General features: G+C 39.2%; 48 protein-coding genes, 2 pseudogenes and 1 riboswitch (1 of these 51 running past the window's edge). Of the genes and pseudogenes, 8 read left to right on the plus strand and 42 right to left on the minus strand.

Annotated features, from left to right (window positions below):
* Positions 1-133 precede the first annotated feature (133 nt).
* The 6 genes from LJE11_RS08040 to LJE11_RS08065 all read right to left on the minus strand — a co-directional run bounded on the left by LJE11_RS08040 (position 134) and on the right by LJE11_RS08065 (position 8,473).
* Positions 134-391 carry an HPr family phosphocarrier protein gene (locus tag LJE11_RS08040; protein ID WP_019162036.1) on the minus strand — a complete coding sequence of 86 codons (258 nt, stop codon included), beginning with the start codon at positions 389-391 and terminating at the stop codon, positions 134-136.
* A gap of 59 nt (positions 392-450) precedes the next feature.
* Positions 451-2,364 (minus strand): PTS fructose transporter subunit IIABC, encoded by a 1,914-nt coding sequence (locus LJE11_RS08045; protein WP_120062277.1) that lies wholly within the window; start codon positions 2,362-2,364, stop codon positions 451-453.
* A 17-nt stretch (positions 2,365-2,381) separates the two neighbouring features.
* Positions 2,382-3,293, minus strand: a complete 912-nt coding sequence (gene pfkB, locus LJE11_RS08050) for a 1-phosphofructokinase (protein ID WP_120062278.1) — start codon at positions 3,291-3,293, stop codon at positions 2,382-2,384.
* Between the two features lie 317 nt (positions 3,294-3,610).
* Positions 3,611-5,026: an alanine/glycine:cation symporter family protein gene (locus LJE11_RS08055; RefSeq protein ID WP_118586410.1), complete on the minus strand. Its 1,416-nt coding sequence runs from the start codon at positions 5,024-5,026 to the stop codon at positions 3,611-3,613.
* Positions 5,027-5,162: 136 nt separating this feature from the next.
* Positions 5,163-5,294, minus strand: a riboswitch (glycine riboswitch).
* A gap of 235 nt (positions 5,295-5,529) precedes the next feature.
* Complete coding sequence (locus LJE11_RS08060; RefSeq protein ID WP_008703563.1) at positions 5,530-7,209, minus strand: acyl-CoA dehydratase activase; 1,680 nt, start codon at positions 7,207-7,209, stop codon at positions 5,530-5,532.
* Positions 7,202-8,473: a 2-hydroxyacyl-CoA dehydratase subunit D gene (locus LJE11_RS08065; RefSeq protein ID WP_008703564.1), complete on the minus strand. Its 1,272-nt coding sequence runs from the start codon at positions 8,471-8,473 to the stop codon at positions 7,202-7,204. Before LJE11_RS08065 ends, LJE11_RS08060 begins: the two co-directional genes overlap by 8 nt.
* Positions 8,474-8,868: 395 nt before the next feature.
* On the opposite strand from LJE11_RS08065, the gene LJE11_RS08070 reads away from it, so the two are divergent.
* On the plus strand, positions 8,869-10,683 hold the full coding sequence (locus tag LJE11_RS08070) for an ABC transporter ATP-binding protein (protein ID WP_118340068.1): 1,815 nt from the start codon (positions 8,869-8,871) through the stop codon (positions 10,681-10,683).
* A complete protein-coding gene (locus LJE11_RS08075; protein ID WP_227295800.1) occupies positions 10,680-12,446 on the plus strand; it encodes an ABC transporter ATP-binding protein in 1,767 nt (588 codons plus the stop codon). Before LJE11_RS08070 ends, LJE11_RS08075 begins: the two co-directional genes overlap by 4 nt.
* Before the next feature lie 87 nt (positions 12,447-12,533).
* Here LJE11_RS08075 and LJE11_RS08080 read toward each other — a convergent pair whose 3' ends face one another.
* The 5 genes from LJE11_RS08080 to LJE11_RS08100 form a co-directional block, all read right to left on the minus strand.
* Positions 12,534-14,321 (minus strand): aminopeptidase P family protein, encoded by a 1,788-nt coding sequence (locus LJE11_RS08080; RefSeq protein WP_055200459.1) that lies wholly within the window; start codon positions 14,319-14,321, stop codon positions 12,534-12,536.
* Complete coding sequence (larE, locus tag LJE11_RS08085; protein WP_055200460.1) at positions 14,318-15,166, minus strand: ATP-dependent sacrificial sulfur transferase LarE; 849 nt, start codon at positions 15,164-15,166, stop codon at positions 14,318-14,320. Before larE ends, LJE11_RS08080 begins: the two co-directional genes overlap by 4 nt.
* 469 nt (positions 15,167-15,635) lie before the next feature.
* A complete protein-coding gene (locus tag LJE11_RS08090; RefSeq protein ID WP_055060005.1) occupies positions 15,636-16,436 on the minus strand; it encodes a helix-turn-helix transcriptional regulator in 801 nt (266 codons plus the stop codon).
* Between the two features lie 351 nt (positions 16,437-16,787).
* Positions 16,788-18,185, minus strand: a complete 1,398-nt coding sequence (locus LJE11_RS08095) for an MFS transporter (RefSeq protein ID WP_008703574.1) — start codon at positions 18,183-18,185, stop codon at positions 16,788-16,790.
* A gap of 167 nt (positions 18,186-18,352) precedes the next feature.
* Complete coding sequence (locus tag LJE11_RS08100; RefSeq protein ID WP_173703755.1) at positions 18,353-21,391, minus strand: glycoside hydrolase family 2 TIM barrel-domain containing protein; 3,039 nt, start codon at positions 21,389-21,391, stop codon at positions 18,353-18,355.
* Between the two features lie 201 nt (positions 21,392-21,592).
* Here LJE11_RS08100 and LJE11_RS08105 point away from each other — a divergent pair, with 201 nt between their 5' ends.
* Positions 21,593-22,456: an AraC family transcriptional regulator gene (locus tag LJE11_RS08105; protein WP_055053609.1), complete on the plus strand. Its 864-nt coding sequence runs from the start codon at positions 21,593-21,595 to the stop codon at positions 22,454-22,456.
* A 517-nt stretch (positions 22,457-22,973) separates the two neighbouring features.
* On the opposite strand, the pseudogene LJE11_RS20315 reads toward LJE11_RS08105, so the two are convergent.
* The 19 genes and pseudogenes from LJE11_RS20315 to LJE11_RS08200 form a co-directional block, all read right to left on the minus strand.
* Positions 22,974-23,201 (minus strand): annotated as a pseudogene (locus LJE11_RS20315) (hypothetical protein); the annotation flags it as partial.
* A 46-nt stretch (positions 23,202-23,247) separates the two neighbouring features.
* Positions 23,248-23,805, minus strand: coding sequence for a Uma2 family endonuclease (locus LJE11_RS08115; protein WP_020993981.1), 558 nt, complete (start codon positions 23,803-23,805; stop codon positions 23,248-23,250).
* 33 nt (positions 23,806-23,838) lie between these two features.
* Positions 23,839-24,354 (minus strand): Uma2 family endonuclease, encoded by a 516-nt coding sequence (locus LJE11_RS08120; protein ID WP_008703578.1) that lies wholly within the window; start codon positions 24,352-24,354, stop codon positions 23,839-23,841.
* 33 nt (positions 24,355-24,387) lie between these two features.
* Positions 24,388-24,561, minus strand: a complete 174-nt coding sequence (locus tag LJE11_RS08125) for a hypothetical protein (RefSeq protein WP_008703579.1) — start codon at positions 24,559-24,561, stop codon at positions 24,388-24,390.
* Positions 24,558-24,731, minus strand: coding sequence for a hypothetical protein (locus LJE11_RS08130; protein ID WP_008703580.1), 174 nt, complete (start codon positions 24,729-24,731; stop codon positions 24,558-24,560). The genes LJE11_RS08125 and LJE11_RS08130 overlap by 4 nt, the downstream gene beginning before the upstream one ends.
* Positions 24,728-25,273 carry a Uma2 family endonuclease gene (locus tag LJE11_RS08135; RefSeq protein ID WP_008703581.1) on the minus strand — a complete coding sequence of 182 codons (546 nt, stop codon included), beginning with the start codon at positions 25,271-25,273 and terminating at the stop codon, positions 24,728-24,730. The genes LJE11_RS08130 and LJE11_RS08135 overlap by 4 nt, the downstream gene beginning before the upstream one ends.
* 53 nt (positions 25,274-25,326) lie before the next feature.
* Positions 25,327-25,974: an energy-coupling factor ABC transporter ATP-binding protein gene (locus LJE11_RS08140; protein WP_008703583.1), complete on the minus strand. Its 648-nt coding sequence runs from the start codon at positions 25,972-25,974 to the stop codon at positions 25,327-25,329.
* A gap of 279 nt (positions 25,975-26,253) precedes the next feature.
* A complete protein-coding gene (galT, locus tag LJE11_RS08145) occupies positions 26,254-27,744 on the minus strand; it encodes a UDP-glucose--hexose-1-phosphate uridylyltransferase (RefSeq protein ID WP_008703588.1) in 1,491 nt (496 codons plus the stop codon).
* Positions 27,738-27,971: a DUF2500 family protein gene (locus LJE11_RS08150; protein WP_226839646.1), complete on the minus strand. Its 234-nt coding sequence runs from the start codon at positions 27,969-27,971 to the stop codon at positions 27,738-27,740. Before LJE11_RS08150 ends, galT begins: the two co-directional genes overlap by 7 nt.
* Positions 27,972-28,134: 163 nt before the next feature.
* Positions 28,135-29,463 (minus strand): IS200/IS605 family element transposase accessory protein TnpB, encoded by a 1,329-nt coding sequence (locus LJE11_RS08155; protein WP_008703592.1) that lies wholly within the window; start codon positions 29,461-29,463, stop codon positions 28,135-28,137.
* A 45-nt stretch (positions 29,464-29,508) separates the two neighbouring features.
* Positions 29,509-29,940, minus strand: a complete 432-nt coding sequence (gene tnpA, locus LJE11_RS08160; protein ID WP_008703594.1) for an IS200/IS605 family transposase — start codon at positions 29,938-29,940, stop codon at positions 29,509-29,511.
* 70 nt (positions 29,941-30,010) lie between these two features.
* Positions 30,011-30,391 carry a hypothetical protein gene (locus tag LJE11_RS08165; protein WP_008703595.1) on the minus strand — a complete coding sequence of 127 codons (381 nt, stop codon included), beginning with the start codon at positions 30,389-30,391 and terminating at the stop codon, positions 30,011-30,013.
* 93 nt (positions 30,392-30,484) lie between these two features.
* Complete coding sequence (locus LJE11_RS08170; protein WP_008703597.1) at positions 30,485-31,930, minus strand: hypothetical protein; 1,446 nt, start codon at positions 31,928-31,930, stop codon at positions 30,485-30,487.
* Entirely contained in the window at positions 31,927-32,415 is a 489-nt protein-coding gene (locus tag LJE11_RS08175; RefSeq protein ID WP_008703599.1) for a sigma-70 family RNA polymerase sigma factor, read from the minus strand. The genes LJE11_RS08170 and LJE11_RS08175 overlap by 4 nt, the downstream gene beginning before the upstream one ends.
* A 480-nt stretch (positions 32,416-32,895) precedes the next feature.
* Positions 32,896-34,644, minus strand: coding sequence for a M56 family metallopeptidase (locus LJE11_RS08180; protein WP_008703601.1), 1,749 nt, complete (start codon positions 34,642-34,644; stop codon positions 32,896-32,898).
* Between the two features lie 6 nt (positions 34,645-34,650).
* Positions 34,651-35,040: a BlaI/MecI/CopY family transcriptional regulator gene (locus LJE11_RS08185; RefSeq protein WP_008703603.1), complete on the minus strand. Its 390-nt coding sequence runs from the start codon at positions 35,038-35,040 to the stop codon at positions 34,651-34,653.
* A 132-nt stretch (positions 35,041-35,172) separates the two neighbouring features.
* Positions 35,173-36,015, minus strand: coding sequence for a hypothetical protein (locus LJE11_RS08190; RefSeq protein ID WP_008703605.1), 843 nt, complete (start codon positions 36,013-36,015; stop codon positions 35,173-35,175).
* Positions 36,016-36,642: 627 nt separating this feature from the next.
* Positions 36,643-36,954 carry a hypothetical protein gene (locus LJE11_RS08195; protein ID WP_049896285.1) on the minus strand — a complete coding sequence of 104 codons (312 nt, stop codon included), beginning with the start codon at positions 36,952-36,954 and terminating at the stop codon, positions 36,643-36,645.
* Between the two features lie 171 nt (positions 36,955-37,125).
* On the minus strand, positions 37,126-38,406 hold the full coding sequence (locus LJE11_RS08200) for an ATP-binding protein (RefSeq protein WP_227295802.1): 1,281 nt from the start codon (positions 38,404-38,406) through the stop codon (positions 37,126-37,128).
* A 300-nt stretch (positions 38,407-38,706) separates the two neighbouring features.
* Between LJE11_RS08200 and LJE11_RS08205 the strand changes: the two genes are divergently transcribed.
* Positions 38,707-40,152 carry an SIR2 family protein gene (locus tag LJE11_RS08205; protein WP_008703609.1) on the plus strand — a complete coding sequence of 482 codons (1,446 nt, stop codon included), beginning with the start codon at positions 38,707-38,709 and terminating at the stop codon, positions 40,150-40,152.
* Here LJE11_RS08205 and LJE11_RS08210 read toward each other — a convergent pair.
* From LJE11_RS08210 to LJE11_RS08235, 6 genes are all read right to left on the minus strand, one after another.
* Positions 40,114-40,857 (minus strand): toll/interleukin-1 receptor domain-containing protein, encoded by a 744-nt coding sequence (locus tag LJE11_RS08210; RefSeq protein ID WP_008703610.1) that lies wholly within the window; start codon positions 40,855-40,857, stop codon positions 40,114-40,116. The two genes, LJE11_RS08205 and LJE11_RS08210, sit on opposite strands and share 39 nt — an antisense overlap.
* Positions 40,858-41,103: 246 nt before the next feature.
* Entirely contained in the window at positions 41,104-42,021 is a 918-nt protein-coding gene (locus LJE11_RS08215; protein ID WP_020993986.1) for a tyrosine-type recombinase/integrase, read from the minus strand.
* A gap of 168 nt (positions 42,022-42,189) precedes the next feature.
* On the minus strand, positions 42,190-44,754 hold the full coding sequence (locus tag LJE11_RS20075; protein WP_330380968.1) for a DEAD/DEAH box helicase family protein: 2,565 nt from the start codon (positions 44,752-44,754) through the stop codon (positions 42,190-42,192).
* On the minus strand, positions 44,744-45,724 hold the full coding sequence (locus LJE11_RS08225) for a DUF5677 domain-containing protein (protein ID WP_020993987.1): 981 nt from the start codon (positions 45,722-45,724) through the stop codon (positions 44,744-44,746). The genes LJE11_RS20075 and LJE11_RS08225 overlap by 11 nt, the downstream gene beginning before the upstream one ends.
* A 164-nt stretch (positions 45,725-45,888) precedes the next feature.
* Positions 45,889-46,107, minus strand: coding sequence for a hypothetical protein (locus LJE11_RS08230; protein WP_020993988.1), 219 nt, complete (start codon positions 46,105-46,107; stop codon positions 45,889-45,891).
* Between the two features lie 11 nt (positions 46,108-46,118).
* Positions 46,119-46,844: a type IV secretory system conjugative DNA transfer family protein gene (locus LJE11_RS08235; protein WP_008703619.1), complete on the minus strand. Its 726-nt coding sequence runs from the start codon at positions 46,842-46,844 to the stop codon at positions 46,119-46,121.
* On the opposite strand from LJE11_RS08235, the gene LJE11_RS08240 reads away from it, so the two are divergent.
* Together LJE11_RS08240 and LJE11_RS08245 are read left to right on the plus strand one after the other, a co-directional pair.
* Positions 46,839-47,816 (plus strand): tyrosine-type recombinase/integrase, encoded by a 978-nt coding sequence (locus LJE11_RS08240; RefSeq protein WP_008703617.1) that lies wholly within the window; start codon positions 46,839-46,841, stop codon positions 47,814-47,816. The two genes, LJE11_RS08235 and LJE11_RS08240, sit on opposite strands and share 6 nt — an antisense overlap.
* On the plus strand, positions 47,813-48,556 hold the full coding sequence (locus LJE11_RS08245; RefSeq protein WP_227295804.1) for a tyrosine-type recombinase/integrase: 744 nt from the start codon (positions 47,813-47,815) through the stop codon (positions 48,554-48,556). The genes LJE11_RS08240 and LJE11_RS08245 overlap by 4 nt, the downstream gene beginning before the upstream one ends.
* Positions 48,557-48,976: 420 nt before the next feature.
* Here LJE11_RS08245 and LJE11_RS08250 read toward each other — a convergent pair whose 3' ends face one another.
* The 3 genes from LJE11_RS08250 to LJE11_RS08260 all read right to left on the minus strand — a co-directional run bounded on the left by LJE11_RS08250 (position 48,977) and on the right by LJE11_RS08260 (position 52,868).
* A complete protein-coding gene (locus tag LJE11_RS08250) occupies positions 48,977-50,272 on the minus strand; it encodes a DUF2971 domain-containing protein (protein WP_227295806.1) in 1,296 nt (431 codons plus the stop codon).
* Positions 50,273-50,586: 314 nt separating this feature from the next.
* On the minus strand, positions 50,587-52,446 hold the full coding sequence (gene asnB, locus LJE11_RS08255) for an asparagine synthase (glutamine-hydrolyzing) (protein WP_055200756.1): 1,860 nt from the start codon (positions 52,444-52,446) through the stop codon (positions 50,587-50,589).
* Positions 52,447-52,679: 233 nt separating this feature from the next.
* Complete coding sequence (locus LJE11_RS08260; RefSeq protein ID WP_008703624.1) at positions 52,680-52,868, minus strand: hypothetical protein; 189 nt, start codon at positions 52,866-52,868, stop codon at positions 52,680-52,682.
* 407 nt (positions 52,869-53,275) lie between these two features.
* Between LJE11_RS08260 and LJE11_RS08265 the strand changes: the two genes are divergently transcribed.
* Both LJE11_RS08265 and LJE11_RS20785 read left to right on the plus strand, forming a co-directional pair.
* Complete coding sequence (locus tag LJE11_RS08265; RefSeq protein ID WP_008703625.1) at positions 53,276-53,440, plus strand: hypothetical protein; 165 nt, start codon at positions 53,276-53,278, stop codon at positions 53,438-53,440.
* A gap of 24 nt (positions 53,441-53,464) precedes the next feature.
* Positions 53,465-55,137, plus strand: a pseudogene (locus tag LJE11_RS20785) (IS66 family transposase).
* A gap of 140 nt (positions 55,138-55,277) precedes the next feature.
* Here the strand turns inward: LJE11_RS20785 and LJE11_RS08280 are convergent.
* The 3 genes from LJE11_RS08280 to LJE11_RS08290 all read right to left on the minus strand — a co-directional run.
* Positions 55,278-55,472, minus strand: coding sequence for a hypothetical protein (locus LJE11_RS08280; RefSeq protein WP_173699885.1), 195 nt, complete (start codon positions 55,470-55,472; stop codon positions 55,278-55,280).
* Positions 55,473-56,217: 745 nt separating this feature from the next.
* Entirely contained in the window at positions 56,218-56,856 is a 639-nt protein-coding gene (locus LJE11_RS08285) for an ABC transporter ATP-binding protein (RefSeq protein ID WP_020993992.1), read from the minus strand.
* Between the two features lie 14 nt (positions 56,857-56,870).
* On the minus strand, positions 56,871-57,671 hold the 3' portion of the coding sequence (locus LJE11_RS08290) for a hypothetical protein (protein ID WP_008703631.1). Its footprint extends 210 nt past the window's final position; only the last 801 of its 1,011 coding nucleotides appear in the window; its start codon lies beyond the right edge, outside the window; it ends in the stop codon at positions 56,871-56,873.

Below are 57,671 nucleotides of genomic sequence, written 5' to 3' on the forward strand. Positions count from 1 at the left end.
TTTGGCATATTCATGCCAAAACACCTCGCGGGATAGTGGTGTGTGAACAGTAACCTGATATCTCATTATAACAGAAACAGGAGATGAATGCATCATCTCCTGTCTGTCAGTTTCTTATATTTAATTCTGTGAATTACAGGTTCTCCTGCATGAATTTGCTTACTGCTTCGTATGCTGCTTCTTCATCAGCGCCTTCAATTGTGAATGTTACTTCATGACCTTTCTTAACGCCAAGTCCCATCAGTGCAAGAAGTTTTCTGCAGTCTACTTTTTTACCCTCTTTTTCAATAGAGATAGTTGACTCAAAGCCTTTTACCAGTTTTACAAGCTCTCCTGCCGGACGTGCGTGGATTCCTTCGTTGTCTGTAACTACATACTTAAATTCTTTCATTTTGATATCCTCCATGTTTTTATTGTAATTTTTTCATTATTGCTTTTTTATTTCACTGCTTATGCTGCTTTTTTCTTTAACAGGCCAAGCAGAACTGCAGAGATTACTGTTCCCACAACCAATGCAACCAGATACATAACTGCATTTCCAACTACAGGGAATACAAAAATTCCACCGTGTGGTGCCATCAATGTACAGTCAAATGCCATGGAAATCGCTCCTGCCACTGCGGATCCTACGATACAGGAAGGAAGTACATGAAGGGGATCAGACGCTGCAAACGGAATCGCACCTTCTGTGATAAATGCAAGACCCATGATAAAGTTAGTAGGACCTGCATCTCTTTCTTCTTTTGTGAACTTATCCTTAAACAGCAGTGTTGCCAGTGCAATTGCACAGGGAGGTGTCATACCGCCGATCATAACTGCTGCCATAATATCATAGTTACCAGCTGCAATTGCAGCTGTTCCGAATACATAGGCTGCTTTGTTGAATGGGCCGCCCATATCAATAGCCATCATTCCACCAAGCACTATGCCTAAAACTACTTTACTAGAACTTCCCATTCCTGTCAAGGCATTATTCAACCCTGTATTAATGCCACCCATAATTGGTTCTACAACAAATGTCATCAACAATCCCATAACAAGAATTCCCACTACAGGATAAATCAGAACAGGCGCAATCTTTTCCAGTGCTTCGGGAAGTTTATCACATAATTTACGAAGTCCAAGAATAATATATCCGGCTGCGAAACCTGCAAGCAAAGCTCCAAGGAAACCAGATTTACCGTTGGCTGCCATCATACCGCCTACCAGACCAAGTGCAAGTGCCGGTCTGTCACCGATTGCCATTGCAATAAATCCGGCAAGGATCGGAAGCATGAATCCGAATGCTGTATTACCGATTCCTTTAAACAGAGCTGCTACCGGAGTAATGGTACCGAAGTTTGCTCTCTGATCTGCCGGAAGTGCACTTAAATCTACACTTAATCCATCGATCAGGAATGCAATGGCGATCAGGATACCGCCGCCTACAACTAATGGAAGCATATGAGATACGCCATTCATCAGCTGCATATAGATCTTATGTCCTACACTGCCGCCGGATTTATTACCGGCAGAAGATGTCTGGGAACCTGCTGCTGCGTGGTAAACCGGTGCATCCCCGTTGATTGCCCTGTCAATGAGCTGGTCTGCCTTACTGATTCCGTCGGATACCTGACATTCGATCACTTTTTTACCATCGAAACGTTCCATTGGAACCTTGGCATCTGCTGCGACAATAATACAGTCTGCATCAGCAATCTCCTGATCTGTCAGCACATTCTTTGCACCACCGGATCCGCGGGTTTCAATCTTCACAAAGCAGTTCTTTGCTTTTGCAGCTTTTTCAATTCCTTCTGCTGCCATGTACGTATGTGCGATACCGGTAGGACAGGAAGTAACAGCAAGGATCTTCGCCTGTGTTCCTTCTGCTGATCCGGTATCTGCCAGTCTCTCATCAATATCTTTCTTTTCACTGTCTGCCCTGTCAATAATATCCATAAACTCATCTACTGAAGATGCATTGCGAAGAGATTCTGTAAACTCCTCATCCATCAGCATCACAGAAAGCTTGCTGAGTACATCCAGATGAATGTTATCCTCTGTATTCGGCGCTGCGATCAGAAACAATAAAGTTACAGGTTCGTCATCCAGAGCTTCAAACTCTACACCATTTTTGATGACCATTGCCGCAAGTCCCGGCTTCTTAACTGCATCACATTTACCATGAGGAATGGCAATTCCCTCGCCAATACCTGTTGTGCTCTCTTCTTCTCTTAAATATACCTGTTTACGATAAGCCTCACGGTCGCTGATCTTCTCACTCTTTACCATCAGATCAACTGCCATATCCAGAGTTTCTGACTTTGTTTTCGGAGCAGCTGTTAACGATACGCTTCGTCTGTCAAGCAGGTCTGTTATTCTCATCTCTTCTTCCCCCTTTATTATTTTTCGGTTATCTGACGATAAACCGCTTCTATTTCTTCCTTTGTTGCAAGATTTTCAGAAAATGCGCTTGCACTTCCTGCTGCAATTCCCATGTGGAATGCATATTCGTAATCCTTCTTCTCCATCCAGCCTGCAACGAATCCTGCTACCATGGAATCTCCTGCACCCACACCATTTACCAGCCTGCCTTTTGGTGCAGGTTCTTCAAATACCTGTCCATCCTCTGCTACCAGAACTGCACCTTCGCCGGCCATGGAGATCAGCACATTTCTTGCACCTTTTTCCTGAAGTTTCTTTCCATAAGGAATTACATCTTTTCTTGTTTTTAATTCTACACCGAAGATTTCGCCCAGTTCATGATTATTTGGTTTTACAAGGAACGGATGATATTTCAGAACATTGACCAGAAGATCCTTTGTGGCATCAACTACGATCATCACACCTTTTCCATCCAGCCTTGCCATGATCTGTTCATACATGTCATCCGGCATAGAAGATGGAATGCTGCCTGCCAAGAAAAGTACATCGCCTTCTCCAAGCTCTTCCAGTTTCTTCATCAGTTCCTCTACTTTATCCTTGCTGATCACCGGTCCTGCACCATTGATCTCGGTTCCGTCAATAGATTTCAGTTTCAGATTGATCCTTGAAACCCCTTCACTGATCTGAATGAACTCAGATTTTACTCCCATCTCATGTAATCTACGGATAATTTCTTTCCCTACAAACCCTGCGGTAAATCCAAGTGCAGTGTTCTCAATCCCAAGATTCATAAGAACTGTGGAAACATTAATTCCCTTTCCCCCCGGAAGCATCAGCTCTGAACTTGTTCTGTTTGTCATCCCCAGTTTAAAATCATCTACCGAAACGATGTAGTCCAGAGATGGATTAAAAGTCACTGTGTAAATCATCTCTTCTTTCCCTCCCGTTTTATATTGGTATCCTTTCGGAGTCTTTATTTCACTTGCACCAAAAGATTCCAAAAGTACATATTGTCATGTCTTTTCTGCATGTTCATGACTGTTTTTTGTTTATAATCTTAGTATACTGTCATATTCATCCAAAGTCAATCAAACTAATTCATAAAAATAATGACTGATTTTGGTTTACTTTGCACAAAAAGTCATAATCAGTCAAATGCAAGCAAAAAAATCCTCTGATCAGGATTGCTATAAATTCCATAATCAGAGGATTTACTGTTTTCTGTTATTTTATTACTTTTGATTCCTTACATTTTATGCTTTTCTGCTGCAAAGAACGCTTTTGTTTCTTTTACGATCACTCCACTTAATGCGAACAATGCGATCATATTCGGAATCGCCATCAGTCCGTTGAAGATATCTGCGATCGTCCATACAGCACTTACTGTCATGTACGGTCCGATAAATACTGCCAGAATGTAAAGCCAGCGGTATGTAAGGATTGTTTTCTTATGTCCGTTTGTCAGATATTCCAGACATCTTTCACTGTAATAATCCCATCCAAGAATTGTAGTAAATGCAAAGAATACCAGACAGATCATTAATACAAATGCAGAAATCTGTCCAGGGATCGGAAGTCCATGCTGGAATGCATAGGTTGTTACCTGAACACCTTCCAGACCTTCTACCTGCCATGCACCTGTCAGTACGATGGAAAGACCTGTCATTGTACAGATCACGATCGTATCAATAAATGTACCAGTCATGCTTACAAGACCCTGACGTACAGGCTCTTTTGTCTGAGCTGCTGCCGCTGCGATAGGTGCGCTACCAAGACCTGCTTCATTTGAAAAAATACCACGAGCCACACCTTTCTGCATGGATACGATCATTGTTCCTACCACACCGCCTGTCACTGCTGACGGATTAAAGGCTCCCTTCACAACTGTTACGATAGCTGCCGGGATCTCTGTAACGTTTAAAAGAATCAGCGCTACACTGAAGATCAGATAGATCACCGCCATAAACGGTACAATAATCTGGCTGACTGTTGCAATTCGTTTCAGACCACCGATGAGGATTGCTGCAACACAGGCTGCAAGAATCAGGGAAGAAATTACAACTGCCCAGGAATACTCTCCAAGGAACGGAATATTTACGCAGTTTGATTTGTTCGGATCAAAGAAGTTCTGAACTGCACTGGAAATACCATTTACCTGACTGAATGTACCGATTCCGAAAAGACCTACACATACACCAAAGAATGCAAAGATCTTTGCAAGCCATTTCCATTTTGTTCCCATACCTTTCTCAATATAATAGAAAGGACCGCCAAGGCTGTGACCGTCTTCTGCTACCACACGGTATTTCACTGCAAGAAGACCTTCGGAAAATTTTGTTGCCATTCCGAAGAATGCTGCAAGAATCATCCAGAATAAAGCTCCGGGACCTCCGGCACAGACAGCAGTTGCAACACCGACGATATTACCGGTTCCGATTGTGGCGCTCAGTGCTGTACATAAAGCTGCAAAGCTGGAAATCTCACCATCGCCTTCTTCTTCGTTCTTAAACATCCATTTCAATGCAAGAGGGAGTCTTCGCATCTGAAGAAGTCCAAGTCTGGCAGTTAACAGGATGCCACCTGCCATGATCAGGACCATAAGGGGCACGCCCCAGACCAGATTGTCTACTGTTGTCAAAAAAGAATTGATCGCTTCCCACATAATAATAAATCTCCTTTTTCTTTTAAAAAGTGTAATATATTGTACAGCTGGGAAACAAAGTAATAACAGACCGTTTCAAAAATCAGAAGTTCAGAAAATACTGTTCATATAGTTCATATGAATCAGCGGGGATGATAAAGCATCCTCTGTCCTTTTGCCTGAGAGATTCAAGACACGGGTCAGATAACCAATTGTGGGAAGTTATCAGCATTCCGTGTTATTTGCACCTTCGGCCCCCGATCTAACGGGTGTCTCCAGAGAAACGATCCATTTGCAGTTCTTCCCTGCATCCAGGGAACCTGAGAGTTTTACTCCTTCGGCGGGTATAGCCTTTTGTGTGGCTTCCTCTTTCCTGCAAACTTCACCTCGTTAATTTGCTGTTACTGTGGTATACTATAGCTCTTAAATTTGAACTCGTCAATAGAAAATTAAACTTTTATAAAAAAAGTATAAAAATTCCAGAGATTTCCACCTTGTAAAATCCCTGGATATTTAAATAATTTTTATACATCAGCCATATCAGCCGCAAACAGTGCTGCGCCAAGTGCACCGCAAAGCTGAGCCTTGTCACTGATCACCAGCTTTGTTCCAAGCTTCTCTTCCAGTGTCTTTACCAGGCCCTTATTCTTAGAAACACCACCGGTCATCATATATTTCTCCTCACCGCCCACACGTCTGGTAAGGGCGGCAGTCTTTACGGCAACCGCCTTATTCAGGCCATGGACAATATCATCTGTTGCCTTATTCTGGGCGATCAGGGATACAACTTCTGATTCTGCAAATACTGTACACATACTGGAAATTGTAATATCTTCTTTGAATTCCAGCCCACATTCGCTCATCTGATCCAGATTCATTTCCATGGTACGTGCCATCATTTCCAGAAATCGTCCGGTTCCTGCCGCACATTTGTCATTCATAACAAAATTTGCAACTGCACCGTTCTCATCCAGTCGGATCACCTTGCTGTCCTGTCCGCCAATATCAATAACAGTACGGACTTCCGGATTCAGGAAATGCGCACCTCTTGCATGACAGGTGATCTCTGTGATACTCTTATCACCATTTTTAATAGCTGTACGTCCGTATCCAGTAGTAACCAGCGCATCAATATCTTCTCTCTGCAATCCGGCCTCCTTCAATGCCTCTGCAAGGGCACGGTCTGCTCCGATAGCAGCTCCTGCTCCTGTAGGCAAGATAATGCTGGTCACAATCTCATGATCTTTATTTAAAATCACCACATCTGTACTGGTAGAACCACTGTCAATCCCTGCGAAATAACCTTTTCCCATTTTTCTCTCTCCTTTTGTGTCTCCATCTATGGTCTGCTCCAGTGTTTCAGGCTGAATGCTCTCTGCAAAAGCTTCCAGTCTGGTAAGAAGCTGACCGCTGCTCTGAATAGTATAATCTGATTCGATTTTTAAAAGAGGTACATCTGTATGATTCTTGATCTCAGCATATTCGAAGCTGTAAAAATCACAAAACTTCACTGTATGATAAATAATCCCCGCAACAGACGGATCATTATAAAGCTTCTTACGACCTGTCGGGTCCATCATACGCATACATGGAATCTGCCCCAGAATCTCACCTGCATACCAGTCCATCAGCTCATCAAAAGAAGCACCCTCCGGTGGAAGTATATTTCCCACAGAACGGTTATGCACGCAGGTATCATTCTCTACAGGAAGAGGCATAGCTTTGCTGGTCATTTCAAATAATTCCTGCCCCATTCTGGCGCCAAGCACTGCAATATGGGACTTTGTGATTTTCTCCTGTGCATGGAAAGCAGCCCGGAATTTTCCGGCATCAAACTCTGTGCCTTTGTACTGTGCATAAGCCTTCGCCAGCCCTTTTAACTGTACAGCCATACGCTCTCTGCTACAGGCACTGTCACAGTGAAGCACATCCAAAATATAGAGAAAATCCAGCTTGCCGCTTTCAAGCAGAATGTCATAGACACTCCGGATAGTATCACAGCAGCTCACCAGGACAAGTTCCTTGATTTTCCCCTCCATGACTCCTTCCAGAAGTGTTTTTCCAAAACCGCAGATATTGGGATGTGAAACCTGATCGGCCAGGTCAAATCCCTCCGGCATATGATTAAAGTTCTCACATTCCCCGCCAAGAGATTCCAGAAGTTCAATTGGGGTATATTTACAGACATAGTAAGTTTTATTCATTCTCAGCACCTCCCAGCATTTCCAGAAAAGCTCCCAGCCTGGTGGAAGTCTGTCCTTCTCCTCCATGGCTTCGATCACACCCGTCACCGTCCAGGATCAAAAGGGGCAGACCGGCTTCCTCGAACTTCTTCTTTGCAAGCTGTGCCGCACCAAGCGTATGTTTACATCCCCAATGTCCAAACCACACAGCACCGTCTGCTCCTGCCTGTTTCGCATGGCGGATACCGGCTTCAATCCTTCTAAGGGCACTTCCGTTCAGTGAATGATATACCATTCTTTCTGCCATTGCTTCAAAGGGGTTCTCAGGATCAAAATCCGGCTCACAGGTTTCTGCAAGTTCACATCCTACGATCTGGGCTTTCTCACTGAAGCAAAGCTCCTGGCGCACTGCATCCGACCAGAATGGAATGGTATGCATCCAGTAAATGTGCTTCCCTTTCGCTGCCGGTGCTTTCTTAATATCTTCAAGAAGCATCTGTGTATACTTCTCTTCTTCTGCTGTTCCCAGAAGGATATTGTTTGTCATTCCTGCATACAAGGGTGTGACCAGATCAGAGGGCACATATCTGTCTGCACGCATCTGCTGATATTTTTTGTAATTCTCCAGAGTCCGCTTACTGCAGGCAAGACGTTCCTTTAATCTGTCCTCAGAGATTGTTTTTCCTGTATTTTTTTCCAGAAATATTTTTAAATCCTTTAACTGATCTGCCACATACTGTACATTCTCTGTGGTCTGATTCCATGGTACATCAATGGCAAATACAGGTACCTGGTAAAAATCTGCCAGGGTACGGAAGGTGAGCAGGTTAGCATCGCAGGTCAGGTTGGTATAAACAATACATTTAGGCTTTGGCAGAAGTCCTTTCTGCGCTGCACCAAGAAATGTCTTGTGATAACTGCACAGTGTCTCTGCAATTCCCTGATTCTCTGCCTGCTGCAAAAATGCCCTCTCTGCTTTGCTTGCAGAAAGATAGCAGGAAAATCCTTCTACATTATAGGGATGTAATCCCACCTCCTGCATCATTTCGCAGGGTGTAAAAATACTTACAATAACAGAATCTTCCGGTTTCTGAAGGGGCCACAGCATGGTATCCATCATCAGGTTTGCAAGATGCCTGTCTGCAGGCATCAGTCTCTTGTCCTGCATGTAACGGAACTTCAGATTCTGCGCCCCCCAACCGGTTTTTAACAGCCGGCGGGCTGACTGAGGCTTTTTATCCGTCAGATTTTCCACATAATGACCAAATGTCTCAATAATCTCCATAGTCTGTCTCTTCCTCATTATGGTAATAATAATTTATCAATTGTCAGTGCACAAATAGTGCCACGGAATATTTTAATAATATCTTTTTGGGAAGTCAAGTTGAATTTTCGTTACTGTTCACACACCACTATTCTGCGAGGTGTTTTGGCATGAATATGCCAAAATCCCGAGACATACAAGCCAAAATTCCATTGCCGCAGGCAATCTGGAATGAATTTTGGCTAAGTTACTGTGAACGGAGTGAACAGTAACGAATTTTCTCCAAAGTTCAGCTGTTTTTGCACATTCTTCTTGACAAAAAAGTCTCAAATGATACACTTTTGAATGTATTATTTTTCAAAAAAAGGAAGAAATAATATAGGAAAGATTTTTTACGAAAGGAAGGAATTTTTAAAATGCGTTCATTGGCAGTTTATTTAAAAAACTACAAAAAAGAAAGCATCCTGGCGCCATTTTTTAAATTTCTGGAGGTTGTATTTGACCTGATCGTGCCTATCGTCATTGCACAGATCATTGATGTAGGTATTGCAAACCATGACAACAAATACATTGTCCAGAGATTTTTTATTCTTATTTTAATGGCAGCTCTTGGTCTTGCCAGCAGCATTACAGCTCAGTTCTTTGCAGCCAAAGCCAGCGTGGGCTTTGCCACTAAATTAAGACAGGCAGTTTATGACCATGTACAGCATCTGTCTTTTACAGAGCTGGATACCCTGGGAACAGACACCCTGATCACAAGACTTACCGACGATATCAATCAGGTCCAGAACGGACTGAACATGGGGCTTCGTCTTCTTCTTCGAAGTCCGTTTATCGTACTTGGATCCATGGTCATGGCATTTACCATTGATTTTAAATGTGCTCTGGTTTTTGCTGTTGCGATCCCGTTTCTGTTTCTGGTTGTCTTTGTCATTATGTTTTTCAGTATTCCTCTGTTTAAAAAGGTACAGGGAAAACTGGACACAGTAACCGGACTGACCAGAGAAAACCTTACAGGCGTCCGCGTTATCCGTGCATTCTGCCGCGAAAAAGAGGCAGTTGCAGAATTTGATACCCGCAATCAGGAGCTGACAAAGTTAAATCTCTTTGTAGGAAAGCTTTCCGCTTTGTTAAATCCGGTCACTTATGTACTGATCAATATTGCTACTGTTATTCTGATCCAGAAAGCAGGAGTAGAAGTAAATCTTGGCGGTATGCAGCAGGGACAGGTTGTTGCCCTTTATAACTATATGGCTCAGATGATCGTGGAACTGATCAAGCTTGCCTCCCTGATCATCACCCTGAACAAATCTGCAGCCTGCGCAGGACGTGTGGCAGATATCCTGAAAGTGAAATCTACTATGGATTACCCCTCTTCCTCCACATATTCTGCTCAGATATCGAAGGACCTTGCAACAGCAACTGCTGATGCATCACTTTCTGAAAATGCCATCGTATTCAATGACGTAACCTTTGAGTACAGCAAAGCCGGTGCCCCCAGTCTTTCCCATATCAGTTTTTCTGTAAAAAAGGGACAGACCGTAGGTATTATCGGTGGTACAGGAAGCGGAAAGACCACTCTGGTAAATCTGATTTCCAGATTCTATGATGCCAGCAAAGGAACTGTTCTGCTGGATGGTCAGAATATTGAAAATTACACCAGAAGTGATCTCCGCTCCAGAATCGGCGTTGTTCCACAGAAGGCAGCTCTTTTCAAAGGCTCTATCCGGGACAATCTGAAATGGGGCCGGGAAGATGCCTCTGACGAGGATCTGTGGCAGGCACTTACCACAGCACAGGGAAAAGAGGTAGTAGAGGGTAAACCGGGACAGCTTGATTTTATGCTGGAACAGAACGGTAAAAACCTTTCCGGCGGCCAGAAACAAAGACTTACCATTGCCCGTGCCCTGGTAAAAAAACCTGAAATCCTGATCCTGGATGACAGTGCCAGTGCCCTGGACTTTGCCACTGATGCAGCACTGCGTAAGTCTCTCAACAGACTTGACTGGAAAGTAACTACATTTCTGGTATCCCAGCGTTCCTCCAGCATTCAGCAGGCAGACCTGATCCTTGTCCTTGATAACGGTACTCTGGCAGGTAAGGGTACTCATGCTGAACTGCTACGTACCTGTGATACTTACCGGGAAATCTACTTCTCTCAGTTTCCGGAAGAAAGAGCCAGATACTCCTCTGTATCTGCAGGTAATATAATGAAGGAGGTGACTGTATGAGCAGATTAACAATAAAAGATCCTGCTAAAAGCAAAAGCAGCGAAACTTTTCTTAAAGTACTGCGTTTCATCGGAAGATACCGTTTTCTGCTGATCCTCAGTATCATACTGGCAGCAGTTTCCGTTATCCTTCAGCTGTATGTCCCAATCCTATTCGGAAATGCCATTGATCAGGTCATTGCCCAACATCAGGTAAACTTCGAAATGATGTGGTATTACCTGTCACGTATCCTTGTAATGGTCATCCTCTCTTCTGCTGCCACGTGGCTTATGAATGTGATCAATAACCGCATGACCTACCAGACAGTAAAGGATATCCGTGCCAAAGCCATCCGACACATTCAGGTACTTCCCCTCTCTTACCTTGACGGACACAGTACCGGAGATATCATCAGCCGTATTATCGCAGATACAGATATTCTATCCGATGGTATGCTGCTTGGATTTACCCAGCTTTTTTCCGGAATCGTAACGATCATCGGAACACTGATCTTCATGTTCTCCAAAAATTTCTGGATTACATTGATGGTCATTGTCCTGACCCCCGTAAGCTTTTTGGTGGCCAAATTTATTTCTTCCCATACCTTCCAGATGTTCCGGAAGCAAAGCGATGCCAGAGGACATCAGACTGCTCTCATCGAAGAGATGATTGGAAACCAGAAGGTTGTTCAGGCTTTTGGATATGAGGAAAAATCTTCTGAACGCTTTGCAAAGGTTAACGAAGAATTACAGGAATGCAGTCTGAAGGCTGTTTTTTACAGCAGCCTGACAAACCCTTCCACCCGTTTTGTCAATAATGTTATTTATGCCTGTGTTGCACTGGTGGGTACATTCATTATCCCTGGAGGCAGACTGACAGTCGGAGGACTTTCCGTACTTCTCTCCTATGCCAACCAGTATATGAAACCATTCAATGATATCAGTTCCGTTGTTACAGAACTTCAGAATGCTCTTGCCTGTGCAGGCAGAATCTTCGATCTGCTGGAGGAGGAACCGGAAGTTGCAGAGGCTTCTGAGACACTGAAAGATGTAAAGGGTGAAGTAGATATTAAGAATGTGTGCTTCCATTATGATGAATCAAAGAAACTGATTGAGGACTTTAATCTCCATGTAAAACCAGGTATGCGCGTTGCCATTGTAGGACCTACCGGATGCGGTAAGTCAACCTTTATCAACCTTCTGATGAGATTCTATGATGTAAATTTCGGATCTATTTCCGTTGACGGCAAACCGATCAGAGACATTACCCGCCATTCTCTCAGAAGCAGCTATGGTATGGTGCTTCAGGAAACATGGATCAAAAACGGAACTGTCCGCGACAATATCTCGATTGGAAAACCGGAAGCTACAGATACTGAAATCATCGAAGCAGCCAAGCTTACCCACAGCTGGGAATTTATCCGGAGGCTTCCTAAAGGACTGGACACCATGCTCAACGAAGACAGCTTAAGCCAGGGACAGAAACAGCTGCTGTGTATCACACGAGTTATGCTCTGTCTGCCTCCGATGCTGATCCTGGATGAAGCCACTTCCAGTATTGATACACGAACAGAATTACAAATTCAGGAAGCGTTTGAACGAATGATGGAGGGAAGAACAAGCTTTATCGTAGCTCACAGGCTTTCAACCATCCGAAATGCAGATCTGATTCTTGTTATGAAAGACGGAAGTATCATTGAGCAGGGTACTCATGATGAGCTGATTGCAAAAGGTGGATTTTACCATACTTTATATAACAGCCAGTTTGCAAAAGTTTCTGAATAAAACAAGCCAGATAATAAATCAAAAAGGAACAGCTGTCCATCACGGCTGTTCCTCTTTTTGATTTTGTAAAATATTTTTTTATTTTTATCAGATTGCTCGGGTAGCATCTTTCAGCCATTCTTTTTCTTCTTCGTTCAAATACGGAGAAATCTTCTCATATACCTGTGCATGGTAATCATTGAGAAGGTTACGTTCCCGGGCACTCATCAGTTCCGGCACCACTCCATCCAGATCAAAAGGTACCATAGTTAGAAATTCAAAACACATAAACTGACCATACTCTGTTTTTTCAGCTTTTTTGCAGACCATCAGATTTTCATGACGGATTCCAAATCCATCCTCTCTGTAATATCCCGGCTCATCAGAGGTGATCATTCCCTCCTCCAGCACTGCATTTCCACCCGGAACAATTTTCCATCGGAAGCTATTGGGTCCTTCATGGACATTCAGAAGATATCCTACTCCATGACCGGTTCCATGTTTAAAATTCTCTCCCATTTCCCATAGCGGCTGTCTCGCCAGAATATCCAGATTTACACCGGTACAGCCATGAAGAAATCTGGCAGCTCCCAGATTCAGAGTTCCCCGCAAAACTGCTGTGAAGTACTTTTTCTCTTCCTCAGTAGTCGGTCCCATGACAACAGTACGGGTAATATCAGTAGTTCCCTCTTTATAATGTCCTCCTGTATCTGCCAGAAGAAAGCCGGATGGTTCCAGAGGAATATCCGTTTCGGGTGTTGCAAAATAATGTACAATAGCAGCATGCTTTCCATAGGCAATAATCGGATCAAAACTGTTATCTATGAAATCCTCCTGTTCCGAACGGAATTCATACAGCTTTTCTGCTGCACTTAATTCTGTGATCGGAATCCTTCCAACATTCTTCTTTAACCAGTATATGAACTTTGTAACTGCAACTCCGTCTCTGATATGCGCAATGCGTTCATTTTCCACCTCAACAGGATTCTTCGTTGCCTTGGGAAGAAGTGTAAGATTTTCTTCATCCAGAATCCGGGTGTCTGCCGGAATATTGCTAACCAGACGACTGTTGACTTTCTTTTTGCAGAGAAGAACTTTTTTGTCCTTTTTAAATGTTTTCACATACTCATAGATACCGTCATAGGGAAAAAGGGTCACACCATCTTTTTCCAGCGCTTCCAGTACGTCTGTCTGAAAGGCTTTCTCATTTGCAAAAAGTCTGATCTCTGTTTTTGTCATTACAAGATAAGAAAGAACCACCGGACAACAGTGGATATCTCCCCCACGTATATTTAACAGCCAGGCAATATCATCCAGAGAAGTCAGTACAAATAAATCTGCACCCTTCTTCTCCATTGCTTTGCGGATTCTTGCGCATTTATCAGCTCTGGATTCTCCTGCCCATTTTATATCCAGCTCTGTAACCGGTTCACAGGAAAGTACCGGACGGTTTTCCCATATATCGCCTGCCAGATCGTGATCAACACTGAGAGACACACCGTTTTCATCCAGCATTTTCTCCAATTCTGCTGCCTCTTTTGCACTGACAGTACGTCCGTCAAATCCCAGACACCTTCCCTGTGTCAGATTTTTTTTCAGAAATTCATGAACTGTGGGAACTTCCGGTTCACCCATTTTAAATAAAGTAATTCCTGTTCCCTCCAGCTGATCTGCAGCCTGGATAAAATAACGTCCATCCGTCCATAATCCTGCCATATCCTGCATGATCACCGCAGTGCCTGCAGAACCGGTAAATCCTGTGATATATTTTCTGCATTTGAAATATTCACCTACATATTCTGAACCATGAAAATCATCTGTAGGAATCAGATATGCATCAATTCCTGTTTCTTTCATGCGTGCACGAAGTGCTGCTATTCTCTCTTTTACTGTCATTCGTTTTTACCCTTAAGGCTGCTATCTGCAGTCGTTTTATCATTTTCGCCAAGTGTTTCGTTCATACTTCCCATACGATATCCCAGAATATCCATGGTCACATAAGTGAATCCATACTCCTTAAATTTCTTTGCAATATCCTCTCGGACATTTTTTTCCAGAAGTTTCGGAAATTCCTCCGGCATGATCTCAATTCTTGCAAGTGAACCGTGAATACGGACACGTACCTGATGGAATCCATAGTCAAGTAAAAGCTGCTCTGCTTTCTCAACCATTCCAAGCTTTTCCTCACTGATGGTCTCTCCATAGACAAACCTGGAGGACAGACAGGCAAATGACTGTTTGTCCCAAGTCGGAAGCCCCAGTTCCTTTGAGTATTCTCTGATCTCCGCTTTCGTCAGCTTCGCCTCACATAGCGGGCTCTTAACTCCAAGTTCTTTTACGGCGATCAGACCTGGTCTGTAATCGCCGTTATCATCCATATTTGATCCCTCTGCAATATATTCAATCCCATTCTTTTTTGCAATATCGCCAATCTTCTCAAACAGTTCTTTTTTACATAAATAACATCTGTTCGGAGGATTCTTTGAAAATCCTTCAATCTCCAATTCCTCAGACTGGCAGATCACATGCTGAATCCCCTCTTTCTCGCAGAATGCCTTCGCTTCATTCAGCTCTCTTTTCGGGAAAGAACAGGATTGAGCCGTAATCGCAATCGCCTTATCACCCAGCACATCATGAGCTACTTTTAATAAGAATGTAGAATCCACTCCACTTGAGAAAGCAACTGCTACACTGCCAAGTCCCTTCAGATATTCTTTTAAATGTTCTAGTTTATTTTCCATATCAGTCTGCCTCTTGTCCGTTTTTTATTGTACCTGTAGCACTCCTCGTAAATAATGTATATTGATCTGGCTCAACAAAGCGTGAAAGTTGAACTTTCTCAAATGTATTATTTAACAGGGTGCTATAGCTTCATTATAATATAGGCAACGACTGTTCAGCAACCTATTTTTCGCATTGCGAAATGTGTTACTGAAAATAGAACGAACAATATTGATTTATGTTTCTTGTATCTTTTCTAACGCTTCCCCGACTTCTATTACTTCTTTAAATAGTTTCTAAAGTAACAGCCTCTCTTAACTTCTTTATTTACAGTTTGTCTACTTCTTTTTCTGAAGCAGTTCTCCGTTTGTTTCTTCTCCATTCATACATGACATAATAATTAACCACTACCCCATATTATAAATAACACCCAGAGATACTTATTTCAGACTGATAATCAGATTTTTATTGAATTTATTAATCTATATGTTATGACAACATATCTTTCAGACATGTACTCCGGTAGTCACTCGGTGATATTTTATATCTTTCTTTAAATACTCGGTTAAATGTTCTCTGACTTTCAAATCCACTATCCAGACAAATGTTTGTAATAGAATCACTCGTATTTTCCAAACGATGGCATGCATAGTTCAGCCTTGCATCGTTAAGATATTGATTAAAGTTTCTATGGAATGTTTTGGAAAAGAGTCTGGATAAAACATATTTGCTCACCCCCAGATCTTTTGCCATCTCTTCCAGAGAAAACTTCTTCTTAAAATTTGCTGATATATAGGAAACTGTCTGGTAAATAAGATCGTTGCTCCCCACATTACTCTTTTCTACCAAATTTAATTTTCCTATGCAGCGTGCCAACACAATTTGAAGATATGCCTGTGCAACAGTAATATCCGACTGTTCTGTCTCTAAAATTGCATTTATAACCCTATATACCTCCGGTTCAACCTTTTCCTCTTTGATGATTGGGTATTCAGGAGCCATGGATTGCATGATATCTGCAAATTTGGCTATCGTAAATGGCGATGCAATCAGATAAGTCGCTTTATTTACACCGGGTGTCAGTACCTGATAGTGATGAATAACATCTGGAAATACAAAGCCTATATCTCCTTTTTCCATATGGTATAGTTCCTGTCCGACACCAAATTCTAATGCTCCACTTGTTACACAAACGATCTCCAGTGCATTATGAAGATGTGGTTCAATATGTTTTGACTTCCTATTTATTGCTATGATCTCCTCTTTTGTGTCAACATATTTTAACTGCATGAAATACTCCCCTTTGCAACATTTGTCTATATCTTCTTTCGATTTGGCAAGCAATCCTTTTACACCTATCTTATAATCAACTTGTAAATAAGGAAAGGAGGAATTGCAAATGAGCAACCTAAAAAAATATCTGAATGACCTTTTAGTATTCTACACTGAATATTTTGAGCATCCTTACCATGTATAAATACTAAAAGGACTATTTTGTGAAAACTGAATATTTTCTTAAGGCCATTTCACAAAAATGAAGTGGTCCTTTTTTATTTTCAAAATACAGTTCAATCACTTTATATATAGAAAAAAGCACTGTCTCATCGAGCAATGACCAGACAACGCTTTCTCCTGTCAATTCTAATTTATGTCCGATGCATCTGTTACTTCATCTGCAGCAATTTCTTTTTCTGCTTTCAGTTTTTTATTTGCATCTTCTACATTCATTCTTGAAAGTACAAACATAATCAATACATCAAAGATTAACGGAAGCCAAAGATACATAAACTGCATCATATCAAGTGCAGACTGCGGCTGAGTTGCATTTGTTCCGACATATCCACTGAACTCAAGCATCCATCCAACAACAGCGGTTCCAATACCTCCACCGATTTTTACGCCAAGAGAAGTACAAGAGTACATCGTTCCGTCAATTCTCTTTCCCTGTGTAAGATAAGTGTATTCAGAGCAGGATGCGATAACTGCATTCATATCTCCCTGCCATGGTCCCTGACCTAGGGCTGCAAGAGCTGTAAACGCCATCATCAGCGGAACACTGCCCATATATCCGGCAATAACAACAAGTGCTCTACCAATGACTGCTAAAACATAACCTCTTAAGTTCAGTTTGTACATACCTTTCCACTTACCAACTAAGGTTGGTGTAAAAATTAAGGCAATGATCAGTGGAATATTAACTGCCCATGCAAATTGTCCAAACAAATTCTTATTTTTCAGTACCCATGTCATGTAATAAATGCCAGCTCCAATCATGGCACCATATAACTGCTGTAAAATATATGTTCCACAAATCATCATGTAATATTTGTTTTTAACAAGAAGCTTGAATGCCTGTACCATTCCGTACTTTTCATTATCATCCTTTACTTCTCCTTCGTTAAGTTCTTCCTCAGGAAGTTCCTTAACAGAAAGTGCTGAAATCGTATTTATGACAAGACCAATGATTGCATAGATAATAGCAACCGTTCTCCATGCCGCAGCATCTCCACCACATTTATCTACAAATCCAACTGTAATCGCCTGAATCAGAAGACTTGTTGAAAATGCAAAAATAAAACGGTAAGATCCCATCTGCACACGCTCTTTGCTGTTCTTTGTAATCAGTGACGTAAGTGCTGAGTAAGCAATATTGTTTGCTGTATAAAACACACCATTTAACAGTGTATAAGAGATAAAGAACCATGCGTATTTAGCCGTTGTTCCAAAGCTGACTGGTATTGCAAAGCAGCAGACCAGCGTAATGGCACAACCAATGTATCCGTATAGCATCCATGGCTTCGCTTTTCCCATTTTACTGTGTGTTTTGTCAATCATTGATCCAAAAAATATATCCGTAAAACCATCAAATAGTTTTGATACGGCAATCAGGGTACCTACGACACCTGCAGCAAGTCCTACTGAGTCCGTCAGATAGACCATCATGAAAGATGTCAGGAAGGCATAGACTACATTACCTGCAATATCACCTGATCCATATCCAATTTTGTTATACCATTTCAAATACTTTTTTTCTTCCATCGAATTTCTTTGCTCCTCATCTTCATCGCACTTAGAATCTCAATATGTCTAACCGTATGATGTCTAATTATATTTTTTTCTCTGTTTTTGTCTGATTGCTCTGTATATCCGGACTTTACATTGCAATCAGACTATCCTTCTTTGTTTACGAGTTACATGAAACTTTATTATCCCTTTACATACGGTATCAGCGTAAACTGGAACCGGAATAATACATCATCAAATCGGTACTGATCCAATACAACTGGACCACAACTATTAGAACCAATGCCATTTAATGCGTAGTCAACGCAAAATACTACACTATCTGATTCTGTCAGTTCATAATTATGCGTTTTCTTCTCAAGTTCTTCCTGCGTATAATAAGAAGCATTGAATGAGAAGGCATTTTCCGCAGATACCACAATTCCATATCGGCTGTTGTTAAGCTCTACATATTCACAATCATAATGGCTTCCATTTTCCTGTGGGCGAATATAATCCTCATGCAAATCATCTACATTTGCATGATACAAACCGTGGCTCGCAGCCTGATGTTTGTCACAATAGCTTTCCTGTGGTCCCATTCCAAAGTATCGTGCAGCTGAAAGTTTTTTATCCAGGAACATCCTCACACCAAATCTTGGCAGGTCCGGAAATTCATCATCTTTTGTTACTGCAATATCTGCATCAATCTTTCCAGCAGCTTCTATTTTCCATGTGATCGTCACATCAAGAATCTTCTGTACTGTCTCTGCCACAACGGATGCATGGCTTGTAATTTTCACACCATGCTTTCCCTGCACGACCTCTGTCGTGTAAGCTCTTGTATAAGCTTTATCATAATGGGCTTTCTTCCATTCAGACTTGATGTACATATCATTATCTGTTGGTGCCCTCCAGATATTTAATTCCATCGGGTGGTTCAGATATTCCCGACCTGCAAATTTCATCTCTGTAAAAAGTGCAGTCCGTCGGTCGATTGTATATGCGAATTCACGACCTTTGATATGAATCTGTGTATCATCTTCACTCACCTGTAATTCAGAATCCGTCACTGTTTTTTCAACCCATTTTTCTGCTAACTGGCATTTGGCATCCTTCTGGCTTACTTCGATCTCATCAAATCCAAGGATATGGTCTTCATCCAACAGTGGCAATTCCTTTTTCAGATGGTAAATAAATTTTAAATAACATTTTCCACTCTCTGGCACATTGATTTTAAGGTTTATTTTTCCTTCACTGTGTGGTGCTGCTGAAACTTCTGGGAGTTTACCTTTGCTGATTACAAGCCCGTCCTGCGTCAGTTCATAACTGATCTTCACATAATCTTTCAAGTCATCAAAATCCATGTAGTTATGAAGCACCAGTTCTCCGCTTTCTTTGTCATAGGAAATAACCCTTGCCGGGCGATAAACATTCTTGTATTCCAAAAGTCCTGTATGTACCGTTCTGTCCGGATATACTAATCCATCCATACAGAAGTTGCCATCATGAATTTCTTCGCCATGGTCGCCCCCATAAGCATATATAGTCTTTCCATTCTCAGCAGTTCCATGAGCAATCGCATGGTCACACCATTCCCAGACAAAGCCGCCGCACATTTTATCATTATCCTGAATCATCTGGAAGTAATCTTCAAAATCTCCAGGTCCGTTTCCCATACTGTGACAGTACTCTACCAAAAGGAAGGGTTTGCTTCCATCTTTATCCAGATATTCCTGAATTTCGGAAAGCGCCGGATACATCCGGCTGTACACATCCAGATTGCTGTAATCATATGTTTCATCATAATTACGGTATCTTGCACTCTCATATTGTGTGATGCGGTCTGGATCAAAATTCTTTGTCCATTCCAGTGCTTTTTCAAAGTTGCAGCCATAAGCACTCTCATTTCCCATTGACCACATAACAATACAGAAACGGTTTTTGTCACGTTCCACCATAAGTTTTACGCGATCAACGATTGCCTCTTCCCATACCGGATCATCTGCAATCTTCTCATTCCATCGTTTGAACCGATTGTAATCGGTGTCTTCTTTTCTGTAGATCATAAATGGACCATGAGCTTCAATATCTGCTTCATCTATTACCATGAATCCATACTTGTCACACATTTCATAGAAAAATGGTGCATTCGGATAGTGGCTGGAACGGATCGCATTAAAATTATGCTGCTTCATTAACGTAAGATCAGTTGTAATCTGTTCCAGATTGATTGTAAATCCAGTAACCGGATCAGAATCATGTCGATTGACACCACGGAATTTAATCTTCTGTCCATTTAAATAAATAACCTGGTCTTTAATCTCTATCTTTCTTAATGCAATGTGATCTACAATTACTTCATTCTCTGTTTCAAGAATCAGTTTATATAGATATGGATTTTCTGTATTCCAAAGTTCCGGACTTGCGATTTCTAATACAGCTGTTCCTTCTTCAGCAATACTTCCTATTGCTACAACTGCTCCGTTTCTATCTTCAATCGAAATTTTTACATTTAACGGAGAGTAGAATTTCATTTCAATTTCTACTTTTGCAAGCATATCCTCAATTCTTGTTTTAATATGATAATCACTGATTGCCTGTTTTGGGCGTTTCAAAATGTACACATCCCGGAAAATACCGCTCATACGGAATTTGTCCTGATCTTCCAAATAGGAACCATCACACCACTTCATGACCAGAACCGCTATGCTGTTCTCTCCGTCCCGAAGGAGGTCGGTGATATCAAACTCACTGGTCATATGAGAAACCTGGCTATACCCTACATAAGAGCCATTAATCCATACATAAAAGCAACTGTCTACTCCTTCAAAATTCAAGAAAGCTTTTGGTGCATTTTCATCTTTGTGATAAACAAAGGTATGTGCATATGTTCCACATGGAATATCCTGTGGTACATACGGTGGATCAAATGGGAACGGATACCTGATGTTTGTATACTGATGTGTGTCATATCCTGCCATCTGCCATACACTCGGAACCTGAATCTCATCAAAATTTTCTGTATCATAATCTTTCTCAAAGAAGGGTTCCTGAACATCATAGATACTGTTAAAATACTGGAACTTCCAAGTTCCGTTCAATAACTGCATTCGGTCTGACTCTTCCCTGTGCTCCACCAGGTTATCCATTCTTTTGGATGCTGGAATAAAATAGGCTCTGGCTGGCATTGTATTTTCATGCAGTACGCTTAAATCCTCATAATAACGTGGTACAATCATAAATAACTCTCCTTTAATACATATACATTTTTTTACACTTTGTTTTTCCACAGCAAACCTTGTCTTTTACTTTTATGTTTACGCTTCTCTGTTTTGCTATATATATCTTATCCTAATCTGCAAAACATGTCTATGAATTGGATTAGACAAAATATGCACTAAATGATACAATAACAAAAAAAGGAAAAGAGGTGCTACCATATGTATATGAATACCGGTTATTTAAACCACTCCCATATGGATTTCAAAGACAAAAGTCGCCCACTGGTTGTAGGAAGTTGCGGTACTTACCGCCTTTCCAGCCATCCAAAGTTACCAACCTACCGTCCAAGGGGACGCCTGGATTATCAGATTATCTATATCACTGCTGGTTGTGGGCATTTTCATTTTGACAATGTGGATAACGAAACGATTGTCCCCGCCGGTAATATTGTACTGTACAGACCGAAGGAACTTCAGAAATATGAATATTATGGAAAAGATAAGACAGAAGTATACTGGATTCATTTTACAGGCAACAATGTAAAAAATATCCTACGGCAATATGGATTCCCGGATAAAGAGCGTGTATTTCAGGTCGGAACCTCTATGGAATACGAACAGATTTTCAAGCGTATTATCATCGAGCTTCAGCGTTGCCAAGATAATTATGAGGACATGCTTGTCCTTCTGCTCCGTCATCTTCTTATCATCTTTCATCGGGAACTGACCAGGGAACATATCTCGAAAAATGAATACCTGGATCACGAGATGGATAACGCAGTTACCTTTTTCAGTGAAAATTATAACCAGAATATTAGCATAGATGATTATGCTGCCTCACGTGGAATGAGTGTCAGCTGGTTTATCCGAAACTTCAAAAAATACACAGGTTCTACACCAATGCAGTTTATTGTGGGAATCCGAATTAACAATGCCCAGATGTTACTTGAAACAACAACCTATTCCATCAATGAAATTTCTAAAATCGTCGGGTATGATAATCAGCTTTATTTCAGCCGGCTTTTCCACAAGCTGAAAGGATATTCCCCAAGAGAGTACCGAAAGATAAGAAACAAGTTCTAAAATCCACAATATCGCATTGGCTTGTATCGTTATTTTTCTATTTTGCAAAGTCATTAGTTTCGCTTCTACTTGTGACGTATCAAGATCTGCCGTCACTTTTATTTTAAAATCTGACATGTAAAACCTCCTTATGTATTATTATATTATGATATTATTTTAAAAAATTGCATAAGAAAAGAGACTACCTATTACGATAGTCTCTTACATCCTTAATAAAAGCATAATTATTTTTGGATGAGCGGTGTATCCATCATCTCAGGTACTCTTTTCAGAGTGCCTCAGGAACCTTTTCTGACCTCAAAAATAATTATGCTTGTTATTATCATATTCACTTTCTATAAAAAAAAATACTATTTAATTTCTTCTTTGTCAGGATTATTTTTTCTGTTTTCAGTGCTGTTTTTTTCACACGTTACTGTTCACTCCGTTCACAGTAACGTAGCCAAAATTCATTCCAGATTGCCTGCGGCAATGGAATTTTGAATTTTGGCTTGTATGTCTCGGGATTTTGGCATATTCATGCCAAAACACCTCGCGGGACAGTGGTGTGTGAACAGTAACTTTCACACTCAGTAATAACTTCCTTAATCCTTCCACTATGCAAACGTCTTACTATTTTTGATTCTTGTACTTCATGCATAGTTGCAACATATAAATAGTCCCCATCTTTATCTAATTTTATCCCAATTAAAATATTATCTTTATAACACTTAATTAATTCAAAAGAACTATTTTCCTTTTCGTTTGGATTAACTCCCGAGGGCTTTCATACTGCTCATATTAAATTGTGATCATTCTACGTTCTCAAACATCTCCGCTAATGTCATGGAGATTTTCGGAAAGTCTTTCAATGTCACCACTGTATCTGCATTATAATGTTCTTCTTCTGAATCATCCTGAAGAATGTAACTGTATTTCAAATCATATTTACCATTTTCCAGATAGTAGATTTCTACAGCCCGCTCTCTTGGTGAAATGATCCAGTATTCCTCAACTCCTGCATTCTGGTAAAGCTCCTTTTTGACAGTCTTATCTCTCAATGCAGTCGCAGGACTAAGAGTTTCCACAATAAATCTGGGTGTACCAGTATAGGAACCACCTTTCAAATGCTTACGGTCACATATAATCATCACATCTGGTATCACATAATCATTATTCTCCTGTGCATGATATTTATAATCCAGATTCTCCATGAAAACCAAGCACAATGTTCCTTTTAATCCACTTTTTATAATGGAATAAATATTACCATCTACAATCCCATGCTGATAATTTGGTGACGGTGACATATCATAAATCACACCATTGATCTTCTCTTCTTTTCTATATTCCTCTTCAAGTAATGGCATATTCACTCACCTCCTACAATTCCATACTATATCTTAGTAGTCAATCTCATCAAACAGATCTTCAAAGGTTATCTTAATATTGGGAAAATGAACCAATCTTAATTCATCCTTGTTTTCTTCGCTAATAGTTTTCCAGAGATAATATTTGGGAATATCATTCTCATCATAGTCCAGTTCATAAATCTCTATTGTTTTTGTACGCCAATCAACAATCCAATATTCCTCTATCTCCTGTTGCGCATATAATTCCATCTTTTCTGTACGATCATATTTTTCGGTTGATGGAGATAAAACTTCCATAACAAAGCGTGGGGCATCTGTAAATGTATTCCCTCTCCTGGATTTAGTACGACAGTTTATAGAGGCATCAGGAATGACTATCTTATTATTTCCCTCAGCATCTTTAAAACGGTACTGTACATTATCGGAATAAACATAACAAGTGCTGTTTTTTAACTGATATCTGACCGCAGCCACAAAATTGACAATAACTGATGAATGTTCTGGTGTAGCACCTGCCATATCTGTAATCTTTAAATTCCAATCCATTCTATATGCTCCCTTCGATGAAAATAAAGCTTTTTATATTGTCAAATCTATCATCATTTTGTCTATATCTGTATACGATTTTCCTAGAGAAGGATTCTGTTTCATCTGTTGTACTTCATTAATTGCAGATATAGTCTCACTGTTTGGTATTTCTCTGGTAACTTCTCTTGAATAAATCTCCCTATGTTCTTTATTCAAAATTATCATTTAGCAAGCTCCTTATATGCTTCCATATTCTGTTTAATTAATCGTTCCGAAATTGCTGTCACATCTTCTACGTCTGCTATTTTCTGTGCTTCTGCCAGATTTTTATAATCCTCGTATACGAAATCTGCATTCATATATTCTTTTGCACGTTTTGTCATATTATCACTCATAATTCCATACTTCCGAAATCAATCACAAAATCTTCATAGATTCCCACTTTAACAAAATCCTGTAAGGTATAATCATTAACACTTTCATCACCGGTAAAATTATATACTATAACACGATTCTTCTCAGGATCAACAATCCAATATTCCTTAACACCTGCGAAACGATATTTCAGAAGCTTCAACAGGTAGTCCATTTTCTTACTTGCAGGTGACACAATCTCAATAATCCAATCAGGTGCGCCCTTACATCCTCTATCATCAAGCTTATCTGGATCACAAATTACAGAAATATCTGGCTCTACATAGGTATTACTTCTTTCATCCAAGTAAACAGCAAATGGTGCAGCATAGACCTCGCATTTTCCTTTATGTTCTTCAATATAACGATCAATAATACTGACAAGTCTTGTTGAGATACGCTGATGCTTTCGGCTTGGTGGTGCCATCATATACATACGACCATCAATCAGTTCTGCTCTTTCTCCATCTGGTAAAGCATATATATCATCTATAGTATAAGCTTCTTCTTTCAATAATGGCATGTTATCACCTCCAAGTGAGCTTAGCTATAAATATATTATAATATAGATTATGCCTATTCAGCAACCTGTTTTTTGATTCTGACAAAACAGATATAGATATCAGCATCGGCAGCAGTCATCTTAGACTCCAGATCATGGGTTGCAATGATCTTTGTTGTCGGAAGCTTCTGCAGGATCCGTATCAGCCGTCTCCGGTTCTTTGGGTCTAATGCTGTTGATGGTTCATCCATCAGCATTACCTTTGGGTTCATTGCAAGGATGGTGGCTATGGCAGCCATTCTCTTTTCGCCACCTGACATCTTATAATTCTGGCGGTCTTTCAAATGTATAAGGTCCAGTTCTTCCAAGGCCTCCCTGGCAAGCTGATCTGCTTCTTTTCTGCTCTTACCATAATTTAATGGTCCAAATATCATATCTTCATAAACCGTCGGCATAAACATCTGATTATCAGAATCCTGAAACACATACCTCAGGCATTGCCAGATTCTACTTGAATTTTCCTGATTTACTTCTATTTCATCAACAGTGATCTTTCCCTTTGCAGGGATCAGTCCCAGCATTGCCTTCATTAGCGTAGACTTCCCTGCACCATTGGCTCCGATCAGACCCACCTGTTCTCCTTCACTGATATGGAAAGACACATAATTCAAGGCATTTTTCTCTTCTCCATATCCAAATACTACATTTTCAAATTTTATCATTTTCGTCTACACTTTCTATACAAACATTCTTCCCAGCAGCACTGTGACTGAGCATGTTCTCATCAAAATAAATACTGATACCCAGAAAATCACATATCCCCAGGATACAAGTTTGTTATATACTTTCTCTGCATAATAAAACTCCCCATGGAATCCCCGCAATTCCATACTTTCGTATAATGCAACTGCCCGATCCATGCTTCTTAAGAGTAGCTGCCCTAAAAAAATGGGAGGTTTCACTTACCTCCCATTTTCCCAAAAATCCTTTTATTTCAGTTTTTATAATGTTTCAAGAAAACGCATAAATGCTTCTCTTCCCTCGGTCGTACATTTGTATACTCCTGCGTCTTCCAGAACATGGGTAAATACGATTCCAATCTCTTTCTGAAGAATGCCATGGATGTTTTCTTTTGTGATTTCCGGATATTTCGGAAGGAACTTCTTAACCCACTCTGCATGTTTCTCAATCTGTTCATTTGAAGAAATATCTTTGCCTTCGAGAATATACTCTTCCAGAAGTTCCATCTCACCTTTTAATCTGGCTGGAAGAACTGCAAGTCCCATAACTTCGATCAGACCGATATTTTCTTTCTTAATATGATGATATTCTGCATGCGGATGATACACGCCCAGCGGATGTTCTTCTGTTGTAATGTTGTTTCTTAATGTCAGATCCAATTCGTAGATATCCCCTACTTTACGTGCAATTGGTGTAATTGTATTATGAGGCTCTCCATTGGTTTCAGCATAAATAAATGCTGCTTCGTCAGTATAACCTCTCCATACTTCCAGCACATGTGTTGCCAGATCTACCAAACGGTTAGAATCTTTATGACGAATACGAAGTACAGATAACGGCCATTTTACAATTCCAGCCTCTACATCTTCAAATCCCGAAAGTACCACGTGCTGCTCAATTGGTGCTTTTGCCATTGCAAATGTATAATGTCCACCCTGGAAATGATCATGGCTTAAGATCGATCCGCCTACGATCGGCAGATCTGCATTAGATCCAAGGAAATAATGCGGAAACAGTTTTACAAAATCAAACAGTTTAATGAATGCATTTCTCTCGATTTTCATTGGAGTATGCTGGCAATTAAATACAATACAATGCTCATTGTAATATACATACGGAGAATACTGGAATCCCCAAGGAGTATCATTGATTGTGATCGGAATAATCCTGTGATTCTGCCTTGCCGGATGATTAACACGTCCCGCATATCCTTCATTTTCCGGGCAAAGAAGACATTTCGGATAGCTTCCGGATTTTACATTCCTTGCCGCGGCAATTGCTTTTGGATCTTTTTCCGGTTTGGACAAATTGATGGTAATATCAATCTCACCGTATGGACTGTCTACCTTCCACTTTTGATCCTTCTCTACGCGATATCTGCGGATATAATTGCTGTCCTGACTCAGTTTATAAAAATAATCGGTTGCTTCCTTTGGGCTTTCTTTATATTTATCCCAGAATTCTTTTTGCACCTGGCCTGGACGCGGCATCAGACAGTTCATTAATCTGGTATCAAATAAATCCCGGTATACAATACTGTCTTCGATCAGTCCTCTTTTTACGGCTTCATCCAGCAATTCACCCAATGTTGCTTCAAGATTAACAGATTCCTCAATGTTGTCCGGTTTCTCATAGTCATCCTCATGAAAAACGTCCAGCAGAAGATTTGTTGTGTAGTTTCTTTCACATTCCGGTGTCAGACCTGTTGTAATTCCATACTGTACCAGTTTTGCAATGCTTTCACTTAACATTTTTCTTCCTCCTGTGCTTCACTTTTAAATTTATATTTTTGGTAACATATATACCGATTTCCCTGATAAGTCAGCATACCTCGATCGCCTTTTTCCAATTCACGAAAATCTCCCTGTTGCATTTGAAATTCCATCAAACTTCCATCTGTCATCTCAAATACAACGCGAAACCAAGGTACATGTGCTTCAGACTGCATATGGGTATAGATTCCTTGCTTCTTGTGGATCTCACATGACTAAAGTCACATGCTCCTCAGCCGCTTTAAGCGACAAGGCTAAATATCGGCGGATACGCCTGTAACTTAGGATATGCGCAGTCATGCGCTTTTTTCCATGCCAGATATGGCAGGTTCCCACACCACAGGTAGTCCGCTGTATATCTGCCTGTGTTTATGCTGCTCTTAAGAGTTCCATTTCTAAAAATAGTTCTCTTAAGTCCGCATATACACATGAGATCCTACGCTTTACTGAAGGGACTTTTGCCTCCAGCAAAGACCTTTCCGTTACCGGAATGGGTTTTAAAAGTTCCCGTATAAAATATCTTGCTCCAATATTATAGGACGCTGAAAGATCACAGTTATATCTTTTTCCATTCTGGAATGTACATAAACTGTGATTGCCCGGATCGCGGACAACTGTTCCTGACCCATCATAGGCAAGCCTGCTGGTATTCCATGCACAGATTCTGGAAATCCGCATCCCTCTGCGATGCGCCTGATGTTCACATCTTTTCTGGATATCTCTTTTTCTCCACAGATGCAGCTTCTGTTTCTTTCTTCCGGATATCTTTCCTTTTATTTCCAGATACTCAAACACAATCACATCCACATGGTTTTCTTCTGCATATCCTGTGACTGCACCTGCAATCTTTCTTCCAAGTTCTGTGTTAAGACGCTTCGCGTAGGCCCATCTGCTTTTCACCTGTGCAGAACCATGTTTCCTCTGGAACCTGCTTATTCGTCCCAGCACACGGTACATCCGGTCTTTTTCACTGGGAAAATCAATAAACTTTCTTCCCAGGACAGTTCCATCTGCCCGCATAATGGTACAGACTGCATCCGTATTGAGTCCTAAATCCACACTGCAGATGATCTGTTCTTTTACAGGTGTCTTTGTAAGCGGCACTTCTTCCGTATAAGAAAAGCGCAGGAAGTATTTACGATGCCTTTTTTCCAGCACGGGTGCTGCAGCTTTTTTTCCTGCCCAGTTCTTTCTTAGATATTCCATATCTGTATGGCTGAGGCTGACCCGGAACCATTTCCAGTCATGACCATCATAAAGTTTCAGGCACGCTCCATCTTTTTCTTCTGTATCCTCACGATACATCACATCTCGGTAGAATACCGGCATGGCATGATTATCACACACCAGCTTCGGCCTGCCGCCTTTCTGATCCGTTTTTTTCCACAGTTCCATCCTTGTCTTATATGAGGATACACTTCCCAGGGCATGCTGGATAGCTGCCCTTCTGAGATAAGAAGGCATCTTTGGAAAACGCAGGTCAAAATCAAACCTTGCCTGGTTCTTTTTGGTGGTATGTACCAGATGTTCTGCCGTGTTGAAACGGTTTTTAGGTTCTGTGATCACTGCCAGTTCATCCCATATCTGGGCATAGATCTCAATCAGACAACTGACCGCAGAACGATAAATATCCAGTGTCTGGCGGATCGGGATATTTTGTTTTCGCAATTCTACACCATAACTGGATACTGTCCTCATCTTTTTTCCTCTTTCTTACAAATATAAAAAACGGATTCTTTCAGGTTACTGTTTTTCTTTTTGCCCCTCGATATAAGAACATACCTGTTCCCTGCTCCTGTCACTCACCGTTACTGCACAATAAGATGGATTCCACAGATGCCCTCCCCAAAGCTCTTTCTTCAGTTCTGGATGCGCAAGAAACATCTGCCGGGCAATGTTCCCCTTCATGATCTTGATCATATCAGAGATATAAAACTGTGGTCTGCAATCTACAAGCAGATGGATATGATCCGGCATAACCTCCATTGCCAGAATCTGAAATTTATATTCTTCTGCAAGATCACAGAGCATTTCTTTGCATTCTGCATCAATACCATCTTTTAAAACCTTTTTCCGATATTTTGTGCACCATACCAGATGGTACTGTAGGGAATACACATATCCTCTACCATATGAAAGTTCATTATTATTGATATTAAACATATTTTTCTCCATGTTTATATTATATCATATGCAAGAAGTGTTTGCAAACATTTGTTCTGCTCGTTTTTTAAAAAAAGTGCGCCTAACTCATCACTAAGTAACGAGAATGCGACGCACAGTTATTCAATTCCTGCCGAAATCCATACGGTGTCCAGAAGCTCATTCCACCGATATGCAGATAGTTGAAATTCGCCAGCTGATAAAGGAAATTGTTCTGCATACCAATTCCGGCAGATGGAAGTATGGTGGAGAACCATGTTGCTCCCATCGCCACATAAGCAAAAAGCGGCATGAAAAGAACCACAATAGAGATCAGTAAAACCGTCAGGGTATCTTTAAACTTCGCAGACAGGAATAGCGTACAGCTAACCGTTGCTAATACGGAGAGCAAGCCTGCTGCGGCAAGAATTATCTGCAACTGTCCCAGATTGATGTTTGGCAGGTTAATGATAGAGTATAGCATCTGGAATGATGTTTTTAAGCAATCCGTACCGAACGCTGCATCTAAAAGAAGCTGCCCACTACGGACAGCCTCTTCTCTATAATAAGATTTTCATTACTGATATATGTCCACCAATCCTGTTTTTAACATTGAATCTGAAAACTCATATGCAGCTCCATCACCGTTAAGATTCAGATACATATTATTCAAGTCATTCTCATTTACGATCCATGCCATATTCACCTGTATACTCTCACCAGGTTTTAATGAAGAAATATAGTTTCCTCCATTTCCATAATCCTCTGATATACTGTTGTATGTCATTTCAGCTGTACGTGCAACACCATCCCATATAACACGATCGTAGTCATCTCCGGACTGTTCTGTCGGATCGTAAATTTGATATGATCCATCTTCATGGTCCATCAACAGCAATGTACCAATATAAAGCATATGGTTAATTTCTTCATCTGACTTATTGGTATAAGTAACTGTCGCATAGACGAGCTTTTGTTTCACACTTTCTGTTTTTACAATCTCATCCACTGAATCAATGCCATTACCGGACTTAATATAAGACAGCGTATTATTTACTAAATTTCCATCAGTTCCAACTGCATCAGTCCATTCTTCCGGCACATTATTCTGACCAAGCAGCTGCAGATTGTCCTCCACCTGAACAGCATCAACACAAACTGAAATTTTATCATTTTCAATATAGTTGCCATCTCTGTCTTCACCAGATGCTGATATATCAAACACTTCACCAATCTGATGCATTAGCAATTTATTATCTGCAATAGAAGTCATCACTGCTTCTCCCGATGATTCTTCAGGGGATACCATTTCGCTCCACGTATACAAACCAGCGGTTTCAATCATTGTATCATTTTCAGTGATTACAAGGTTTTCTACCACTTTAATGGCATCCTCTTTTGAAATATCATCACCGATATAAACAGTAATTACACGATATACATCTGGGCGAAGAAGGTAAATCCTTTGATTAAAAGATCCATCCTCTGCCAGGTCATTATATTTAAGATATACACCTTCATAATTGCCAAAAGTTCGTTCCTCACAGTCAACAACATTCTTATCTTGCATTACTTTGCTCAAATCATCCTCGTCTAAAAGCACAGATGCAAAGCTGAATCCTCCGGTTCGATCATGCTCAGGATATTCCAGATGAAATTCATCAATCCATTCCATTCCTTCTGGAATATATCCTGCTGAGATATCTATATCATGAATTCTTTCAGGAAGATTAATTTTCCCTGTGCTGCCATCCGCCTTAATTCCCGTTACGATACTGTAGGCTCCTTGTTTTTCTAAAAACATATGATATAATTTGGTACCTGCATAGACTATGGTCGATGTAGCCAATACACATACGGCTATTGCTGCAGCCACTCTGGCACCTGTCCATTTTTTCACTCTCCTTGTCTGAATATTAACCACCTTCGTGTCCTGTAGCTGTTTTTTCACTTCGCTTTGGATCATCGTGTGGATGAACTCCGGAGTTTCAGGAATATCTTTTTTCATATCTTCTAACCTCATACTGTCAACTCCTCACTTTCCTGTAAATTACGCTTAAGCTTTCCCCGTGCTCTGGCAAGTCTTTTTTGAACTGCTCCCTCGGTTATCTCAAGAATCTGCGCAATCTCTTTTATGTTGAAATCCTCAATATAGTACAGAATAACTGGCATTCGTAATTCTTCTTTCAAAGAATTTACGGCTCTGTACAAGTCGCTATAGTCAGTTCTCTGATCTGTCTCAATTTCTGTCATTTCACTCATCCCTTCCAAAGAAACAAGTTTACTCGACTTTCTCAAAAGAGTATAACACTCATTGATCAATATACGAATCAACCAAGTCTTGGCATATTTGTCATTTCTCAAAGTTCCAATCTTTGAAAATGCCTTAACAATCGTTTCCTGAATAGCATCCGCACAATCTTGATCGTTAATTAAAATTGTTTTGGCAGTAGAATACAATTGTCTCTCTGAATTGAGAATCAACGTCCCTAATTCTTCTTTGGTCACTTTAACACCACCTTCTTTAGCCGGCCGGCAATTTTCATTTACATAGATTAGACGTACAGTTTTTCAAAATATCCCCAAATAAACTTTATTTTTTTAATAATAGAGGAAATAAATCTTTCCCCTCTGTTGACATTATACACCTGTCTTACTTCTTACCCATATACAATTGTGAAGGCTTTTTCCAACGTCGGTACATTAAAAAACGATAACTATGCCCGGACCTGGTTAATCCGTATCTTAATCAACGAATGTTACAGCCTTGTGCGTAAATCCAGTAAATTTATCCCATTGGAAAATCTAGCTGACAGACAGGAGCCGGAATCATCAACGGTATCCAAACAGATTTTGGCTTTTTGCACAACATCAAAATCAAAGAAAGAGCTTGCAGCATTTTGCGGCTTCAAAGATTTAAGAAACTTCATTTTGAATAAACAAAGGAGCAGGGCATTGGGTAGCATCCCCATTGTCCTGCTTCTTTGTTTATTCTGTATAGATGTTCCCATTCTCATCCGTCCAGGTGCCATCACCATTGTCTGTGTATCCGACCCCATCTGCGTCACAATAGTAATAATCTCCGTTTGTTGTTTCTTTTACAGTAACGGTACCGTTACTGCCCTGGAGTTCATGCTGTTCCAGTTGGTTTCCGGAATAATAATCTTCGTCATTCCAGGTACGATATGAATTGCCATTAGCATCTGCCCAGTTTCCATCTCCCTGATAACTGTATCGGCTCCCATAATAATCAGAATAGGTCCCATCTCCGTTATCGTAAAGAACTCTGGATTCTTCATCTCCTCCACCCGGTGCTACAATTGATGCTACACCGGAAGTAGTAGTGAATCCACTGGTATATGGTACGCCTGCTGGCAGATTTTCATAAGATGAAACAGACCCGTTGTTGTCAGAGGTAATTCCATCATCGGTCGTTTCACTTACCTGTCCGCTGTTTTCCATGGCAGGTTCATCATTTGTTTCCGCATCCGCTTTTTCCTCTTCGTCTACAGAATCCTCTGTATCTGTATTCTCTGTCACTCCTCCTTCGTCCTGTGTTTCAGCAGCTTTCTGCATAGTTACCATTTCAGAAAACGGTGCATAATCCGGTACATTATTTTTCTCTGGATCTGCATTTTTTTCAATACCAGACTTCTCCGTCTCTACTGAAACTGTATCTGTCCCGGCAGAGACATTAAATACCAGATTACCGCCTGCAAGCAGCAGCGTCACAAGAATTCCCGGAAGAATTCCTTTGCGGAGTTTCCGAATGTTCACCATATACAGAATCCGATCTTTAAACACCATTTCGCTGTCATTAAGACTTGCTGTCACATATGGAATCTGATTTTCCATGGCCACTGTCCTGAGAAGCAGCTGTCGATATAATTTATGTTCCTTTTTATTAACTCTGCGAACAACCGCTGTATCACACAGATTTTCAATATCCTTATCCGCTTCTTTCAGCATGATAAGAAGAAAGGGATTGAACCAGTATATCGATGCACAGATTCGAAGGAGCATCTTATACCAGAGATCCCGATGGCAATAATGTGTAAGTTCATGGTAAAAGATAAGTTTTCTTTCTTCTGCTGAATACCCGGTTGCTGGTAGATACAATTTTGTATGTAAAAGTCCTGCAAGAAGCGGTGTGGTAAGACCTGCGTTTTGCCTGAGCTCCGGTATTCTGCGTACGTGCTTCTTTTGACACGCTGCACGGTACATCTGAATACTCACCGTATCACTTACCTGTAGACTCATCCGTTCCAGATTCCTTATAGAAAAATAATATGCCAGCAATTCTCCTGTCAGTTTAAGTACCGCTACGCTCAGCCAGACAGCAACAAAAATCACAGCCACAATTCCCAGCCATTTATCTGATTCGTACCTGACAGTTCTCTTTTGTTCCGGGATTTCTGTCAGATTTTTCATGTCATTGCTCGCAGATGATACGGTTTCTGTTATCTTCTGACTTTCCTCTGGTCTGACTGCGTAATCCGTTATCTTCGGGTTTTGCGTATTCTGTTGACTGCTTCTAAGTACTTTGAAATCCACCAGTGCCAGATTCGCCGGAAGGCGCACCGGAACACAAAGGCTTATCGTAATCAACAGCCAGATAAAGTACTTCCATCTCGCTGATACACGTCCTTTAAACAGAGTCGCAAGCACTTTTACCAGTAAAATTACTATTGCTGCAATAATATTCAGTTTCAGAATGTGCAGAACAAGAACCTCCATAATTTGCTATTCCTCCCTGTCCTCCAGGTTCTTAAGAAATTCACTGAGATCCTGGACTTCTTCCGAGCTGATCTTCTTTCCATGATAAAGTGAAGTTACAAACTTTTTTAGTGAATTCCCATAAAGTTTCTCAAGAACACTCTGGCTTTCATGTGCCTGATAATCTGACTGCGAAACCAAGGGTGTATACAGATTCATTTTTCCCTGTTTCGTCACTTCCACGAAATTTTTGTTCTCCAATCTGGTCAGCAATGACAAAATTGTTGTTGATGCAAGCTTTTTCTTCGTATTGATCACTTTTTCAATCTCCGGTCTGGTCATTGGCGGAGTATTATTCCAAAGAACGAGCATAATATCCAACTCTGATTCCGGAAGTCTCTGGTAAGTTTTTTTCACTTTTTCATACCTCCTGTTACATATTTTCTACAAATGTAGGAATAATTCTATTTTACCACGGTTCACGGAAATGGCAAGGGCTTTTGCACAATTTGCAAATGCCCTTGCCATTCCTGCAGCTACTGACCACTATCAGTCTATTTCTGTATAACTGCTGCCATTTTCATCACTCCATGTCCCGTCTCCGTTGTCCGTAAATCCTGTACCATTTTCGTCCTGGAAATAATAATCACCATTTGTAGTTTCCGTAACCGTCACAGTATTACCGTTTGCATCCTGAAGGTCATGCTGTTCCAACGTATATCCCAGATGATGAGTGTCATCATTCAGAGCTGAGTAGGTATTTCCATTTTCGTCGGTATAAGTTTCATCCCCATTATCGGTATAGTTCATTCCATCATCTCCACGATATTCACAAGAATAATCTTTGTGAAGAATGTAATTAATCTCAATGGTATTTCCATCACTGTCAACTAATGTCATTGGTGAGGTAGTAAGGATATCTGAATCTCCTCCTGACTTCTGACTGGCAGTATCTGTAGTTGCCTTATCAGAATCATCAGAAGAATCATCGGTCTGGTTTTCATTCTCCTGTCTGGTAAGCGAAGGATTTCCGGGATAAGAAATATATTCTACAAATTTTCTGACGTCACTGATGTCATCTGCATCTTTTGCATATCCCACTGCCATATACAGGCTATTTCCCTCTGAATAAATTGTCTGATAGCAGGCATCGTATGTGTCATTGCATTTGGCAATTCCTGTTTTGACATCCTCCAGTGAATATTTATAGATATTTACATAATCATTTCCGTTCGTATAGCTTGCATAGGTACCTTCAGTATCTGCTTTTTCCCATTCAGATCCAGCCGGCGGCTGTGTATAGAAATCGTTATTTCCTGCTGCCATAACCGTTGCAGCTGAAAAAATCCCAAGTGTTGCTACCGTCATAAGTGTCATAAATTTTGTCTTCATCGTGGATTCTCCTAAAATTTTATTTTCTACATCTGTAGAAGTTAATTATATTCTACAACTGTAGAATATAATTGTCAATTCTTTTTTTATATTTTTTTATCAACTCAGTTTAATTTCTATTTTTCCTTCCACTGGGCTATATAAATCTAGAGGATATTCATCACTTTCATAAACACGTCCTTCGCCTTCTCCAAATGATTTTCGGCATACTGGACATGATAGCCAAAACTAACATTTTTTTATTTTTCTGCAATTGTATTTCCATCAAAAGTTCCGTTTTACAACATTCCTGCAGTAAAAAAAGGCCTTCCCGGATAGACCATTATTGTTCCTGTCCATCCAGAAAGACCTGAAAATTAAAATGTTATATTTCTTAGAAATTTTCCATTAAATTTCTGCAAGCATTTAAATAAAATCATGGGTCTCGTTTTTCGCAAACTTCCCATCTAGGAAAGCAAAAATTTTGTCTTTCATCCATGTTCCCATAAATGCTCCGAAAAGCAGGATAACTACAACCACCCGCATAGCAGGTGGTTTATTTGTTTCCCAAAGTTCCGTTTTTCGGATCAGCAAAAAATTTTACAATGGAAGAATACGGTAAAAGTCAACGGATTTTTTTTACCAGTTTTACCCAATTTCCAGCTGTTCAAAAAAGACAGCCACATTGCAATAACTGCAATAACGATTCAGTGAATTATTTCCATCCATGATAAATTCCCAGGTATCTTTATAAGTACCACATACATAAAAACCATCGTCATGTAAATATTCCAGGAATTTTTCCAGCTGATCTGTATATTGGTCTGCGATGTCAAATGCCAGATCTTCCTTTTCATCATCAGTCAGATTTTCTGCCCGGTCATGCAGCACATGTTCCATATTTCTGGAAAAATAGTAGATCTCGTAGGGAAATCCTGCCACAGTTTTCCGGTTATACAAAGAATATACAATCTTTCTCTTGCTTAGATTTCTACGGATCAGCCGATCCTTATTTTTTGCCTCTATATGTGCATCAAAATATTTCGTTCATGATCGTTTACCAGTTTCGTAAATATAACAGCCAGTGCATCTTCATCCGTCGGCCCTTCTACAAGAAACAGAATAACTTTTTTAGTCATTAGCACGTATCCTTCCTGCCCGCCTCATAGCAAGCTCCATCTCATATATATTTGTTTCATTGTAGAGCTTTTCTTTTTGCCCGCCAAGCTTGATCGTCCGTAAATAAGATAACCGGGTATTTTGCGTATTTTTGATATAAGTAGATTTTATATAGCAATTCTCAGGATTCACAGTCGTATAAAGCAGAGAATCATTTTCAAGAATCTCCAATGGGCGTAAGTTATGTGATGTAAAGATCAATTGTCCCTTAGCTTTATCCTGCATAACTTCCAGACATTCTCCCAATAAATACTCATAAATACCAGAATCCAGCTCGTCTACCACAAGGCAATAAGACTCCCTGTTATAGCAGTCAACTAAATTACTGCAAATAGAGATCAGCTTCTTTATTCCTGCGGATTCATACAAAAGAGGAATCCGGTTCTCTCCACGCATGGCAATGATTTCAAACTGCACTCCGTCTTTTCCATCCTTCAATAGCTTATCAAACGCATTATAAATTTCTATATTGATCTCAGGTATTAATGATTTCATTACAATATTGATCTGCTTGATCGTATTTGCTACATAAGGAAAAACTTCTTTTGGCACCACATTTATATCTGTGAAGCGTAAGAAGATGCCTTCACCTTTTTTTGGTATCGTGTCCGACCAGTCAATATTAACCGGCATACTTTCCAAATTTAAGGATAAGTAGCCGTATTGTGCGTTTTCAACAACAGCAAGAGCATAAATTCCATATTTCTGAAAACACTGACTCAGTAGAGCAAGCAATGCAGCTTCACCCTCGGCTTTTTCAAAGACTTCCTGCGCTTTTCTTGAAAATAAAAAGGAACTTACCTCTGGAACGCCCTTTTCCTCATTATAGTTCTGTGTTGCCTGCTCTGCGACTCCAAGTGCAATGACATTCTGGATATCCTTAGAAAAACGCTCATACAATTTCAACGGACGAAAAAGCTCTTTCTTGCCTTTTTGGTAATCAAAAACAGGTGTGATCCGTTTTCCTTCGGACATTTCTCTCTGGCTGAATTTTTCTTTACTGATGCAGAAGCTCTTCTTACCGTTTTTCAGCAGTCCAATTTCATATTCTACCAGATAGCATTTTTCTTCGATTTTCAGCTCAAAGCGATACTTTACAGTGGAGGTATCACTTGCTTCATTTATAAATAATAAAAATTTGACGGGATCTGACGTCCGGAAAGAAGATATTTCAGCAATACCATACAGTCCACAACTACTGTTTTTCCAGATCCATTGGCTCCGTAGATTCATAAAATGCTTCCCTTTTTGTTTTGGGGCATTTCAATTTCGCCGTGTATCACATTTTTTATGTTGTTGATTTCTATTCCCAAAAGCCGAACAACGTATTTCATCTCCATCCACCTGTACTCAGTATATCTTGCTATATTGCAAAAAACAATTCTTATTCTTATTTTGTTAATATTTTTAACATTATTTGAATTATTTTCATATAAACAAACAGGGTTTATGATAGATATGTTTATTTTTGAGTAGATAATGGATAATTCTCAATTATCAACATATAAATAAACTTTAAAATAGGGGAAGAAAATGTCAAGTATTTATGAGCGTTTATTAACGAAAACTGCCGATCAATTACCACACTTTTATAAAAAATTTTCTGATCAAATTATAAATAATGAGGCGTCTCTTTTTATAGGAGCTGGAGTATCTCGAAACTCTGGATATCCTGGGTGGGCAGATCTGCTTTCCGAATGTGCCGAAGAACTTAATGTTGACTTAAATAAAATAGATTTATATTCTCTTGCACAGTATTATGCGAATGAGCATAGTGATTCGGATTTGAGAAGTATTATCAATAATAAAATTAATAAAATTCCACAAGAGTCCAACTTATTATTAAATTCCTTATTAGAAATAGGATTTAACAGTATTTGGACTACTAATTACGATAAAAGTATAGAAACAGAATTAGGGAAAAAATGTATTCCACACAATATTATCGTTAATGATAAAAATTTAGCCAGTATAGATTGCCATGATAAAGTTAATATTTATAAGATGAATGGTGATATATCAGAACCAATAAATATGATTTTAACAAAAAATGATTATGAACATTATTTAAAAAAGCATCCACTTTTTTTAACTTTCTTAAAAAGAGAATTAGTCTCGAATACATTTTTATTTATTGGATACAGTTTTTCAGATGCTTTAGTATTGGATTGCCTATGCTCTATACAAGAATTTTTGGGTGGTTCTATGGAAGGTCATTATGCAATAATGTATATAGATGAAAATGTTTCACAAGATTTTTACTATTTTGTTGAAGATTTGAAAAAAAGATATAATATTACATGTTTGTGTGCATCAAAAGATGGAATGCTTAATATCATAAATTGTTTAAATGGAAAAACTAAAGAAAAGAAAGTATTTATTTCTGGTTCATATGATTCTGTCACTGAAAACACTAATAATTTTGCTGATAAGTTATCTTGTGCTTTAGTAAATCATCTTTATAATTCCGGTTATCGTATCAGTACAGGAGTAGGTAAACGACTTGGAACATACATAACAGGATATGCAAATCAGTATTTAGCAGAACGAAATATCTCCAACACACCAAAATATTTATCAATGCGTCCATTTCCTTTTCACATGAATTTAAGTGAAGAAAAAAAGGAAACTTATAGAAAACTAATGCAGCGTGATTGCAGTGCAGCAATATTTTTATTTGGTCAATCAAGAAACATGAACAAAGCAGGTATGTTTGATGATAATATAGCACATTTTAGCACCGGTACATATCAGGAATTTCAAATTGCCAAGGCTAACAATTTTGTTATTATTCCAGTTGGTGCAACTGGTTATGAAGCAAATATTATTTGGAAAGAAGTTAAAGCAAACATTAATCAATTTTATTATTTATCAAAAAAAATAGATATTCTCCGTTATGAGACCGAACCTCAGAAAATCTCAGAGGTAATAGTTAATATATTAAATAGTGTAACCGAATATCGCTGCATTAAACAGTAATAAAAAAAGTCTTTCAAAAATAAGAGTTTCTCTTAAGTCGATAGGCAGATTAAGCCGTGTTTCTTCAAAGAGTCGCTGGATACCTTTATAATAAAATTCTGGAATTTCTAAACAACAATTATATTTTTCTTTGATATAAAGGCATCCAGCATATAGTAATGCAATTTGTGCATTATGATTTTCATCACTTATTTTGCAATATGAATCAATTAATTCTGTGAGGTAAGAAAATGCCTTATTATTTTTATAAAGTTTTAAATATTCATTTATCGTTTTGATTTTATACTTTTGCAATTCATCTAAGGTCACTTTACATATAATATGATTGCAAGCACTTCGCGAATCATTTGCAACAGTAAGTTCTTTATAAACTAATCTTTTCATCCAACAATATTTTTCTGGTAATTGACTGGCTTTTATATTGAAAAATATAGGAAACACATACATTTTATGCTGTTTATATCTCTGATAAATCAAATCAATTTCCTCATTTGCACATTCGGATGCAATTGTATTAGCACTTAAAATAATAATTGAATAATTACAGGCCTTTACTCCTTCATCAAAATTTTTATTATCTCGTTCATCGCCTAATAACATTTTATGCCGGTCATACCAGACTGGTAATCCATAATTAGTTAGATGAAATAAAATGGATTCTACTATTGAGTGTCGGTCTTTGCTCGAAAAACAGAAAAAAAGCATAGTATTCACCTTCTCCTGAAATAGATTTTAATATGAATCAATGATAATTGAGAATTATCTATTCATTATCTTATTTGGATTATAGCAAATCTCGCCAGATTTTTCTATTGAATTCATCCCAATATAAAATTTTTTCATTATTCTTAGTATATTTATGCCTTACCAATATTTTTGTATGCAAAAAAGACCGCCATTTTTCGCCGATCTCCTCTCCTGCATTTTATATATGTATCTTTATGCGTTCCTTTACGCTGCTCCTATGATCTTCATATTATTCCGTGGGTGCATATCCCGTAAGATTTCTGCCTGTTTTCTGGCTGCCACATGAATATAGATCTGTGTTGTCTTTATGGAAGAATGCCCCAGTATCCGCTGTACACAGCTTATGTCCACTCCTTCCTCAATCAGATATGTTGCAAATGAATGTCTGAACATATGCGGTGTGATATTTCTTTCTATTCCAGCCTGAGCTGTATATTTTTTTAGCATCAGTCGAATGGACTGTTCCGTATACCGGTTGCCCCTGCCATTTACAAAAAAATATCCACTTTTTTTAATCGCCGCTCTGTTTTCAGCATAATATTTCCGCAAAATATTCAACACTGAGGTACTGCCAATCTGAACATATCTTTCTTTCGCTCCTTTTCCCATGAGTTGAATCAGCCCAGTATTCAGATTCACATTTTCTGCCCGTATATTTGATATTTCATAAACTCTGGCCCCGGTTGCAAAGAAAAGCTCGATTACTGCCACATCTCTCAGGCAATATTTATAAACCGTCTCCGATGCCTGCTGCAGACAGCCATACATATGGTTTAATAAATGTTCAATCTCTTCACGCGGTATAATTCTCGGAAGAATCAAATTTTCCTTAAATTTGACTTTTATTTTTCGAAATGGACTTTCTTTAATCAATTCATTCTCTTCCAAATAACTATAATATGCTTTGACAGAGGCTATTTTGCGTTTCACTGTTTTTTGCTTATATTTTTTATGTAATTCTGTAATATATTCCTCAATCTTCTCTTTGTCTGGTTCTTCGCAAGCAACAAAAGTAAAATACTGATTGAGATCGATTCGATATGCTTTTACTGTTTTCTGATCCAGTTCCTTTCTATATGTGCAATATTCCAGATACGATACTAATTTATCCTGCAATCTCATTTTTCGTTCTCCCCTACGTTTTTTAACATTCTCCATATCATACTACCATTTCACCAGAATATTTTCAGAAATTTTACAAACAAAAAGACAGACATATTCCATATCATATTTTCTTAAAAATAAAAAGTACAGCCTTTCGGTTCATCCAATTAGCTGTACTCGCATTTCTTATCTAGTTTTATGGTAGTATTCTTCAGAATATTGCTCAGAAAAATCTTCAACATTCAGATGATGTAACGTTAAAAATTCATGTAAAGTATCATCAGATATCTCATCCAGGGAAAACGGTTTTAATTCTTTAATAAACCCTTTTATCTGATCCTTCAGGATCTTAAGTTTATTTGGACGAATTATCTTAACTTTATGTGTAAAATCTCCCTCATAAGAAAGTGTCTTTGTCGAAATAATCATAAATCTGTCTACATTTGCATTTGGGCCATATTGATCTTCAAACCATGCACAATGGTTATTCATTTGTCCCGCTTCATGTTTCGTGATTTCCTGACGGGTTCCGGACACCTCACTTTTGCATTCAAATAATAAATAATGATCATTCGAACCACACCAAAGATTATCAGGTCCCTTCCGAATTTCTTTATCTGGACGCTGGCTGACATAGCCAAGTAAAGCGCCAACATCTTTTAATGCAGCTTCAAATTTAGTAGCTTCAATACCAAAAGACAAATTATCTAATGTCGCATTAACTGACAAAAACAATTCACCATAATCTGAAAATTTCCGCATATATGTTCTGATATTATTTAGGCGGTCTTGGTGTATATAAGAAATTTTTGTATAATCAATTCCTGTACTCGGTTTTAAAAGCTGTGTATTTTTCTTAAATGCACTTTTTTGAATTTTAATCGATTCTGCAATACTTGTCGGATATGTATATCTTGCTAATTGCTGTAAATACCAACCCTTTTCTGTGTCATCAACATTAAGCCCATCAATCAATCGCTGCATGGAAGAAATAGCTTTCTCATACTCACCTTCACAAAAAAATTGTTCTGCCTGCCGTTCTTTTAAAAGCCTGTCATATACCTGTGATTCTGCATTATCTTCTACAATCGTATCCATTTCAGAAGCATAATATTCTTTCCAGCCTTCATCACGCACTAACATCTGCTTTATCAAAGAAAGCACAACTTTTATAGGGCTTTCAGTTTTATCTTCTTTCGCCATGTCAGCAATTTCGATGCCAATGTCAATTTGTTTTCTCGTTTGTGGTGAAAAGAATTTATTAGTTGCAATACTCCGCATAAACCGAACCAATTCTGAGCCAATTATTAAAATGGCGCAATAATCTTTTTCACCACGGACACCTCTGCCAATACCCTGTTCAATTTTTTGAGCTATCCGTTTATTGATCAGTTCACTATTTGGACACGCCTGTTCTTCATAGCGATCTGCCAAGCTATCAAAATACGGAAGGCTATCCATAATCAGTATTCGACAACTTTCATCAGGCAAGTCAATGCCATCATATCTGTTATTAATTACAACGATTTTTGAAAAAATTCCTTTTTTTAACTTATCAAGTTCCTCAACAATATTTCCCGTAGTAGCCGTAATTGCTCCTAAATTTTGATATTGTCTACAATTTTTCGTACTAGGCACCAATGCCACTATGCCAAATTTTGAAAGAGAGCTCTTGCAAAAATTAGTGACAATTAAATCATGATCACAAGATTCTTCAACAAGCGATGGTATTATCAACATTTTTTCGCCAGACCATTTTTGTTTTTCATTCCGCAACGGATTCTTCACAGCCTCTGGCCTAAACTCTAAGCCCTTTACAAAAAATGAATCATCCTGAGTTGTTGCAGACATTAAAATTCTATGTGTAGCATATGAAAAAGAACCAAAAGTACGAATGCTAACATTATACGGAGAAATCTCAATTTTACTTCCGGATATGTAACAACAATAATTTTCTATCTGATCACGCATAAGAGGCCACGTATAATATATTTGACTGTTTTCCTGGGCAGCAGACAAAATCTTTAGCATTTCTGTTTTCTTATTATTCCAGCTCCAGTACGGGACTGCCATAAAAGTATTATAATCTCCAGCCTGAATATCAAGCCAGCTTCCTTCCCCTTGTTCAATCATATCATCATTGAAAAGTGTCAGAATCTTCGAGTAAATTTCAGGATTTTCACTTTTGCTTATTGAAATGGTAAAAGCGCTTTTAATGGTATCTATACAAGCATGTGAATCATCCATAAGAACGGCTCCCGTTTTTATATAGTTGTTGTCTGTTCCAAATACAGATCTTCCGTTAAATATTTTCTGTACATGAGTAATAAGTATTTTGGAACCTGCAAGAAAATCATTTGGGATTTCGGTACTTTCACCAAATGTACAAAAGGGAATACCAAATTTATCCGCTTCTGAACATACCTGCCTGACAAGATATTTATTAGGACATATATAAAGACATGGCCCCTCCTTTGAATTGAGTAAAGATTGAAGAAGTAGCAATCCTACTAATGTTTTCCCTTCGCCAGTATGCAATTTAATAATTAAATCCTTATCTGCACGTCGTTTTGTATACCACTCAGATAGAACAATTTCCTGTGCTGGGCGAAGAGGACCAGCAACGCTTTTTCGGTCTAAAGTTCCATATAACTCAATGGGATTAGTTTTCGGTGTTATTGTTCTGCTTGCTAATTTTTTCTTAAAATCAATTGCCCTTAAACTCCCTCCTATTGTCTCTCTACAAAATATTTATCTGATCCATAGTCGCAATTATATGTACTTTTTTCTTTTGACAATCCATAACGTATCTTTTGAATTCTGCTCTTTTTGCCTCATCATCATCCAGATATTTATATACCTTATCTAAAGCAATCAAAGAAAAATCGCAGACAAATGCAAATATATTTCCTCCATTTTGGGGATTTCTAATTCGTTGTAAATAAAGGCCATCTGCCACTGCCTGTATTGCTCGCGCAGCATTTAGTGCATGTATTTCATAAGAAAGTCCCCCATAAATCCCCTCATAATATTTTTCATGTCCAGTTTCTCTCATCATCTCTCGAAAGTTCTGTACATTAGTTCCGATTTCATACCATTGAATATGTATTTTGTTGATATTTTTTCGTTTCTTTTTCTTCCAGTATTTTCGTTTGGACTCTATGGCTTTCTCTCTGGCATCAGCCACTTCCTTAAACAGCTCATTTGTATCTATCAAATGCTGAAAAGCATCTTTTTTTCGCTGAAATCTTTTACTATCTTCCGTAAACTGCGCTTCACCCAGTAGTTTAATTGCATTTTTACTCTTTTCGGATTTTCTGGCAAAAAGCTTTTCCCCTGTCTCAATTTCTTTATAATGCTGTTCCAGATAATATGCAGCAGCCCTCTTTCTGGTATCTTCTTTTAAAATAAATTCCAGACCTACGGTGTTTTCAAGCAATGTCCTTACAATAACTTGCATCGGCGAAAAAGCTCCTGCATCTATAAGAATATTGAGTGCATCTAGCTGTTCCATTATTTTCCTGAGAAAAAGGCATATTACTGTGTCTACAAATTCATCCTGTGCAGATGTTCTTGCAGTAATCTCATTTATGAGTTCCCCATATTTTATTATAATAGAAGCAAGCACCTCACTCGCTTCCTCAATTATTTTCTTATTATCCTGATCTTCTTTAATGTTATAAAACATATTGCCAAAGAGTTTTAAATAATTGTCTTCCATGTTTCTCCCCATATAGATACTTTACGTTTTTCTCTCCTTTATTTTATCAGTTTTTTCTGATAAATGCTACCCTACATCTTTAATTCTGCACAACAAAAAAAGGCAGTAACACCCTTTTGGTTAGGATATTACCGCCCTTTCACACTTCAAATACTGCGTATTCTCTAATTGAAGCCCTGCTTCATTCCACGCAATCCATTTTCGTACTGTATTCTTGAAAAATACCAGATTTTACCCTGGATTTTTCTGCAGATATGATTTTCAAACAAATAGCATTCACTGCACAATTCTGGATTATCCCGTCTCCATCCGCTTTTTTCCAGAAATTCCTCTATATTTTCATATACTTCAATGCAGCTTTCTGCAAGCAGTATTTTTTCCACCTCCTGCTCCTTCAGATAAAGTCCAAATTCCTTGGCAAGCAGAACTCTGAATCCATAGCTTCATATACCTGCTCATCCAGTATCTGAAATTCCTGCTGCTGTTTTTCCCACTTTCGGTACCAGTCCGGAATATGATCCACAACCTTTTCCATCTTCAGTTTTCCGGCATCTGCATGTTCCGTATAATCCATTTTCTTAAACCGAAGCACATTGTGTCCTCGGATGATCAGGATTCCCTGATCCAGCGGATAACGAAGGATCTCATCTGGCAAAAGGAGCTGCCGTTTTCCAATGGAACGTGATTCCGAATATTCCGGCACATAGTCTGTGGCACGAATCGTAAAAAAGTTCTTTCGGATAGAAGCAACTGAAACTGTAATCTCACCGATCCGGTCACTGTAGTAGGTAGCGGTTGTCATATCATTACAGCCCAGAAAGATTGAGAAATCACAGCCGCCAAGGATCTCTTCCCACTGGTTGTCCGGATAACGGTTCTGAAGCTGTGGAATATTCTGAAACAGGATGCTCATGCCTATCCGCCGGGATCTGGCCGTAGCCAGTTTCTTTTTAAAATCCGGAACAACACCGATATTTGGAAATTCATCCAGTATAAAACTTATCGGTACTGGTAGGACACGTTCTTCCGTTCTGTCAGCCAGACGAACCAGCTTGATACTTAAAAATGACGTAAACAGTGTAGCAAGCATATCGTATGTAGAATCCTGATTCAAATGCAAAAATTTGATCCTTTAAAGAAGTATTCTTTTCGAAAGGCACGTGATTGGAAGTATCCGCTATGGTGCTCTTTAGCAGTCAATGCTTATCTGGACTGGCTTAGGAGAAGCTTCCATAGTGAAGGTACCATTAGGTCCTATAAATATGTTGTATACAATTTTTGTGATTTTCTTTTGCTAAAAAAGTTAAGTTCATTTGAAGATCTAAATCGAAATCTGATAAATGAATTTCTTAGGATTGATCTGCATAGCACGGTAAATGGCACCTCTGGAAGAAATAGCGTTTTACGTCAATTCATAACATTTCTGGAAGATAATAATTATCTTGCGGATCAAACAATACATGGCGTAATACCGGCAAAGCTTGCTCACCACAGAAAAATCATTACAATATTGTCAGATGAGCAGATATCATGTATAAATGAATACCGTAAAACATGTAATTCACCAATCGAACTTAGAGATGCTGCAATGGTTATGATAGGACTGAAACTTGGATTTAGAAGCTCTAATGTTATCAATCTGAAGCTTTCGGATATCGACTGGATGAATAAAAAGATATCCATCACACAATACAAAACGAAAGTCTCTATCTCCCTGCCCTTAAGTGTTGATGTCGGGAATGCAGTTTTCAGATATATGAAATACGGGAGACCTGAATGTGATGACCCGCATGTATTTGTTAGACATAAGGCTCCATACGGAATTCTTTCAGGAAAGATATGTTCAAATGCCTTGAATCGAGTTTTGAGTACTGTCAGCGACGGTTCATCTGTTAAATTTCATACATTAAGAAAAACATTTGCAACAAGTATTTTGAAAAACAATGCTGGTGTAGAGCGTGTTATAGATGCATTGGGGAACCGGGATTCAACAACAGTAAATGTATATCTTACATACGATGAATTGCATATGAGAAAATGTGCACTCTCTCTCAAAGAGATGTCTATTCCGATGGGAGGTGCAACCAAATGATTCTTGAAGAATATATTTTTACCAGTTGTTTTTTGAATGATATACAGGGACTAATTGAGCAGAAAAAGCAGTCGGGTTATATCTATGATTCAGCGAAATACATCCTTATACAATTTGACAAGTTTTGTGTAGAGAATCATATCGATAGGGCAATCATAACAAAAGAATTATCGAACACATGGCTGTCTTATCATGCAGATGAAGCAAAATCGCGCCGTGCAAGCCGTATGAGTGTGCTGCGGCAACTGGTTCAGTACATGAATTCACAGGGCAGTGAATGCTACATTCCCTCAAAATTTTCCGCCAAAAGTTATCGAGTTCCATATGTTATGAATGAACGTGAAATTAGGGAATTCTTTACAGTAGCAGATGATTACATCCCAAAGGTGAATGCCGATCGTTTTAGCATACTGGCTGAGGAATATAAAGTACTGTTTCGCTTTATTTATTGCTGTGGATTACGTGTATCAGAAGCACGTAAATTAAAACTGGAAGATATAGATTTTGAAAGAAAAACAGCTCTAATACTACGCTCGAAAGGGGATAAGGATAGGTTGATCTATATCGCAGATGATGTATGCAACATGTGTCTGGATATGCTGGATTTATTGCATGATAAGTATCATTTTTACTCAGAATATCTGTTTCCATCATCTGATCCCAATACCCCCTTGCAGGTGGCATCTATAAACAAAAAATTTCAGGAATTCTGCAATAATATTGTATATATATGTTTTTAATGAAGATATTTGATATGTATTACCAACTAAATAAAGGAAATTCAGTATTCCTACTTCATACTCAGTTACACGAACCAATCCAAAATTTTCATTTAAGTTCAAATCATGTTCACATGTTAAAGACAAAAGGACTTCTCTGGTCTTATAAGAAGGATTTTTCTCAAACTTTTCCACACATTCACATAATGTATCTAAAATCTGTTCACGCGCATTCGCTGGCCATTTTTCTGGCTTGTCAGCTGTTTCTTTCTCATAATACATTTCACTGCCCTTCCGTTCATATAAAATTAAAAGCAATTCTTTTCATCTTGAATCAAAATCAACATGATTATATTATATCCTCAGAATCTGCTTTTTTCCAGCAAAATAACGCCCCAGCCATAAAGCCAGAGCGTTACATACTTTCCATATCAAATTACCTTAAACTTTTTCTGTGCCATCGACTTTTCCTTTATAATTTATCAGTCTCCAAAATTTCTTTTTTCGAATCTTAATTTTCTGCTCTTCAGCACTATATTCAGCTTGATAAAAAGTAAAATCTGATAATTCGTCCTTATGCTTTATCAGCTTATCCAGAATCTGTTTTTTATCATATTCACTGGTTCTGATTCCAAAGATAACACCTTTCAAAAGGTTCCAATCAAATGACATATTCTGCTTTTGAGGAACATCAAATTCACCAAATGTATTTGACACAGCTACCCTAAATTCCTTTTCATGTTCCCAGTTTTTTGTCTTGCGATAGATTTTCGCATCATAGATCTTCCAGTAACGTTTTCTCCATTCCTCTACATCAGAAAATGCTTCATAACAGGAACTGACGCCGTCTACTCCAAGTAACCATTCTCTTATTTGAACCATAGTCAATCGTCCTAATGTCTGGAAAAAATTACATTCAATGGACTCTCCACCATAAGAAATTGCTCTTACATCAAGAGGAATATGTCGCCCTCCTACCTTAAGTTTTGCCTCGTCACCTGTATCATAAATCAGACATACACCCTTATGACAGTCTGCATAGTTTCCCCACATAGCAGAATTATCATTTTTTTTAGAAAAACAAACAACATAGCTTTTAGGGTATATCATATCCCTCAACTGAGCCACAAACACTTTTGGAAAATCAGCCATAACAATTAACCACTTTCTATGCTGTTGAACTACTGAATTGCCATCATTGTTATATATTTGTTCTTCAGAGCCTTTACCATGAAGAAATATGTCGTTTTCTGCACCTTTCATTATATAGGAGAATTCCTTCATTTCCTCGAATATTTCTTCCATAGATTCAATTGTCTGGACACGCATTTTTTCATTAGAAAAGACTTTCTTTATTGCATCTACTAATTTTTCCACAGAAAGTGAAAAATTAAGAAGTTTAATCTGTTTCTCAGCTTCCTCTGCAGGTACAAATTTATTTTTCTTAAATTCTTCCAGACACCTAATTAGTGCATTATTATGAATATAAAAAAGAATATATTGAAGTTCCTTTTCTGATACTTTCAAACAATTGTCACCATAAACTCCTGCCAGATTTTGTACATCTGTATCCGTTATGAACTCTTCTCCTAATTTCAATAAAATTTTCTCAAAAAAGTTATTTTTATAGCAATGAACATCTGCAACCAAAGTACCATGATATAACGTTTCATCATCGGCTTTCAGAATATAGAGTTCCAGTGCACGCGCTACGCTATATATATAATGTCTGAACAATCCCTCCCAGGCCATCTTATCTCCCTGCCAGAAAACACGTACAAACCCTTCCAACGGATCATTTAACTCTTCTTTCGATGCAAAATGAAAAGTGCCATTTTCAATTTCTAATAATGCACTGCTTATTGAACGGTAGTGGTATAATTTCATTTTTTCCTTCTTTCGATAAATTATTCAAATAGTTATGATGAAGTCTGCTCTTCATAAACCATGGATTGACATGCAGCTTCCTATACGAAAGCTTAATACCTATCTTCTATTTTTTCTTTGTGAATATCCATTTAGGTATTATTACCGTCTCATAACCAACTCTCTCACTTCGAACATGTAGTAAAAAATCTATCGTACCAGATAAGGAATGTTAAAACTGTCCAGATTTTACGGCTGTTATCTGCCTTTTTATCTTTATGGTCGTTCAGAAGCTGGAGCAGTTTCTCTGTATGGAAAAATTCTTCTGCTTCTTTCGAGGTAAATAAATCTGTTACCATCTGATACCAGTCATTCTGCCGCAGCCACACACGGATTGGAATGGGAAAACCAAGTTTCTTCCGTTCATCGGTTTCCTGTGGAAGAAATTCTGAAACAGCTTTACGGAAAATATATTTGGTTGTACCTGCTGCAATCTTGGCTTCTTTCGGAAGCTTTGCTGCAAAGTTAAAAACTTCTTTATCCAGAAATGGTACCCTGACTTCCAGGGAATGTGCCATGCTCATTTTATCTGCTTTCTGCAAAATATCGCCAGGAAGCCAGTAGTTCAGATCTACAGACTGCATTTTTTCCATGTCTTGAAGTGAGCCTCTGTTTTCTGACTCAAGCTCTTCATAAAATTGACTTAAATATTCCTGCGTGGAAGGTCCTGTTACTTTATTTTTCAAAATCTGTGCTTTCTCTTTTTCACAGTAAATATATGCATTTCCGATGAAGCGTTCTTCTACTTTCATTCCTGCGCGGATAAGGAAATCCCGTCCTTTCACGTCTGGCAGCTTTGCAGCCAGTTTTCTGACAGCGCGTCTGAGCACGAACGGAATCCAGGCAACTTTCTTTAATGCTTCAGGCTCTCTGTAAATATTGTATCCACCGAAAAGTTCATCTGCGCCTTCCCCGGAAAGGACTACCTTAACATGTCCGGCAGCCTCTTTGGAAAGAAAATAAAGTGCAACTGCAGAGGCATCCCCAAGTGGTTCATCCATATGATACATCACATCTGGAAGGGCATCCCAGAATTCCTGCTTGGATATGATTTTCACATGGTGTTTCAAGCTTGCTTTTTCTGCCACTTTGGCAGCTTTGTTTACTTCACTATATCGGTCTCCCTCATCAAATCCCACTGTGAATGCCTGATCCGCACCGGAGGCAGAAGCCAGATACCCGGAGTCCACTCCCCCGGATAAAAACGCGCCGACTTCCACATCGCTTAACATGTGGTGCTTCACCGAATCCTTTAAAATCTCTGCAAGCTGGCTCCGCAGCTGATCCATATTCGTCTTACGGTTCCACTTGTCAGGTGTAAGCTTTGTTTTGAAATAAGTCTTTATTTCATAGTTTCCGTTTTTATATAAAAGCATATGTCCAGGCATAAGTTTATAGATTCCCTTAAAAAAGGTCTCTTCCAGAGGGGCATATTGAAATGACAAATACTGCTCCAGGGCCTTCTGATTTACTTTTCTTTCATAGCCTGGAAATGCAAGAATACTCTTAATTTCAGAAGCAAATACAAAGTGTCCATCTATTTCGGCATAGTACACAGGCTTAATTCCAAAGAAATCCCTTGCAAGCATCAAAGTCTGCTCTTTTTCATTCCATACTGCAAACCCAAACATTCCCCTGAGCTTATCCAGTGCCTTCTCCCCATACTGTTGAATGGTATTTACCAGAACTTCCGTGTCAGAATGGGTACAGAAAGAAATGCCGGAAGCCTCAAGTTCTGCCCGCAGTTCCTTATAATCATAGATTTCCCCATTAAAAACAATATGCAGGTTTCCGTCCGCACTTTCCATAGGCTGCTGCCCATCTTCTAAATCAATAATACTAAGTCTTCGAAAGCCCAGCGTAATCTTCTCCCTGCAAAAAGAGCCTTCACTATCCGGGCCTCTATGTTCAATGGCTTTCATCATCCTTTCAATTACTGTCTTCTGATCCTGTCTGTAACCTGTAAATCCACATATCCCGCACATTTCTTCCTCCGTATCCATTTGATGTAGTTTAGACACTGCAACGACTTTTGTTACAGTCCAAAATTATTTTTATCGATATTTTATCATAAAAATGTCTGTTTGTTGTAAAATAAAAATGTCTTTCTTATCAAATACTTATATTTCAAAATAGCTTTTATATCTCATATAACATTTTATAAAAAAAGAAATGTTTTCCATTCCCTTATTTGCTTACGGAAAACGTTTCTTTTCATTTACTCTTCATGAAGATTTCCGTTCTCATCGATCCAGGTTCCGTCTCCGTTATTGTAAAGGACTCTGGATTCTTCATCACCTTCACCTGCTGCTACAATTTCCATTCTGTTCATCGGAGGTGTATTATTCCAAAGAACAAGCATAATATCCAGTTCTGATTCTGGAAGTCTCTGATATGTTTTTTTCACGCTCTCATTCTCCCTCTTTCTACAAATGTAGGAACGATTTTATTATATCATATCAGTCTATTTCTGTATAGCTGTTTCCATTCTCATCAGAGATTTCGCTTTTAGTTTGTTACTGTTCAAAGGTATGTATAAGTCATTGTAAAAAGTGACGAAATTATTTTCTCTATTTTGTGGATAATTATCTTCAGCAGAAAAAACTGTATTTATAGTTTTTTCTGCTGTTCTTTTTCACAAAAGTTATACACCGAATCCTATCCATTCTTTCAGACAGAGGCCTTATATCTGCTCATTTCCAATCTTATAATGGAGATTTATCCACAGTCAGATTGCCCAATGGGTCATTTCCGGAAATTCGCTTTTTTCCTGCATTTCTGCTATACTTTTTTCAAGAAAGAGAGGTTGTTTTTATGGAGATTGATTTTATACAGGAACTAAAAAAACGTGATGAACTTCTTGACGGCTATCTCAGGCAGATCGAGATCCAGGAGGAATTCATCCAGAAACAGAAAGAGCTGATCGAATGTCTCGAGGATCATATCTCAAAGATCACAGATATCGTCGGCAGTGTTTAGCAGGACTGTACCGGAGGAAAACGTATGCCTGATACTTATGATCATATCACTCTCATGTGTCGGCTGAAAGCTGCACAACGCAGAAACAAAGAACTGGAATCTGGTGAAAGATATATCCAGTTAGAAGAACTTCATCAGAAAGAGTACAACGTTTATGAACATAAGATTGAGAAGCTGAAAAAAGAACTTGCAGATGCGCACAAAGAAACGATCCGTGTGCGCAATTACTGGTTTCAGGTACTGGAGGATATGCTCCGGGAGTTTGAAAAGGCACAAAAAAGGTCCGCGCAGGAACTCCGAAAAATGGAGATCCGTGCACTGAATGCAGAAAAGCAAAGAGAGGATGCACTGGATAAAGCAGCCGTTTTCAGACATCAGTTTTATGAAGCGGCATCCAGACTGGAAGAAGAACAGGGAAAGAATCTGAAACTACGGGCACAGATCAACCGTGATTATGAAAACTCTTCTATTCCTTCTTCAAAAGCAGTACGACGTAAAAAGATCACAAACAACAGGGAAAAAACAGGCAGAAGACCAGGCGGGCAGCCCGGCCACAAAGGGCACTGCCGGAAAAGACAGGAGCCTACACAGCCAGTTATTCTTCTTCCTCCACCTGAAGAAGTGCTCGAAGACTGTGCTTTTAAAAAGACTGCCAGGACCATCGTAAAGCAGATGGTAAGTATCCGTATGGTCCTGAATGTAACGGAATATCATGCAGATGTTTATTATAACAGTCATACGGGAGAACGTGCACATGCAGCATTTCCAGACGGAGTTATCGATGATGTGAATTATGATGGCAGCATACGGGCATTTCTGTTCCTTCTGAACAATGACTGCTGTACATCCATTGATAAGAGCAGGGCATTTCTGTCCGACCTGACGGGTGGAAAACTGAATATTTCCAAAGGCATGATAAGCAGACTAAACCGGAGTTTGCTTTAAAAACTGAGCCTGAACGCAGGTCTGCCTATGCAGATATGCTGCTTTCCCCTGTTATGCATACAGATTGTACAAATGCCAGGGAAAACGGAAAGAGCTGCCAGGTATATGTCTGTGCAACACCGGACGGAAAAGCCCTGTACTTTGCCCGCGAGAAAAAGGGACACGAAGGAGTAAAGGGTACGGTTGCAGAAGACTATCAGGGGATCCTTGTCCATGACCATGATATTACCTTTTATAATTATGGAGCAGATCATCAGGAATGCCTTGCCCATGTACTGCGGTATCTGAAAGCCAGCATAGAGAACGAACCAGACCGTACCTGGAATAAAAAAATGCATGCACTGGTGCAGGAAATGGTCCACTTCCGAAATGGATGCCGGCAGCCACACGGACCAGATCCGGAAATAGTCTCCGGATTCGAAAAACGATACCGTGAGATACTGGAAACTGCCCGGAAAGAATATGAAAACATTCCGGCAAATGATTATTACAAAGACGGGTACAATTTATTCCTGAGAATGGAGAAATACATGCACAACCATCTGTTGTTCCTGCATGATATCCGGGTACCTGCCACGAATAATGAAGCCGAAAGGCTTCTAAGGAATTATAAGCGGAAACAGGCGCAGGCCGTGACATTCAGAAGTTTCGAAAACATCGATTATCTCTGCCAATGCATGAGCATGCTTGTTTTGATGCGCCTTGAAGATCCGGCCAATATATATGACAGAGTGTCCAGAATATTTGGATAAAGAAAACCGATGGCTTTGACTGTTATCAGTCTACACCATCGGTTTTCTCAAGTCCAGCTAACCCTTGAACAGTAACTTAGTTTTTTGGCTTGTGCATTTTTATAAAAAATATCAGGCGTTTTCCTCCGGTCAGTTCCCCTTCATCCTTTTCCGCTCCGTCCCTCGACTTCAGCATTTCCTGCCCCAGGATCACATGCGGTTGCTTTTCCAACAGTCATGCAGACCACACTCCGGTGGAAATATTCCATTTCACCTGCACGGTTTTTCCGGGTAAGGCAGTCCGGACAGGATTTTTTTGTGCTGCTGAACAGTTCCACCTCATCAATTCCGGCCACCACATATCCACCAATGGTCCCCTCCCGGAATACACGGTTCTTTTTTAGTGTATCGATCGGCTGAACCGTATCAAACTTATTATTCCAATAGCTGCAATCAAAAGCAGCAACCAGCTATATTTAAGCCTTGTACATATAAAAGTGCACAGAAACAGTAACAGGCAAGAGCCGATCACATTACAGTTAACCATCCAGTCTATTACTTTACCTGTGCATGAGTTCACTATCATATCTCAATTTGCGCTTTTTATTCTGAGTATCTGGATGAAGCAATGCATTTTCACGTATTCCGCTATCTTTCAAAGCCTTTGGATAAAAAACGCTTCCTCAGAAATTTTCAGGACGCATTAGCTTATTACAACACTATGACTCAAAAGATTCCGATAGAAACTCATGATGGAATATATACTGTTCCATATTCCCATATTATTGCCATTGAAGCTCAGGTAAGAAAGGTGATCATACATACGATAAAAATATTCCGAATTTAAAAATACCTATCTTCTGTATCTTGAAAGTATGAGGTAAAACTATAGGGGACATGTAATCTTGCTATTTTTCAGATTCGTAGTCGAGGCGATTGTTATGTGGCATTACTCATCCAGCCTTTTTCTGCCAAAACACTCTGGCAAAATGAGAACTGGTTGCATTTGTCTGCTGTATTGTACTTTATTTCTGTTCTCTCTTATAGATAAAGTATGGAACATACATTATCGTATACGAAATATTTTTTCTTACTCTTTGACTATTTTCCGAAGTATTCCATCTCATATACTTCATCACATAGAATCTCTATATCCTCCCGATTATGACTTGCCAGTATAATCAGCCTATTTTCATTCTTCATCTTCAGCAAAAACTCCCGGATTTCTGCTACACCATTTTTATCAAGGCCATTCATTGGCTCATCCAAGATCAGGATTGGTGGATCTTCCATAATAGCCTGGGCAAGTGCCAGCCTCTGCCGCATACCAAGCGAGAATTTTCCAACCGGGCGTTTCAATTTCGAATCAAGTCCAACTGTGTTTAACACTGAATGCAGATATGATTTATCTGGTCTATTTCGTATCGTGTACAGAAATTCAAGGTTATGGTAAGCACTCCAGTTTCGTAAGAACCCAGGATCTTCGATAATGATACCTGCTTCTGTAAGCATGTCCTTATCTTTTCCCATTACTTTTCCATTTACAGAAACCGTTCCTTCATCACAGGACAGAAAGCCACAGATCGTCTTAAATAAAACTGTCTTCCCGGATCCATTATGTCCGACCAGCCCATATATCCGACCACTTTCACATCTGAGCGTGACATCCTTTAAGACTTTATTGTTCTTAAAATTCTTATTGACATGTGATACCTCTATGATATACTTTTTTTCATTCACAGCAGTTATTCCTCCTATATATCCTCGTTTTCCCAGTTGAACTGCATATATCTGATCTTATGCATGATAAGACCAGTCATTATAGTTATCCCGACTAACAGGAAGACTACCATATATGACAGGGACGGTAACCAGTAATAGGTATGATCTACTGTTGCGATTCTTGCTAACTCTGCCCATACGGTGGGGACAAAACGGGCCAGTTTGTAACAGATTAACGGATGCATATTTAACACCGGAAACAAGGCAATCGCAATAATCTTGTTAATGTATAAGCTAAACAAAAACATCAAAACACCAACAAATGTGCAGATCAGAGTACAGAGCAGGATTTCAAGCAAGATAAGTTCAATGGGCGTATATTCTGAAAAGATATCATAATAAATGAGCACACTGCTCTGGTATTCTGAAAGAGCATTTGTAGTTGCCGCAGTTCTCAGCAGCTTTCCCCATTCATTGCTCCATTCTACTTTTGGCAGTAACACAAGGATTGTACAGGCAATCGTTATCAGCACCATTATCAGTGAGCGAAAAAAAATCCCCCCTATCTGCCCCAATCCCCATTTCTGCCGTCCAACCCGGATTGCATGATACATGCCCGATATACTTGACGTTGCCAGATCAGATGTCCAGGGAAGCTGTAGCCGTAAATACATGATAAATAAAAGTGTTCCTAAAATCATTGTTATTATGGAGGATACATAGATCACGATTACTTTTGAAAGCACATATTTTTTTAAATTTCCCCGTCCAATACTGTACCGTAGATATTTATTTTCAAGATCTTCACAGAATACAGCAGCAAAAGCAGAAGC

The sequence above is a fragment of the Blautia sp. DFI.1.216 genome (genome assembly GCF_020594215.1).
Lineage (GTDB): Bacteria > Bacillota > Clostridia > Lachnospirales > Lachnospiraceae > Blautia_A > Blautia_A wexlerae.

What these genes read in the sequence shown, in the direction of transcription:
- LJE11_RS08040 (WP_019162036.1), bottom strand. Translation starts at nt 391, where the DNA reads ATGAAAGAATTTAAGTATGTAGTTACAGACAACGAAGGAATCCACGCA.
- LJE11_RS08045 (WP_120062277.1), bottom strand. Translation starts at nt 2,364, where the DNA reads ATGAGAATAACAGACCTGCTTGACAGACGAAGCGTATCGTTAACAGCT.
- pfkB (WP_120062278.1), bottom strand. Translation starts at nt 3,293, where the DNA reads ATGATTTACACAGTGACTTTTAATCCATCTCTGGACTACATCGTTTCG.
- LJE11_RS08055 (WP_118586410.1), bottom strand. Translation starts at nt 5,026, where the DNA reads ATGTGGGAAGCGATCAATTCTTTTTTGACAACAGTAGACAATCTGGTC.
- LJE11_RS08060 (WP_008703563.1), bottom strand. Translation starts at nt 7,209, where the DNA reads ATGAATAAAACTTACTATGTCTGTAAATATACCCCAATTGAACTTCTG.
- LJE11_RS08065 (WP_008703564.1), bottom strand. Translation starts at nt 8,473, where the DNA reads ATGGAGATTATTGAGACATTTGGTCATTATGTGGAAAATCTGACGGAT.
- LJE11_RS08070 (WP_118340068.1), top strand. Translation starts at nt 8,869, where the DNA reads ATGCGTTCATTGGCAGTTTATTTAAAAAACTACAAAAAAGAAAGCATC.
- LJE11_RS08075 (WP_227295800.1), top strand. Translation starts at nt 10,680, where the DNA reads ATGAGCAGATTAACAATAAAAGATCCTGCTAAAAGCAAAAGCAGCGAA.
- LJE11_RS08080 (WP_055200459.1), bottom strand. Translation starts at nt 14,321, where the DNA reads ATGACAGTAAAAGAGAGAATAGCAGCACTTCGTGCACGCATGAAAGAA.
- larE (WP_055200460.1), bottom strand. Translation starts at nt 15,166, where the DNA reads ATGGAAAATAAACTAGAACATTTAAAAGAATATCTGAAGGGACTTGGC.
- LJE11_RS08090 (WP_055060005.1), bottom strand. Translation starts at nt 16,436, where the DNA reads ATGCAGTTAAAATATGTTGACACAAAAGAGGAGATCATAGCAATAAAT.
- LJE11_RS08095 (WP_008703574.1), bottom strand. Translation starts at nt 18,185, where the DNA reads ATGGAAGAAAAAAAGTATTTGAAATGGTATAACAAAATTGGATATGGA.
- LJE11_RS08100 (WP_173703755.1), bottom strand. Translation starts at nt 21,391, where the DNA reads ATGATTGTACCACGTTATTATGAGGATTTAAGCGTACTGCATGAAAAT.
- LJE11_RS08105 (WP_055053609.1), top strand. Translation starts at nt 21,593, where the DNA reads ATGTATATGAATACCGGTTATTTAAACCACTCCCATATGGATTTCAAA.
- LJE11_RS08115 (WP_020993981.1), bottom strand. Translation starts at nt 23,805, where the DNA reads ATGCCATTACTTGAAGAGGAATATAGAAAAGAAGAGAAGATCAATGGT.
- LJE11_RS08120 (WP_008703578.1), bottom strand. Translation starts at nt 24,354, where the DNA reads ATGGATTGGAATTTAAAGATTACAGATATGGCAGGTGCTACACCAGAA.
- LJE11_RS08125 (WP_008703579.1), bottom strand. Translation starts at nt 24,561, where the DNA reads ATGATAATTTTGAATAAAGAACATAGGGAGATTTATTCAAGAGAAGTT.
- LJE11_RS08130 (WP_008703580.1), bottom strand. Translation starts at nt 24,731, where the DNA reads ATGAGTGATAATATGACAAAACGTGCAAAAGAATATATGAATGCAGAT.
- LJE11_RS08135 (WP_008703581.1), bottom strand. Translation starts at nt 25,273, where the DNA reads ATGCCATTATTGAAAGAAGAAGCTTATACTATAGATGATATATATGCT.
- LJE11_RS08140 (WP_008703583.1), bottom strand. Translation starts at nt 25,974, where the DNA reads ATGATAAAATTTGAAAATGTAGTATTTGGATATGGAGAAGAGAAAAAT.
- galT (WP_008703588.1), bottom strand. Translation starts at nt 27,744, where the DNA reads ATGTTAAGTGAAAGCATTGCAAAACTGGTACAGTATGGAATTACAACA.
- LJE11_RS08155 (WP_008703592.1), bottom strand. Translation starts at nt 29,463, where the DNA reads ATGAGGACAGTATCCAGTTATGGTGTAGAATTGCGAAAACAAAATATC.
- tnpA (WP_008703594.1), bottom strand. Translation starts at nt 29,940, where the DNA reads ATGGAGAAAAATATGTTTAATATCAATAATAATGAACTTTCATATGGT.
- LJE11_RS08165 (WP_008703595.1), bottom strand. Translation starts at nt 30,391, where the DNA reads ATGCTATACTCTATCATTAACCTGCCAAACATCAATCTGGGACAGTTG.
- LJE11_RS08170 (WP_008703597.1), bottom strand. Translation starts at nt 31,930, where the DNA reads ATGAGGTTAGAAGATATGAAAAAAGATATTCCTGAAACTCCGGAGTTC.
- LJE11_RS08180 (WP_008703601.1), bottom strand. Translation starts at nt 34,644, where the DNA reads ATGGAGGTTCTTGTTCTGCACATTCTGAAACTGAATATTATTGCAGCA.
- LJE11_RS08190 (WP_008703605.1), bottom strand. Translation starts at nt 36,015, where the DNA reads ATGAAGACAAAATTTATGACACTTATGACGGTAGCAACACTTGGGATT.
- LJE11_RS08200 (WP_227295802.1), bottom strand. Translation starts at nt 38,406, where the DNA reads ATGAATCTACGGAGCCAATGGATCTGGAAAAACAGTAGTTGTGGACTG.
- LJE11_RS08205 (WP_008703609.1), top strand. Translation starts at nt 38,707, where the DNA reads ATGTCAAGTATTTATGAGCGTTTATTAACGAAAACTGCCGATCAATTA.
- LJE11_RS08210 (WP_008703610.1), bottom strand. Translation starts at nt 40,857, where the DNA reads ATGCTTTTTTTCTGTTTTTCGAGCAAAGACCGACACTCAATAGTAGAA.
- LJE11_RS08215 (WP_020993986.1), bottom strand. Translation starts at nt 42,021, where the DNA reads ATGAGATTGCAGGATAAATTAGTATCGTATCTGGAATATTGCACATAT.
- LJE11_RS08225 (WP_020993987.1), bottom strand. Translation starts at nt 45,724, where the DNA reads ATGGAAGACAATTATTTAAAACTCTTTGGCAATATGTTTTATAACATT.
- LJE11_RS08240 (WP_008703617.1), top strand. Translation starts at nt 46,839, where the DNA reads ATGCAAAAATTTGATCCTTTAAAGAAGTATTCTTTTCGAAAGGCACGT.
- LJE11_RS08245 (WP_227295804.1), top strand. Translation starts at nt 47,813, where the DNA reads ATGATTCTTGAAGAATATATTTTTACCAGTTGTTTTTTGAATGATATA.
- asnB (WP_055200756.1), bottom strand. Translation starts at nt 52,446, where the DNA reads ATGTGCGGGATATGTGGATTTACAGGTTACAGACAGGATCAGAAGACA.
- LJE11_RS08265 (WP_008703625.1), top strand. Translation starts at nt 53,276, where the DNA reads ATGGAGATTGATTTTATACAGGAACTAAAAAAACGTGATGAACTTCTT.